60 protein-coding genes and 1 pseudogene (2 of these 61 running past the window's edge) are annotated in these 57,671 nt (G+C 40.7%); 16 read left to right on the top strand and 45 right to left on the bottom strand.

Going from position 1 to position 57,671, the window contains the following annotated elements; translation table 11 throughout:
- The 3 genes in view from dnaQ to LU293_RS09715 are tightly spaced (at most 9 nt apart) and all read left to right on the top strand, a layout consistent with a single transcriptional unit that may run on beyond the window.
- Positions 1–1,148 carry the 3' portion of a DNA polymerase III subunit epsilon gene (gene dnaQ, locus LU293_RS09725; protein ID WP_242747699.1) on the top strand. Its footprint begins 169 nt before the window's first position, so only the last 1,148 of its 1,317 coding nucleotides appear in the window; the start codon falls outside the window, past its left edge; the stop codon is at positions 1,146–1,148.
- An 8-nt stretch (positions 1,149–1,156) separates the two neighbouring features.
- Positions 1,157–2,017: an NAD(+) diphosphatase gene (nudC, locus tag LU293_RS09720; protein WP_242747697.1), complete on the top strand. Its 861-nt coding sequence runs from the start codon at positions 1,157–1,159 to the stop codon at positions 2,015–2,017.
- Positions 2,018–2,026: 9 nt separating this feature from the next.
- Positions 2,027–2,878 (top strand): RnfABCDGE type electron transport complex subunit B, encoded by an 852-nt coding sequence (locus tag LU293_RS09715; RefSeq protein ID WP_242747695.1) that lies wholly within the window; start codon positions 2,027–2,029, stop codon positions 2,876–2,878.
- Between the two features lie 66 nt (positions 2,879–2,944).
- Here LU293_RS09715 and LU293_RS09710 read toward each other — a convergent pair whose 3' ends face one another.
- The 12 genes from LU293_RS09710 to leuC form a co-directional block, all read right to left on the bottom strand.
- Positions 2,945–3,346 (bottom strand): ExbD/TolR family protein, encoded by a 402-nt coding sequence (locus tag LU293_RS09710; RefSeq protein WP_242747693.1) that lies wholly within the window; start codon positions 3,344–3,346, stop codon positions 2,945–2,947.
- A gap of 9 nt (positions 3,347–3,355) precedes the next feature.
- Entirely contained in the window at positions 3,356–3,910 is a 555-nt protein-coding gene (locus LU293_RS09705; RefSeq protein WP_242747691.1) for a MotA/TolQ/ExbB proton channel family protein, read from the bottom strand.
- A 61-nt stretch (positions 3,911–3,971) separates the two neighbouring features.
- Positions 3,972–4,859, bottom strand: a complete 888-nt coding sequence (locus tag LU293_RS09700; protein WP_242747689.1) for a hypothetical protein — start codon at positions 4,857–4,859, stop codon at positions 3,972–3,974.
- Between the two features lie 129 nt (positions 4,860–4,988).
- On the bottom strand, positions 4,989–5,897 hold the full coding sequence (locus tag LU293_RS09695) for an RsiV family protein (RefSeq protein WP_242747687.1): 909 nt from the start codon (positions 5,895–5,897) through the stop codon (positions 4,989–4,991).
- Between the two features lie 148 nt (positions 5,898–6,045).
- Positions 6,046–7,116 carry a 3-isopropylmalate dehydrogenase gene (leuB, locus tag LU293_RS09690; RefSeq protein ID WP_242747685.1) on the bottom strand — a complete coding sequence of 357 codons (1,071 nt, stop codon included), beginning with the start codon at positions 7,114–7,116 and terminating at the stop codon, positions 6,046–6,048.
- A 20-nt stretch (positions 7,117–7,136) separates the two neighbouring features.
- The gene (locus tag LU293_RS09875) at positions 7,137–7,439 is read right to left on the bottom strand and encodes a Type 1 glutamine amidotransferase-like domain-containing protein (RefSeq protein WP_256462111.1); all 303 of its coding nucleotides are present in this window, start codon (positions 7,437–7,439) and stop codon (positions 7,137–7,139) included.
- A complete protein-coding gene (locus LU293_RS09870) occupies positions 7,423–7,779 on the bottom strand; it encodes a Type 1 glutamine amidotransferase-like domain-containing protein (protein WP_256462110.1) in 357 nt (118 codons plus the stop codon). The genes LU293_RS09875 and LU293_RS09870 overlap by 17 nt, the downstream gene beginning before the upstream one ends.
- Entirely contained in the window at positions 7,780–8,427 is a 648-nt protein-coding gene (gene leuD / locus LU293_RS09680; RefSeq protein WP_242747683.1) for a 3-isopropylmalate dehydratase small subunit, read from the bottom strand.
- Between the two features lie 63 nt (positions 8,428–8,490).
- The gene (locus tag LU293_RS09675; RefSeq protein WP_242747682.1) at positions 8,491–8,868 is read right to left on the bottom strand and encodes an Imm41 family immunity protein; all 378 of its coding nucleotides are present in this window, start codon (positions 8,866–8,868) and stop codon (positions 8,491–8,493) included.
- A gap of 10 nt (positions 8,869–8,878) precedes the next feature.
- Positions 8,879–9,409 (bottom strand): YbhB/YbcL family Raf kinase inhibitor-like protein, encoded by a 531-nt coding sequence (locus LU293_RS09670; protein WP_242747680.1) that lies wholly within the window; start codon positions 9,407–9,409, stop codon positions 8,879–8,881.
- A gap of 470 nt (positions 9,410–9,879) precedes the next feature.
- Positions 9,880–10,050 carry a hypothetical protein gene (locus LU293_RS09665; RefSeq protein WP_242747677.1) on the bottom strand — a complete coding sequence of 57 codons (171 nt, stop codon included), beginning with the start codon at positions 10,048–10,050 and terminating at the stop codon, positions 9,880–9,882.
- A 70-nt stretch (positions 10,051–10,120) separates the two neighbouring features.
- Positions 10,121–11,539, bottom strand: coding sequence for a 3-isopropylmalate dehydratase large subunit (gene leuC, locus LU293_RS09660; protein ID WP_242747676.1), 1,419 nt, complete (start codon positions 11,537–11,539; stop codon positions 10,121–10,123).
- Between the two features lie 290 nt (positions 11,540–11,829).
- Here leuC and LU293_RS09655 point away from each other — a divergent pair, with 290 nt between their 5' ends.
- Entirely contained in the window at positions 11,830–12,732 is a 903-nt protein-coding gene (locus tag LU293_RS09655; protein ID WP_242747674.1) for a LysR family transcriptional regulator, read from the top strand.
- On the opposite strand, the gene ruvA is transcribed toward LU293_RS09655, so the two are convergent.
- The 4 genes from ruvA to LU293_RS09635 all read right to left on the bottom strand — a co-directional run bounded on the left by ruvA (position 12,709) and on the right by LU293_RS09635 (position 16,201).
- Positions 12,709–13,332, bottom strand: coding sequence for a Holliday junction branch migration protein RuvA (gene ruvA / locus LU293_RS09650; protein WP_242747672.1), 624 nt, complete (start codon positions 13,330–13,332; stop codon positions 12,709–12,711). The two genes, LU293_RS09655 and ruvA, sit on opposite strands and share 24 nt — an antisense overlap.
- 66 nt (positions 13,333–13,398) lie before the next feature.
- Positions 13,399–14,436 carry a class II fructose-bisphosphate aldolase gene (gene fba / locus LU293_RS09645; RefSeq protein WP_242747670.1) on the bottom strand — a complete coding sequence of 346 codons (1,038 nt, stop codon included), beginning with the start codon at positions 14,434–14,436 and terminating at the stop codon, positions 13,399–13,401.
- 139 nt (positions 14,437–14,575) lie between these two features.
- The gene (locus LU293_RS09640; protein ID WP_242747669.1) at positions 14,576–14,830 is read right to left on the bottom strand and encodes an entericidin; all 255 of its coding nucleotides are present in this window, start codon (positions 14,828–14,830) and stop codon (positions 14,576–14,578) included.
- 162 nt (positions 14,831–14,992) lie between these two features.
- The gene (locus tag LU293_RS09635; protein WP_242747667.1) at positions 14,993–16,201 is read right to left on the bottom strand and encodes a phosphoglycerate kinase; all 1,209 of its coding nucleotides are present in this window, start codon (positions 16,199–16,201) and stop codon (positions 14,993–14,995) included.
- Between the two features lie 359 nt (positions 16,202–16,560).
- Between LU293_RS09635 and LU293_RS09630 the strand changes: the two genes are divergently transcribed.
- From LU293_RS09630 to LU293_RS09620, 3 genes are all read left to right on the top strand, one after another.
- Positions 16,561–16,950: a septal ring lytic transglycosylase RlpA family protein gene (locus LU293_RS09630; protein WP_242747665.1), complete on the top strand. Its 390-nt coding sequence runs from the start codon at positions 16,561–16,563 to the stop codon at positions 16,948–16,950.
- Positions 16,951–17,113: 163 nt separating this feature from the next.
- Positions 17,114–17,899, top strand: a complete 786-nt coding sequence (locus LU293_RS09625) for a tyrosine-type recombinase/integrase (RefSeq protein WP_242747663.1) — start codon at positions 17,114–17,116, stop codon at positions 17,897–17,899.
- A 28-nt stretch (positions 17,900–17,927) separates the two neighbouring features.
- Positions 17,928–18,263 (top strand): hypothetical protein, encoded by a 336-nt coding sequence (locus LU293_RS09620; protein WP_242747661.1) that lies wholly within the window; start codon positions 17,928–17,930, stop codon positions 18,261–18,263.
- Positions 18,264–18,342: 79 nt separating this feature from the next.
- Here LU293_RS09620 and LU293_RS09615 read toward each other — a convergent pair whose 3' ends face one another.
- The gene (locus LU293_RS09615; protein WP_242747659.1) at positions 18,343–25,848 is read right to left on the bottom strand and encodes an LPD3 domain-containing protein; all 7,506 of its coding nucleotides are present in this window, start codon (positions 25,846–25,848) and stop codon (positions 18,343–18,345) included.
- A 539-nt stretch (positions 25,849–26,387) separates the two neighbouring features.
- Here LU293_RS09615 and LU293_RS09610 point away from each other — a divergent pair.
- Positions 26,388–26,618 (top strand): hypothetical protein, encoded by a 231-nt coding sequence (locus LU293_RS09610; protein WP_242747657.1) that lies wholly within the window; start codon positions 26,388–26,390, stop codon positions 26,616–26,618.
- On the top strand, positions 26,615–26,977 hold the full coding sequence (locus tag LU293_RS09605; protein ID WP_242747655.1) for a hypothetical protein: 363 nt from the start codon (positions 26,615–26,617) through the stop codon (positions 26,975–26,977). Before LU293_RS09610 ends, LU293_RS09605 begins: the two co-directional genes overlap by 4 nt.
- A 28-nt stretch (positions 26,978–27,005) precedes the next feature.
- Here the strand turns inward: LU293_RS09605 and LU293_RS09600 are convergent, their stop codons facing one another.
- Positions 27,006–27,320 carry a DarT1-associated NADAR antitoxin family protein gene (locus LU293_RS09600; RefSeq protein ID WP_242747653.1) on the bottom strand — a complete coding sequence of 105 codons (315 nt, stop codon included), beginning with the start codon at positions 27,318–27,320 and terminating at the stop codon, positions 27,006–27,008.
- Between the two features lie 3 nt (positions 27,321–27,323).
- On the opposite strand from LU293_RS09600, the pseudogene LU293_RS09595 reads away from it, so the two are divergent.
- Positions 27,324–27,473, top strand: a pseudogene (locus tag LU293_RS09595) (class Ia ribonucleoside-diphosphate reductase subunit beta); the annotation flags it as partial.
- 14 nt (positions 27,474–27,487) lie between these two features.
- Here LU293_RS09595 and LU293_RS09590 read toward each other — a convergent pair.
- The 5 genes from LU293_RS09590 to LU293_RS09570 all read right to left on the bottom strand — a co-directional run bounded on the left by LU293_RS09590 (position 27,488) and on the right by LU293_RS09570 (position 34,382).
- Positions 27,488–27,925, bottom strand: a complete 438-nt coding sequence (locus tag LU293_RS09590; protein ID WP_242747651.1) for an HIT domain-containing protein — start codon at positions 27,923–27,925, stop codon at positions 27,488–27,490.
- Positions 27,926–28,036: 111 nt separating this feature from the next.
- The gene (locus LU293_RS09585; protein WP_242749783.1) at positions 28,037–28,729 is read right to left on the bottom strand and encodes an epoxyqueuosine reductase QueH; all 693 of its coding nucleotides are present in this window, start codon (positions 28,727–28,729) and stop codon (positions 28,037–28,039) included.
- A 202-nt stretch (positions 28,730–28,931) separates the two neighbouring features.
- A complete protein-coding gene (mfd, locus tag LU293_RS09580; RefSeq protein ID WP_242747649.1) occupies positions 28,932–32,504 on the bottom strand; it encodes a transcription-repair coupling factor in 3,573 nt (1,190 codons plus the stop codon).
- Positions 32,505–32,513: 9 nt separating this feature from the next.
- Complete coding sequence (locus LU293_RS09575) at positions 32,514–33,167, bottom strand: thiamine phosphate synthase (RefSeq protein ID WP_242747646.1); 654 nt, start codon at positions 33,165–33,167, stop codon at positions 32,514–32,516.
- Positions 33,168–33,257: 90 nt separating this feature from the next.
- Positions 33,258–34,382, bottom strand: a complete 1,125-nt coding sequence (locus LU293_RS09570; protein ID WP_375540340.1) for a D-alanyl-D-alanine carboxypeptidase family protein — start codon at positions 34,380–34,382, stop codon at positions 33,258–33,260.
- Positions 34,383–34,590: 208 nt separating this feature from the next.
- On the opposite strand from LU293_RS09570, the gene LU293_RS09565 reads away from it, so the two are divergent.
- A complete protein-coding gene (locus tag LU293_RS09565) occupies positions 34,591–35,229 on the top strand; it encodes a response regulator (RefSeq protein WP_242747644.1) in 639 nt (212 codons plus the stop codon).
- A gap of 16 nt (positions 35,230–35,245) precedes the next feature.
- Here the strand turns inward: LU293_RS09565 and dusB are convergent, their stop codons facing one another.
- From dusB to LU293_RS09545, 4 genes are read right to left on the bottom strand one after another with little or no spacing between them, the layout of a single operon-like run.
- A complete protein-coding gene (gene dusB / locus LU293_RS09560; RefSeq protein WP_242747642.1) occupies positions 35,246–36,253 on the bottom strand; it encodes a tRNA dihydrouridine synthase DusB in 1,008 nt (335 codons plus the stop codon).
- The gene (locus LU293_RS09555) at positions 36,159–36,695 is read right to left on the bottom strand and encodes a hypothetical protein (RefSeq protein ID WP_242747640.1); all 537 of its coding nucleotides are present in this window, start codon (positions 36,693–36,695) and stop codon (positions 36,159–36,161) included. The genes dusB and LU293_RS09555 overlap by 95 nt, the downstream gene beginning before the upstream one ends.
- Complete coding sequence (locus LU293_RS09550) at positions 36,695–37,015, bottom strand: phage holin family protein (RefSeq protein ID WP_242747638.1); 321 nt, start codon at positions 37,013–37,015, stop codon at positions 36,695–36,697. Before LU293_RS09550 ends, LU293_RS09555 begins: the two co-directional genes overlap by 1 nt.
- A gap of 25 nt (positions 37,016–37,040) precedes the next feature.
- Complete coding sequence (locus LU293_RS09545; RefSeq protein ID WP_242747636.1) at positions 37,041–37,217, bottom strand: hypothetical protein; 177 nt, start codon at positions 37,215–37,217, stop codon at positions 37,041–37,043.
- A gap of 315 nt (positions 37,218–37,532) precedes the next feature.
- Here LU293_RS09545 and LU293_RS09540 point away from each other — a divergent pair, with 315 nt between their 5' ends.
- A complete protein-coding gene (locus LU293_RS09540; protein ID WP_242747634.1) occupies positions 37,533–37,733 on the top strand; it encodes a hypothetical protein in 201 nt (66 codons plus the stop codon).
- Here LU293_RS09540 and LU293_RS09535 read toward each other — a convergent pair.
- Together LU293_RS09535 and LU293_RS09530 are read right to left on the bottom strand one after the other, a co-directional pair.
- The gene (locus LU293_RS09535; protein ID WP_242747632.1) at positions 37,707–42,359 is read right to left on the bottom strand and encodes a TipJ family phage tail tip protein; all 4,653 of its coding nucleotides are present in this window, start codon (positions 42,357–42,359) and stop codon (positions 37,707–37,709) included. The two genes, LU293_RS09540 and LU293_RS09535, sit on opposite strands and share 27 nt — an antisense overlap.
- 4 nt (positions 42,360–42,363) lie before the next feature.
- Entirely contained in the window at positions 42,364–43,020 is a 657-nt protein-coding gene (locus tag LU293_RS09530; RefSeq protein ID WP_242747630.1) for a tail assembly protein, read from the bottom strand.
- Between the two features lie 57 nt (positions 43,021–43,077).
- On the opposite strand from LU293_RS09530, the gene LU293_RS09525 reads away from it, so the two are divergent.
- Both LU293_RS09525 and LU293_RS09520 read left to right on the top strand, forming a co-directional pair.
- A complete protein-coding gene (locus LU293_RS09525; protein WP_242747628.1) occupies positions 43,078–43,359 on the top strand; it encodes a type II toxin-antitoxin system RelE/ParE family toxin in 282 nt (93 codons plus the stop codon).
- Between the two features lie 10 nt (positions 43,360–43,369).
- Positions 43,370–43,669, top strand: coding sequence for a HigA family addiction module antitoxin (locus tag LU293_RS09520; RefSeq protein WP_242747626.1), 300 nt, complete (start codon positions 43,370–43,372; stop codon positions 43,667–43,669).
- Here LU293_RS09520 and LU293_RS09515 read toward each other — a convergent pair.
- The 15 genes from LU293_RS09515 to LU293_RS09445 form a co-directional block, all read right to left on the bottom strand.
- On the bottom strand, positions 43,632–44,414 hold the full coding sequence (locus LU293_RS09515; protein WP_242747624.1) for a C40 family peptidase: 783 nt from the start codon (positions 44,412–44,414) through the stop codon (positions 43,632–43,634). The two genes, LU293_RS09520 and LU293_RS09515, sit on opposite strands and share 38 nt — an antisense overlap.
- A 66-nt stretch (positions 44,415–44,480) precedes the next feature.
- Positions 44,481–44,867, bottom strand: a complete 387-nt coding sequence (locus tag LU293_RS09510) for a HEPN domain-containing protein (protein ID WP_242747622.1) — start codon at positions 44,865–44,867, stop codon at positions 44,481–44,483.
- A complete protein-coding gene (locus LU293_RS09505; protein WP_242747620.1) occupies positions 44,864–45,646 on the bottom strand; it encodes a tetratricopeptide repeat protein in 783 nt (260 codons plus the stop codon). Before LU293_RS09505 ends, LU293_RS09510 begins: the two co-directional genes overlap by 4 nt.
- 54 nt (positions 45,647–45,700) lie before the next feature.
- Entirely contained in the window at positions 45,701–46,372 is a 672-nt protein-coding gene (locus tag LU293_RS09500; protein WP_242747618.1) for a phage minor tail protein L, read from the bottom strand.
- 93 nt (positions 46,373–46,465) lie between these two features.
- Complete coding sequence (locus tag LU293_RS09495) at positions 46,466–46,876, bottom strand: hypothetical protein (protein ID WP_242747615.1); 411 nt, start codon at positions 46,874–46,876, stop codon at positions 46,466–46,468.
- Positions 46,877–46,948: 72 nt separating this feature from the next.
- Positions 46,949–47,290, bottom strand: coding sequence for a phage tail protein (locus LU293_RS09490; RefSeq protein ID WP_242747613.1), 342 nt, complete (start codon positions 47,288–47,290; stop codon positions 46,949–46,951).
- Entirely contained in the window at positions 47,280–50,588 is a 3,309-nt protein-coding gene (locus LU293_RS09485; RefSeq protein ID WP_242747611.1) for a tape measure protein, read from the bottom strand. Before LU293_RS09485 ends, LU293_RS09490 begins: the two co-directional genes overlap by 11 nt.
- A gap of 1 nt (position 50,589) precedes the next feature.
- The gene (locus tag LU293_RS09480) at positions 50,590–50,799 is read right to left on the bottom strand and encodes a hypothetical protein (RefSeq protein WP_242747610.1); all 210 of its coding nucleotides are present in this window, start codon (positions 50,797–50,799) and stop codon (positions 50,590–50,592) included.
- Positions 50,800–50,840: 41 nt separating this feature from the next.
- Positions 50,841–51,308, bottom strand: a complete 468-nt coding sequence (locus LU293_RS09475) for a hypothetical protein (RefSeq protein WP_242747608.1) — start codon at positions 51,306–51,308, stop codon at positions 50,841–50,843.
- Between the two features lie 11 nt (positions 51,309–51,319).
- A complete protein-coding gene (locus LU293_RS09470) occupies positions 51,320–52,240 on the bottom strand; it encodes a phage tail tube protein (protein WP_242747606.1) in 921 nt (306 codons plus the stop codon).
- Between the two features lie 200 nt (positions 52,241–52,440).
- A complete protein-coding gene (locus LU293_RS09465) occupies positions 52,441–52,824 on the bottom strand; it encodes a phage tail terminator-like protein (protein ID WP_242747604.1) in 384 nt (127 codons plus the stop codon).
- A 190-nt stretch (positions 52,825–53,014) separates the two neighbouring features.
- Complete coding sequence (locus tag LU293_RS09460; RefSeq protein WP_242747602.1) at positions 53,015–53,560, bottom strand: hypothetical protein; 546 nt, start codon at positions 53,558–53,560, stop codon at positions 53,015–53,017.
- A gap of 104 nt (positions 53,561–53,664) precedes the next feature.
- Entirely contained in the window at positions 53,665–54,699 is a 1,035-nt protein-coding gene (locus LU293_RS09455; protein WP_242747600.1) for a phosphoribosyltransferase, read from the bottom strand.
- Between the two features lie 293 nt (positions 54,700–54,992).
- Positions 54,993–56,177: a terminase large subunit domain-containing protein gene (locus LU293_RS09450; protein WP_242747598.1), complete on the bottom strand. Its 1,185-nt coding sequence runs from the start codon at positions 56,175–56,177 to the stop codon at positions 54,993–54,995.
- Positions 56,174–56,638 carry a terminase small subunit gene (locus LU293_RS09445; RefSeq protein ID WP_242747596.1) on the bottom strand — a complete coding sequence of 155 codons (465 nt, stop codon included), beginning with the start codon at positions 56,636–56,638 and terminating at the stop codon, positions 56,174–56,176. The genes LU293_RS09450 and LU293_RS09445 overlap by 4 nt, the downstream gene beginning before the upstream one ends.
- A 133-nt stretch (positions 56,639–56,771) precedes the next feature.
- On the opposite strand from LU293_RS09445, the gene LU293_RS09440 reads away from it, so the two are divergent.
- Both LU293_RS09440 and LU293_RS09435 read left to right on the top strand, forming a co-directional pair.
- Complete coding sequence (locus LU293_RS09440; protein WP_375540370.1) at positions 56,772–56,930, top strand: type II toxin-antitoxin system HicA family toxin; 159 nt, start codon at positions 56,772–56,774, stop codon at positions 56,928–56,930.
- 32 nt (positions 56,931–56,962) lie between these two features.
- A complete protein-coding gene (locus LU293_RS09435; protein ID WP_242747592.1) occupies positions 56,963–57,373 on the top strand; it encodes a type II toxin-antitoxin system HicB family antitoxin in 411 nt (136 codons plus the stop codon).
- Between the two features lie 227 nt (positions 57,374–57,600).
- Here LU293_RS09435 and LU293_RS09430 read toward each other — a convergent pair whose 3' ends face one another.
- Positions 57,601–57,671: the final stretch of an antiterminator Q family protein gene (locus LU293_RS09430; protein WP_242747590.1), read on the bottom strand. The gene runs 280 nt beyond the window's last position; 71 of the gene's 351 nt are visible here — the last part of the coding sequence; its start codon lies beyond the right edge, outside the window; the stop codon is at positions 57,601–57,603.

Below are 57,671 nucleotides of genomic sequence, written 5' to 3'. Positions count from 1 at the left end.
CAATCGTTGCCTTACAGAACACGCCAAGTGATGTGCCGTTACAACTTTGGACGGACTCAAATTACGTTAAGCAAGGCATGAGTGAATGGCTTGACGGTTGGAAACAAAAAAACTGGCAAAAGGCAGATGGCAAATCTGTCATCAACCTTGACTTGTGGCAAAAGCTTGATGAGCTTCGCCAAAACCGTACCATTGAGTGGTGCTGGGTCAAGGGTCATGCAGGTCATGCAGGTAACACCAAGGCAGATCACTTGGCAAATCTAGGGGTGACAAGCTCTGGGCGTAAGCTTATCAAAGCCAATGAAACAACTGATGGCAAACCTGACGACGCTCCACCACAAGAGCATGCGATAGATGTGTACCAACAAGGTTTTGCTGTTAGCCCAAATGACGCCCAAAATCCTGCCTATGATGGCAAAACCAGCCAAGCCAATGCCGACTTTTGGGCGATTTTGCCTAAGCCTAGCAACCAAAATAGCTCAAACAGACAGCTGATTATGGATACAGAGACCACAGGCTTTGAGGATCAAAACGGTGATCGCATTGTCGAGGTGGGGATTATTGAGATGGTTGGGCGTAAGTTTACAGGCAATCAGCTACACGTCTATATCAATCCTGATAAACAAATGGACGAAGAAGTCATTCGCATTCACGGTATTTCTAACGAGTTTTTAGAAGATAAACCAAAGTTTAAAGACGTCGCCCAAGCAATCTATGATTTTATGGTCGGCAGTGAAGTTATCGCCCATAACGCACCGTTTGATATGCGATTTTTGAAAATGGAATTTGACAAGGTTGGATTGACTGACTTTAGTGAGCGGGTGAAGGTTACCGATTCCTTAGACATCGCCAAACAGCTGTATCCAGGTCAAAAAAACTCCCTTGACGCCCTAAGACGCAGGCTAAACGTCGGCACTCAAGATCGTACATTCCACGGGGCTTTGCTTGACTCAGAGATTCTAGCAGAAGTCTATTTGGCGATGACAGGTGGTCAAATGGCGATTAATATGGACGATTATGACGCTGAGAATCAGACTAACACAGGCTTAGCCAGCTTTCGCCGTCTAAATGATTTTGCTGATGGTTTACGTGTTTCTGCAAGCGACATAGACGGTGATGCAGCTTGGCGTGCCGCTATACTAAAATAAGAGCAAATATGACCCATCAAGCAGCTTTAATCATAAAAAATGACAGCGTATTATGCCATAATGGCGTACCTGTCTTATTTAACATATCCACAAATCAACTTGCTGATTTAGGTGCAATAAGCCTTGCTTTTGGTGAAATTTTGCCAAAGACCGCTTCTTATGGCGTTATCAGCCATGTTATTGATCTAGATCGTGCATTAGCCTGTGGCTTAGTGGGAGCTTTTGGGAGTGGCTACACCACGACCACACATCCATGTTTGGAGCTGATATCATTTCGTCAGTTGGCATATCACTGTGATTCACAGACTGCCGAACAGCTAAGCCGAGCCATTCAGTTAGTCCTTTGGCAAAACGATCATCGCTTTTGTTCACGATGTGGCACACCAACTAAAATGCACCACAGCGAAAATGCCATGATTTGCCCTGCTTGCCGACATCATGCCTATCCTAGGGTTCAGCCTTGCATCATTGTCGCCATCATAAGAAATCACCCTACCAATCACAAGCCGCAAATCTTACTTGCCAAGCACCATCGCCATGCCGATAAAGGAGTTTATGGGCTGATTGCAGGCTTTGTAGAAGCGGGCGAATCCTTAGAATCTGCTTTATGCCGTGAAACACTAGAAGAAGTAAACGTAACGATTCGTGAACCACGCTATATCAGCAGTCAGCCGTGGCCTTATCCGACTAATCTTATGCTTGGGTTTATTGCTCACTATGATGGTGGCGTGATCACCCCGCAGACAGATGAGATAAGCCATGCTCAGTTTTTTGATTTTCATGATTTGCCAGCCATTCCTGAAGTTGGCACTATTGCCCGTGCTTTAATTTGCCAAGCCGCCAAAGAGTGTGGCATTGCCCTAACTTAGCCTATTGTCATGACCTTAACCATACACATTGAAAATACTGATTTGACAGCACGTTTGGACGATTTGCCAGTACTTTTTAAGTCCTTACAGTTAGATACACTGACAGCTCAAGACCGCCAAAAAGTCGCCCAAATTGACGCCACACTACCCCAAACGCAGTGCGGCCTATGCGGTCATCATGATGGGTGCTTACCCTATGCTTGTGGCATTATCATGCATAATGAGCCAACCAATCTGTGCATACCGGGTGGTCAAGTAGTCGCCGACCAAATCGCTGCCATTATAGGGAAGCAGTCACTTGCCGCCACCCCGAGTAAGTGGCAGACCCATGAGCAGACAGGTCGCCCAATCGAAGTGCGTGCGGTGATTGATGAGCCAAACTGCATTGGTTGCACCAAGTGTATTCCTGCCTGCCCTGTCGATGCCATCATCGGAACAGCTAAGCACATGCACAGTATTATTAAAGAGCTATGTACAGGCTGTGAACTGTGCCTTACTCCTTGTCCTGTGGACTGCATTGATCTGGTAGAATTTCCAAGGGTACTAAGTGATGATGAACGCCAAAATGAACAAGAACACCTAAGACGACGCTATCATCAGCATCTCAATCGAGTTGCTAAGACGATCACCGAAGGGGCAAAGCCTGTCGTTAGTGCTGTTGAAAGTGCAATGGCAAACGCTCTTATGCCTACTATCACACCAGATGCTCCAAGTGAAAATCTTGCCAAAAATACCGTTGAGCTGGCAAAAATCCGCACCCAAATCAAAAAACTAACCAAGCAGTTATCTGTACGCTATACTGATGATGCGAATGCCAAGCTATTACAATTGCAAGATAGGCTTAAACAGCTGTCTTCTTAGTGAACCCTAATCCACCCATTAAAAACCGCCCCTTATATGGAGCGGCTTTGGTCATTTTATGAAAATTTAGTCATTCACAAAAGCAATCTTTGATAGTCCTGCTGTGCTGGCACTTGCCAAAACTTGAGCAACCGTATCATATTTGCCATTTTTGTCTGCTCTTAGCTGCACTTGTGGATCTTCATCGCCACTAGCTGCTTTGGCAAATCGAGCTTGTAACTCGTCAATGCTGATTTTTTGATCATCCCAAAAAATAGTCTCATTGGCATCGATACTCACTTGGATAACCTTTGGTGGCAGCTGATTGATTTGAGCTGTCGTTTTTGGCAAATCAAGTGGAACGCTTGGATTTAGCACCGTTGCCGTTACCAAAAAGATAATCATCAAAACTAGCATAATATCAATGAGTGGAATAAGATTAATCTCGCTCATACCTTGGTCTTGGCTATCGCCTAATTCAAAAGCCATAATGTTCTCCTAGCTTGCGGTTTTAGCAAGAATTAGATGAGCAGTATCGGTGGCGACATGCATGGCTCGCTTATTAAGACGGGTAGCGATATTAAAAAAGACCACAGCAGGAATAGCCACTGCCAACCCCAATGCTGTCATGATGAGAGCTTCACCCACAGGTCCTGCCACTTGAGCTAAGCCTGCCTGACCGCTTTCAGCAATGCTATGTAAAGCGTGAAAAATCCCCCACACTGTACCAAATAACCCAATAAACGGCGCGATTGCAGCCGTCGTACCAAGCACAGGCAACCCTTTTTCAGATTCAAAACGGTACTGAGCGATTTTTTGGAGTAGGGTTTGTTCTGCTACCATTTTACGCTGACTAAATTCTAGCTTGGATAAGTCGTTTTGCTTAGAAGTGATGGTTGATTGTAAATCGCTTGCGATGTCATTTGCAAGTTTACGAGATTTTAATATGCGTAAAATACCCACAACCCACGACAAGACCGAAAGAGCGAACAAAATAAAAAATAGTGTCTTGCTTACAGCATCAGTGTACTGCCAATAATGTGCAAAATTCATAAAAATTCCTTAAAAATTAAATTGTTAAATGATGATATAAACTAAACTAATCAGGGATAGCCTAATCAGGGATAGTAATGTTGATGGTCCAACTAGCATGCCCTGACATCGGTTGCCCATTAGCATTTTTAAAGGGGTGGAATCGCCCTGCTAGAATCAGATGCTCCACTTTTTTATTTAGACGTGCGTCACCAAGATCAATTCCAGATACCGAAGTAATTTTGCCATCTTTATCGATGGAAAGTTTAATATTCGTGCTGACTGTCGTACCAAGCAAGCTTCTTTTGCCAACATCATCTATATCGATCGTCTCTAATCTTGGCTTTCTTTTCCAGCTGGCATTAATCTGATTTGTCAAATCTTGATTGGTCAGCTCTGTCGTAGTATTTTTCTCAGCAGCTGGAGCAGGCTTACTTGGCTGACTAGATTTAGGAGCTGGTTCATTTGGCGGCTTAGAGCTGACTGGTGCTTGTTCGGGCTGTGGTGGTGCAGAGATAGGCTCTACTTTTTCAGTCTTTGGTGTTGCTGTTTTTACAGGCTCGGCTACTTCAGGCTTGGGTTGTGGTTTTTCTACCGCATGAGGGGTTGGTGCTGGTTTTTCCGTTGCGATGACAGGCCTGGGCGTTTCCACTTTTGGTGTCGGCACAGGCTTCACCACAGGTTTAGGTTCTACCACAGGCTTAGGCTCAACTACAGGCTTGGGTTCTACAACGGGCTTGGGCGTCACCTTAGGCTCTACCACAGGCTTTGGCATCTGTTTTGTCGGCTCTTCTGATTGCTCGTTATTAATCGAGATCATTTGAATTTCAAGCGGTTTAGTTGGCTCAATGGGTTTGATGGTCATTGTTGGCATAAACGACAGCCCCAGCCCTACTAAACCGTGTATTGCCACCGCTATGCCAATTGCTAAGTTTCGTTGTCCAGAAGATTTACTCAATAGATCACTCATGAATACCGCTCACGCCATTAAATTTTAACACATTATAACCTAATAAATAACCATTATCAAATGATATTGTGTATTATTTGTTAAATTATCGCATAATTTAATGCGTATAACAGTACTCAGGTGTTTTTATTATTTCATGGCAGGCAAATATTCATCACGAATCACGCCTTTTAAGCTGCGATAAGGGATGATTAACTCAATTGGGCCCATAGCATAAGGGCCAAGACGATAAGGATTATAATGCAGTATCAGGCCTTGTTCATCAAAATAAAAATCTTCGGTAAGCTCAAGTGGATAATCACTTTTGTGCTGTTCGATGCTTTGGCTATCTTCTAATTGCTGCTTTAAATAGTCGTCATAAGCATCGGTTGCCAGCGTATAAAGCGATAATTCACTATCGATCAAATCATCTTTTTCAATATCGTACAACTGGATTCTACTGCCCAAATCCAAATCATAAACTAAATATGTCTCTGACTGCATGCCATGAGCACCACCAAGATACATGTCTTCAGTTACAGCAAATTGTGCTAAATTATTATGCATGCCTAAGTAGGTGGGCTTAAGTTCCCAAAGGTATGGCGTTGAGTAGCCATCACTGACTTGACTTACGGCAAACTTGTCCAAAGCACGGCGAAATTTGAGTAATTTTGGATTATCATCATTTGTAATGGCAAGATTAACCGACCGCTCAATCCATTTAGGTTCAACGTCGGCTACTGAGATATTGATATTTGGGCAGGCGATTTCTTGTTTTTCCCAATCTGGTTCAGCTTTACACACCGATGAGACTGATTTTGGAAGGGTGTATTCTACCGGCACTTCCTTAAAAGTTACTTTTTTAATGCCTTTGGCGACATTGGCAAGATTCTCATCAACCGCCTTTAGCGTATCAGAAATGCTTTTTTGCTCATCAATTTTTGGCGTGGTGGCGTTTTGCTCTTGATTAACCACAGGTCTTTGAAAAGTGTTGGCATCTTGACACCCTGCCAAACCAAGCACCACTAAAATTACGCCTGTTAATACTTTTAATCTCATCTTATCCCCCTTAAAAATGACTTATCAACCATTTTACAATAAAAAACCACCACCCGACAATGTGAAAATAAAATATCTGCCTATAAAATAATAAAATCGGAACTGATACCCAATCCCGATTTATTCTCATGTTCGATCAATCAAAAAATTACAGGCAATTAGCTACCAAATCCCCCATTTGTTCACAGCCAACAAGCGTACAACCATCTTCAAAAATATCCGCTGTACGATAGCCTTGTTTTAGCACGTTTTGTACCGCTGTCTCAATTTGTACAGCACGGCTTTCATCACCCAAACTATACCGCACAAGCATGGCGAGTGACAAAATCGTGGCAAGTGGATTGGCTTTATCAAGACCTGCAATATCAGGGGCTGAGCCATGGCTTGGCTCATACAGCCCTTTGCCAGTCTCATTTAGGCTGGCTGATGGGAGCATACCGATGGAGCCTGTGAGCATACTTGCCAAATCTGACAAAATATCACCAAAAATATTACCTGTGGCAATCACATCAAACTGTTTGGGGTTTTTGACAAGTTGCATTGCCGCATTGTCCACATACATATGACTAAGCTCAACATCTGGATACTCTTTGGCAACGTCATTAAAAATCTGTCTCCAAAGCTCGGTGGTTTCTAACACATTGGCTTTGTCTACGCTACACAGTTTTTTGTGTCGTTTTTGAGCCGACCTAAACGACACATGGGCGATACGATAAATCTCGCTCTCTGAATATTTCATCGTATTAAAGCCTTCACGCTCGCCGTTTTCAAGCACACGAATACCCCGTGGCTCGCCAAAATAAATGTCGCCTGTCAGCTCTCTGACTATCAAAATATCAAGCCCTGCCACCACATCAGGCTTTAAAGTAGAAGCGTTCGCCAGCTCCTTATATAAAATCGCAGGACGCAGATTGGCAAATAAATTTAAATCACGGCGAATGGCAAGTAGTCCACGTTCAGGGCGGACATCTCGTGGCAAGCTGTCATACTGTGGCGACCCCACCGCCCCAAGCAGTACGGCATCCGCCTTTTGGCAAAGCGTGCGGGTCTCATCTGGGTAAGGCTTGCCGTACTTGTCATATGCCGACCCGCCCAAAAGTCCGTATTCATAGGACACGTCAAGCCCTTGCGATTTTAATTTATCCAAGACTTTGACCGCCTGCTGGATAATTTCAGGTCCAATACCATCTCCTTCTAAGATGGCGATGTGTTTGGTCATAGGATTACCTTTTGATTTAATTAAGATGGAATTAACATTTTATTGTCATAGATTATCAATGCTTGCCGATTGTTTAATGCTATCATTTTATCTTTTGATGAATAATTATCAAAAATCGTTTTGGTAGCTTCATCAAATGGTTTATCACCAAAATGCACCAAAGGATAAAAATCTATCACACCCAATCCAACAAAATCATCAAATCGCTCTACTTCATTTTCTAGTGGTAAAATATATTTAATATCCTGAGCCAAAATGGCACTGCCTGCACTCTCACCGATATAGGGTTTGCCTTGTCCAATCCATTCAATTAAAAAAAACATCAATCTTTTTGGCTTTTAATTGCTCTAATAAATTTTTGGCTTTTAATTTCTCTAATAAATAAGGCGTATTACCACCAGCAACATAAACCATATCGCAATAAACAATGGATTTTTTGATGTCATCAGATGATTGGTTAAAGTCAATCATTTCAATCAAAAAACCAAGCTCATCAAAAGCACATTTGGCACGGTCAATATTGGCTTTATACTCTTCTATTTGACTGGCAACATCAATAAAAGCCACGCTTTTAAATTGCTTATTTTTGTCAATACCACTTAAAAAACTCGGCAAAAATTTTGCAACATCAAACAAAGAAGATGATAAAAATAAGTTTTTCATTCATCTTAACTCTCTAAACACCCAAGGTCTATCCGCTCTCGCCTTTTCTTCAAAGGCACGAATTTCATCGCTATTTTGCAACGTCAAACCAATATCATCTAAGCCATTAAGCAAGCAATGCTTACGAAATTCATCAACTTCAAAATGGTATTCTTTACCACTTGGGCTAATCACTTTTTGATTTGCCAAATCCACCGTTAATTGGTAGCCGATATTATCAAAACATTCTTTGAATAATTCATCAATTTCACTTTCTTTTAAAATAACAGGGAGCATTCCGTTTTTAAAACAGTTATTATAAAAAATATCAGCAAAACTTGGGGCGATCACCGTGCGAAACCCAAATTCATTCAACGCCCACGGTGCGTGTTCACGGCTAGACCCACAGCCAAAATTAGCACGAGCAAGCAAGATGGTGGCGTTGGCATAGCGGTCTTGATTTAAGATAAAATCAGGATTTTTGGGGCGTTTATTGATGTCTTGCCCCAAGTAGCCTTCGTCCAAATAACGCAGTTCATCAAATAAATTATCACCAAACCCTGTGCGTTTGATGGATTTTAAAAACTGCTTGGGGATAATTAAATCGGTATCTACATTGGCACGGTCTAATGGGGCAACAATGCCGATTTCGGTTAGGTATTTTTTCATTTTACACCTTAATTTCAAAAAAATAAGATAATCCAAATAGATTGCCTTAATTTTAACAAATAATTATGGATTATAACCAAATCCTATTTCTTGAATATCATTGCCAGACAAAACATAAGAAATGACCAATTTTAATCTCTCAAATCTATCAAAGATATCACTCTCATCATTCAGATTGGATTTTTCAACATCAAAATCTAACCAATTTGGTATCATCATCAACTCAATAATTCTATAAAGTGATATGATAATTTCTCTTGGAATATCGGTTGGATAGGGATATGCTTTTTGAATAGTCAATAGCGATTTTTCTAATTTGATATACTCTTCATCCGACCAAATCGCATCATCAATCCATTTACCAATAAATGAATTAACATCATAGTTATCAGAAAATGTGATATTTCTATAAAAGTCTAAAAAATCGCTATTTTCTTTCATTGTTCAATAATTACCAATGATAATAAGCCGTCAATTTAGCTGTCGCCAAAACTTTACCATTTAAATTAAATCCCAATACCGCAGGGCTAATGCTATTGTTTAAATCCAGTTTTTCATTTAGGGCGTATAGCGTAAAAATATAGCGGTGTGGTTTATCGCCTTTGGGTGGAAATGCCCCAATAAAGCCAGTTAGTCCTGCGTCATTTTTAAGCTCAATAATACCATCACCAAAATCATTGGATTTATTTTTGGGTAATGCCGTCCAATCAGCAGGAATATTAAACACATTCCAATGCCAAAAGCCAGAGCCTGTGGGTGCGTCAGGGTCAAATAGCGTGATGACAAAACTTTTGGTGTCTTTGGGGGCATTTTGCCACATCAATTCTGGGCTGATATTACCCCCTGTATAGCCCCAAATATTGGCGACATAGTCATTAGATAATGTGCTTTCATTGGCAATATCGGCACAGGTCAATATCATCTCGCCTGTGGGCTGGGTGGGATTACGGACATCTAGGTAGGTGTTGGCAGTTAGATTCATGGGATTTTCCTTGTGATTGTTTTACAAAATTTAATTGCTGAAATTTTACCAAACATAATTGGTATAATGCTTAGTTAATTTTTTTCATCTGTACTGATTAGCATGCTATTATCTATCATGGCATGTGTGATAATCAAGCGTCAAATGCGTCTTTAGTAAAATTGCAATGCAAGGCGATATTAACAGCATCAAACCAAGATTTTTATCAAACCAAGATTTTTATCAAACCAAGATTTTTATCAAACCAAGATTTTTATCAAACCAAGATTTTTATCAAACCAAGATTTTTGGTAAATATTAAAATTTGCTTTATTAGCAATATTTTAAATAACTGTATCAGCAAACGACAATTTGCCAAATAATCTAGCGACCGTTTACCAAATCTATATATTTCGCCATTTTCAAGCCAAACAACCGCATGAGTATCAAGACATACACTATTGGGGAAATTCAAGACTTAACTCCTTTTCCTAACTGATATTTCCCAAATCATCAAAGTTACCCACAACCAAATCATTTCTTGGGGTGAATTTTGATAAATCATCAGGTGGTTTATTGGCAATATCTTTTTGTAACTGCTCAATCAATTGTATTTTGACGGCATTATCCAAATGCTGAACCATTTGATTAATGTTGCTCAAAAATTGATAACAGCATAATTTTCTCCAAAATGAACGCACTAGTTTATCTTAGCGCGTTCATTGGTCAAAATCAAAACGTCCGCACGTCCACAAAATGCCCTGCTATCGCTGCCGCTGCCGCCATTTCTGGACTGACAAGGTGCGTGCGTCCACCATTGCCTTGACGACCTTCAAAATTACGGTTACTGGTACTGGCACAATGCTCACCTGCTTTAAGTTTATCAGCATTCATCGCAAGGCACATAGAACACCCCGGCTGCCGCCATTCAAACCCTGCCTCTTTAAAGATTTTGTCCAAACCTTCTTGTTCGGCTTGGGCTTTAACCAATCCAGAGCCTGCCACCACCAACGCTTCTTTGATAGTATCCGCTACTTTGCGACCTTTTATCACGCTTGCCGCCGCTCGCAAATCTTCAATGCGTGAATTGGTACACGACCCAATAAATACACGGTCAAGCTTGATGTCGCTTAATGACTGACCTGCTGTCAGCCCCATATAAGCATAGGCACGTTGCCAATCTGCCTTTTGCGTCTCATCTTTTGCCATCTGCAAAGTCGGAACAGATTGGGTGATGTCCACCACCATTTCAGGCGATGTCCCCCACGATACCTGCGGTGCAATTTGACTGCCATCAAGCCAAATCTCTTTATCAAAGACAGCCCCTTCGTCAGAATGCAACGACCGCCAATAAGTAGCCGCACACTCCCAATCCTCGCCTGTGGGTGCATAAGGACGACCTTTGACATAGTCAATGGTTTTATCGTCCACCGCCACAAGTCCCACCCTTGCCCCAGCTTCAATCGCCATATTACAAACAGTCATACGCCCTTCAATAGACATATCATTGAATACTTCGCCTGCAAATTCAATGGCATAGCCTGTACCACCAGCCGTACCAATGTTACCGATAATCGCCAGCACCACGTCTTTTGGCGTTACGCCTTTGGCAAGTCTGCCATCAACCACGATACGCATATTTTTCATTTTTTTGGCAATCAAGCACCCTGTTGCCAAGACGTGTTCCACTTCACTTGTGCCAATACCATGTGCCAAACAGCCCAAAGCCCCATGCGTGGCAGTATGACTATCACCGCACACCACCGTCATACCCGGTAAAACAAGCCCTTGCTCAGGCCCGACCACATGCACAATGCCTTGGCGTTCGTCATTAATACCAAACTGCATGACATTAAAATTTTTGCAGTTGTCATCAAGCGTTTTGACTTGAATGCGTGAGATGTCATCGCTAATGCCGCTAATGCCTTGTGTACGCTCAAAAGTGGAAGTGGGGACGTTATGGTCAGGCGTTGCGATATTAGCAGACAATCGCCAAGGTGTCCGCCCTGCCAAAGATAAGCCTTCAAAAGCTTGGGGGCTAGTTACTTCATGCAATAAATGGCGGTCAATATAGATGAGTGCCGAGCCATCATCACGCTGTTTGACCAAATGGTCTTGCCATAATTTATCGTATAGGGTTTTGCCTACCATGAGTTGCTCCGTTATGTCTATATCTTAGCAAGCGTAAGTTGGGGTGTGTTTAAAGCTAGGCTATAGTTTGTTTAAAAGCAGTATAGCATAGCTTTATAATAATAATTATTTATTATTTTTTATTTTTTTAATTCCTTATTTTTATAAATATAAAGTCGAATATAAAATATAAAGTTTAGCTAATTATAAGAAAATGATTAATTTTAACTAAAATTTCTAGAAATTGGTTTATCTATAACAAAAAATTTATTATAATACTGCTTTCTATTATGAAAATAAGGACTATCTTCATGAATACTACAAATCTAACTACTTTTATTACCGTGATGAAAACGGGCAGTATCTCTGGTGCAGCCGAGAACTTATTCATCACCCAGCCTGCTGTCAGTAAACGCATCAAAAACCTAGAAGAAGAATTTGGCGTAACACTCTTTGATACAGTCGGTCGAGGCATTATTCCAACAGCGACCGCACATGAATTATTACCCCATGCCAAAAAATGGCTTGAAGACTATGAGTTATGCCGCATTCATTTACAAAAATCTAAGGAAATCGCTGCAGGGAAGCTTGTTATCGGCACAAGCCACCATATCGGATTGCACCATCTTTCTTCTGTGCTTAAGCAATTTATCCAAACCCACCCTGCTGTACAGCTTGAAGTGCGATTTATGGATAGTGAAGAGGCACATAAAGCCGTACTCGATGGTGATGTTGCTTTAGCATTCTTAACCCTACCGCCTACCTATGATCGCAGATTGCAGTACCATACACTATGGTCAGATCCGCTGTATTTTGTAACAGGGACGCTCAGCACACTTGCCCAAAAAAGCGACGTCAGCCTTTTACAGCTTGCCCATCACCCTGCCATATTGCCTGCGGCAAATACCTTTACCAGTCAAATCACTTTGGCAGAATTTGGTAAGCACAATTTACGTCCTTATGCCACAATGAGTACCAATCCACTTGAATCCATACGTATGCTTGTCTCAATAGGCTTAGGCTGGTCGGTATTGCCAGAGACTTTAATCAATCAAGATTTGGTCAAGATTGACATGGCAGACGATATTGAATTACAGCGTCACTTAGGCGTGGTGACCAACCCAAATCTAACTCGTTCTGGCAGCACCCAAGCACTTATAGACCTGCTGCAAGTGCAATACCCCTATGAATCAGAATCCAGACAGAGCCTTTAAAGCGGCTTTTAGTAGGGTTTGGGTATTTATATCGTCCAAATCCTGCTGGGCGTTTTTAATCGCTTTTTGAGCTTCTTTTTCTTTATAGCCTAAGCTAACCAAAGCACTCTCCACTTCAGCAATCACTCTCATGGTGGTATCGCCTATCACGCCAACATCAAAAAATTCACCTTGACCATCAAGTATCCCACCGCCAAACTGCGTAAGTTTGCCTTTTAAGTCTATCACTAGACGCTGAGCGGTTTTTTTGCCAATGCCGGGGACACGAACCAAAGCTGCATCATTATTACATTCGACTGCTTGGCGAAGTTCATCAACCGATAGCGTGGATAAGATTGCCACCGCCATTTTTGCCCCCACACCTGTAATCTTAATAAGCTTTCGAAATGTATCTCGTTCGGTCTGACTTATGAACCCAAAAAGCAGCTGCGCATCTTCACGCACGTGTAAATGCGTAAAAAGTGACGCTTGAGCACCCACCGCTAATGTACAAAATGCAGGGATGGGCAACTCAATCTCATAGCCAACGCCGTGCGTTGTCATAATACAAGCAAATGGTGCATTTAGGTATTGCACTTGCCCTGTAATCATTGCAATCATAAAAATCCTTTGTCTTAAAACTATAAAACCCAACAAAAAAAGCTGGGTTTTATAAAAAGCAATAGCTTAATTATAATAATCTACCATTTTTTCAAGCGAGATGGGGCGAATCTTACTGGCATTGCCTGCCGAACCAAAGGCTTCATAACGTGCCACACAGATGTCTTTCATGGCATTGATAGATGCAGTTAGATATTTGCGTGGGTCAAATTCAGCAGGGTGTTCATTTAAAAATTGACGAATAGCCCCAGTGCTTGCCAAACGCAAATCGGTATCAATGTTAATCTTACGCACGCCATGTTTGATGGCATCAACCAACTGCTCAACAGGCACGCCATAAGTCTCACCGATATTACCACCATTTTCATTGATGATTTGTAGCCATTCTTGTGGCACGCTAGATGAGCCGTGCATGACCAAATGCGTATTTGGTAGGGCTTCGTGAATCTCTTTAATGCGGTCTATTGCCAAAATATCGCCTGTTGGTGGTCGTGTGAATTTATAAGCACCGTGCGATGTCCCCACAGCAATCGCCAAAGCGTCAACGTTCGTGTCTGATACAAATTGACGAGCTTCTTCTACTGAGGTCAATAATTGGCTATGATCTAACACCCCTTCTGCACCCACGCCGTCTTCTTCGCCTGCCATGCCAGTTTCTAAGCTACCCAAACAGCCAATTTCGCCTTCAACCGACACACCACACGCATGAGCCATCTTGACCACTTCACGAGTAACGGCGACGTTATATTCATAATCAGCAGGAGTTTTGCCGTCTTCACGTAGTGAGCCGTCCATCATCACCGAACTAAATCCAAGCTGAATAGAACGCTGACAGACAGCTGGGCTTGTGCCGTGGTCTTGGTGCATGACCACAGGAATGTGTGGCCACTCTTCAATGGCAGATAAAATCAAATGACGCAAAAAAGGTGCGCCTGCATATTTTCTGGCACCTGCCGATGCTTGGACAATGACTGGTGAGTCGGTCTCATCAGCCGCCATCATAATGGCACGCATTTGCTCTAAGTTATTGACATTAAAGGCGGGTAAGCCATAAGCGTGTTCGCCTGCATGATCAAGTAATTGGCGTAGTGATACGAGTGCCATGAAATTCTCCTTAAGATAGTGATAAATTTACCTGGTATTATACCAAATAATAAGCTGTCTTGCATGACTAATCAACAAAAAAGCCCGACGATAAGTCGAGCTTAGTACGCTGTTAGCTTAACATACCAAGTAGCCAAGCTTAGTATTTTTGATCTTCTGGCACTTGGCTTTCTGCGGTATTCTCTGCTGCTGCAACTTCGCTGCTAACATCTTGAGCGACAGCGACAGCTTCATCTGCAACACCTTGAGCTGCGGCTTCTGCTTGCTTAGCAACTTCAGCAGTATCTGTTTTCGCTGAATCTACAGCTTCAGCAGCTTTATCTTGTGTCTCTTGACTGCACGCTGTCAAAGCCACAAGTGCCACCATCGCTCCAAATATAGCTAATTTTTTCATGATAAACCTACCTAGTTAAACGTGTAATCTATATCAAACAATATGCTATCATAGGTAAATTTGCAATGATTTGCAATAGATTTTACCGTCTAAATACAAAACATTACAATAATTTAACCTATTAATGATTTTTAGCTTAATATAAAATAAAATTATTTCAATTTATTTGGCAACAAACTCTTCTAATGCTGCAATGGCAGGCAAAGTCTTACCTTCAACAAACTCTAAAAACGCCCCACCGCCTGTGGATAGATAACTGACATCATCTGCTACGCCATATTTATCAATTGCTGCCAATGTATCACCACCACCTGCAATACTAAAAGCATCACTGTCTTTTACTGCCAAAGACAAAATCTGTGTACCTATACCAAATTTATCCACTTCAAAGACGCCCACAGGTCCATTCCAAAGTATGGTTTTGGCATTTTTAATCGCATCGCCAATTTTTTCAGCACTTTGTTTGGCAATGTCTAAAATCATATCATTTTCGCCTATTTCAGTAACAGACTTAACGACTGCATCTGCCTTAGAAAGTGAACCTAAAAAGTCATCAAAATCAATCTGGGCTTTATCAGCGACAACGACATAATCTGGTAATAAAATGTTTGTCTGCGTCATGATAGCCTTAGCAGTGTCAATCAAGTCAGGCTCATATAGTGATGCACCGACATTCACCCCTTGGGCTGCCAAAAACGTATTGGCAATACCACCGCCCACAACAATACTATCGCATATCTTAGCTAGGCTTAATAACACATCAAGCTTGGTAGATACTTTTGAGCCACCAACAATGGCAAGCACAGGTGGCTTTGGCTGATTTAGTGCGGTAGCCAGTGCTGATAGTTCCGTTGATAAAAGATTACCAGCACACACAGGCTTACCGTCACGAGCAGCTGCACGAATAACCCCTTCGGTTGATGCTTGGGCTCTGTGTGCCGTGCCAAATGCGTCCATCACGAAAACGTCACACAAATCGGCATATTGTTTAGATAGTGTTTCGCTGTTTTTCTTTTCGCCTTGGTTAAAACGTACGTTTTCTAGTACTATCAGCTCGCCTGCCTTAGCGTCTACGCCATGCTCTAGGTAGTCATTTGAAAAAGACACAGGGTAATCTAAGTTTTTTGCCAAATAATCTGCCACAGGCTTAAGCGAGTATTTTTGCTCCTTTTCCCCTTCAGTTGGACGACCTAAATGCGATGCCACAATAACTGCTGCTCCTTTTTTCAAGGCTTCTTCAACGGTAGGAATAGCAGCTTTAAGACGTATATCACTTGTAATTACGCCGTCTTTAATCGGCACATTCAAATCTTCACGAATCAGCACACGCTTGCCTAATAAATCCAAATCCTGCATAGATAAAATTGCCACAGCCTAACACCCTTTGTTAATGATAATAAAAAATAATGATAAAAGATATCCAAATATTATAAACAATTCATCATACCACTGCAACATCACCACACATAGTTATTCTCAACCTACCAATTCATCTTTGCAATTTGAGTGCTTTTAAGTAGTGCTTTTTGCATTAGGTAGGGTAGATTTGATTTAAGGTAGGTTATGATTTAAGATGGCTTATTTTTAAATAGTGGTTTTTGAATCATCGTTTTTAACAATATTTCCCAAACCTTATCTTTTTGTGATGACAAAGTAAAGCTATGGCATATTATTTGCAAATACAATTTATCATCTAGTATAATGACCATTCATTGTAACCAACAAATATTATGAATCATTCTTTAAAAAGTTATTTTGCTGCTTTTTTGGCAATTGCACTGACCACGCTCTCCATTCACGCTCAAGCAGCAACCGCCTCTTATTATGCCGATAAATTCAATGGACGCAAAACCGCCAATGGCGAGCGATTTAGCAATCAAGGCATGACTTGTGCGTCCAACCAGTTCAAACTTGGCAGTTATGTTAAAGTCATCAACGCAAAAAATGGCAAATCCATCATCTGCAAAGTCAATGACCGTATCGGTAAATCAGGTCGTATTGATTTGACCAAAAAAGCGTTCTCACATCTTGCACCGTTATCACAAGGCATCGTTAAGGTACATATCAAGCCTACCCACAAAAAACCACGCCAAACAACACACAAACATCAGCCAAGATAAAACCATCAGCTTAACCCATCATGAACAATAATCGATCATCACGATGCCCATCAAACCACTTCACCTACCGCCTCCATGCCATATTTTTATCCAACATCAACCCCCCTCAAAAAAATATGGTGATATACCTGTAGATAAGCTTAGCACGAGTTTTTGGGTCAGTTTGATTGATGAAGTTAAACAAAAATCCCCTAGCATAGCCAACAGAATTTTAATCTATGCTCGTATGGTAATGAAATGGTGCGTAACTCACGGCTATATCACTACTAATCCCTTAAAAGAATTAACCGCTTATGCTGATTTTGGGATTGTAAAACCACAAAAGTCAAGAGTACTGAATGATGAAGAATTGATATGGTTATTTAAAGCACTACAAGATGGTGCTTTATTTAAACGTAACTGTCTAGCCATTCAGTTTCTTTTGTTGTACGGTTGTCGTAATGGAGAGTTAAGATTAGCTCGTAAGGCTGATTTTGATTTTATCCAGATGGTTTGGACTGTACCACAGTCTAACCATAAGATGGGGTATCGTACCCACACGCCTATCTTTCGTCCCATACTGGACGAATCTTTGGCAGTTATTGATGAGTTAATTGCTTTAAGTGGTAATGAATTACTGCTTTGCAATCGTCAAATTAAGAAAATATCTGCTAATGAGCCTATAGCCCGCACTTGGGCTAATTTAATACCCCTACGTATCAGACAACACCTAAATCAGCAGTATCACTATGTGATGAAGCCTTGGTGTATTCACGACCTAAGACGCACAGCAAGAACTAGATTTAGTAGTTTTACGTCACTTACAGTTGCTGAGATGATGCTAGGGCATCAAGTCACAGGTATTCGTAGTGTTTACGACCATTACCATTACTTACCTGAACAAACCAATGCTTATCGCTTGTGGTTTAATTATTTGAATAGTCTAAAACAACAAGCAACTAAACTTTAATTTTAATCAACAAAACTAAGGAGTTATTATGTCAATGACCACGCTAAACCACATTTATTCAAAAGATGAAGTACGAAATGCGATTCAAATTATGATAGATTATCTAACTAACGAAGTACTAGCTGATGAATCAGATAAACCAGCTGAACCCCTTAAGTTTAAAGTACCTTCTGCATCTACTTCTGAAGTTAGTAATATTACAGGACAATCTTACTCATGGCATAGTTTACGTCACTACTGTTTAGAAAATGAGCTGGAATTCCACCAAGTAGAAGTAGGACGTTTAACAGTCAATAGCTACCCTGCTCAAGCATGGTTAGTAGTTCATGGGGTAAACTTAGATAAAGTTTTTAGTGCTAACTAACCCATAATTTGTAAACCATATAATAAATAAACCCACCAATTAAGTGGGTTTATTTAATTTATTTTATTATGGTTTTTCCCTAATCAACGATATGGTCTATCACAGGCGTATGTAAATAGGCATCTAATAAACCAAATGCACCATCTTCTAAACCAGTATTCCCAGAGATAATATCAAATCCTACCCAAGGATTAGCAATACCTGCTTCATCAGTAAACTTCTCTATTAACAGGTGTTGCATTATGACAGATGCTGGTGTTTTCTTAAATTGCTTTTCAAGCACTCGTTGAAAGCGTATTGCCCACTTAGTAAACATAAATAAACCAATACGATTTGCATAATCCATATACTTACTGGTAGGCACATCAAAAGCAATAAAGGCATCTTGAGCTTCACTATAAGCATAATTAAAACTATGTCCTTCTTTCATTAATTGCTCCATTAATAACACTTTAGCAGCAAAGTCACTAAATTGCGTTGCATCATAAAGAGCTTTATACAACTTAGAATCTTCAGTAATAAACACAAAATCTAACGTAGCTTTTAAAGGCTTAGGTAAATTATTATAAAATTTATCTAACTTACGCGTTAAAGCTGACGTGTATTGACCTTTATCATCTGAAATGTCTTCTACAATCGTACTCATCAAACCAGCTTGCATAAACTTATGTAAATAATGTGAATTAATGCTTGCTGTTAGGTTTGTTAGCTGTCTTAGTAGATGGTCTTGATTAGCTGTACCTGCTTCTAGTTGTACCTTAATACGAGCTACCTTAGTGACAAGGTCACGATACTCTTTACCATGTTTCCATACTCGTACATGACCTGTTATCACTTCTTTTGGATTTACACCTTTTAAGCTTAACAGTAGTGCATTAGAAATCACATTACCTTTTAATGTAGATGGATTACGTACTACCCAAGATTTTTGTACTTGTTTAACTAAAGCACCCCAATGTTTACCTGTCCATAACACTCTACCACGTGCTTTATCACCCCATTTAGATGTAACCAGATTTTTAAATCGTTTTTCAAACTCATTAAGCTCGTTTTCTGGTTTATCCCACACATTAGCTAAACTTACTCGTCTATAGCCTAGTACCATATTATAAATATCTTTACGAATATAAATAGGACGGTTATATCCAAATAACTTATTGGCTTCATCTTTAAAACTATAAGGTAGTAATCTGTAATGCTCTGCAATTTGTGGGTCAGAAGAATCAGGTGTTAATACCAAAAAATCCAACATATTAGCATCTGGTGATTTCATTGCATCTGTATAGTCTTTATGTAATGCACGCACAATATCTCTTTGATGTTCTCTCATTGGTTGTTTGGCTTGTGTGTTACCTACCATAGAACCCATAATGTCACTAAAATTTAAATTACGGTTTAGCAGTCTATCTCTTGTTTTAGATTCCATCTCATAATGTAGATTTGCAACTGAACCATCTGGATTATAAGATGCAATAAATCTACCCTTTGGATTTGTATCTTCATCAAAAGGACTAAAAGATTGCCAGCTTACTTCTTTATTATGTAAAGCTCGCTCTTTGATTTGTTTTTTAACTATCTGAGCAACTTGTATAGAATCTTCATAAACCACCGTACCTTTAGCATGGGTATCAGATAACTCTAACACACCTGATTGATAATGGGGTTTACCAGCATCTGCTGTTGTTACCAAATAGCGTGTATGTGTATCATCAAAGTCATCTTGTTTTATCCCATCAGGTGTTTCTAACGCCCATCCTTTATTTAAGTATTCTTGAAGCTCTTCACCTGTTACAGCTTTTACCGCTCTTAGCTCATCATATAGCTCAGGTGTATAGCCTTTGGTAAAACTAAAAGGATTTGATGCAAATTCTTGTGTTTTAAATGCAGTCATATGCGTATGATGGTGCTTTAAAACTTGACGAATGGCATCTTCATCATTTTGGATTAATGCGATAAGCTCACTCATATCTGCTTTTTTATATACACCATCGTGTGAATAACGTAACGCAGTAAGCGTGGTTAGCTCATCAATTAAACCAATTAATTCTTTATTATTTGGTTTATTATAAGTAAAGGCAATTAACTCAGGATTTGAGAAATAATCTGCTAAAGTTGCCCCATCATACATTTTACGAGCAGCGACCATTGTTGCTTTAATAATCCCATTTATCTCATCTAAGTTTAGCTGAAAGTTATGTGTAATCTGATTACGTATCGCTGTGATACGCCCATCTCGTAAGCTATGATTTACGATTAACCCAAGCGTGGTATCCATATCATGATAATTAAGTAAGCTACTTGCGTCTGTCTCATATAGCCCCTTAGTTATTGCTTGTGCTTGGTTTGCTGTAGGCTTATCCTTAAAAAATGCCAGTAACTGACTCTTGGTAGAAGCTCGTGTTAACTCTCGTTCTTGTCCTATGCTTTGAGTTGTTGCTAGCATACGAGTCATAAGCTTTTGCATGATGGTTGTTGTACCATATTCATTCATCAGCTCTCTTAGTGTGCCTAGTGGTTTATCAGACGAATCTGACGCATTGATGGCATTTGATATGTCTCGTGCAATCTGTGATGGTGTTTTTACCACAGCATCAAAATAAGTCTGTGTTTTAGGAAATACAGCCACAGTAACTGATTTACCCACATCAAGTGCCCCTTTCACCGCTTTATTAGCAGGTACAGTAATAAACTTTCTGTACTCCCATAGCTTATCAGAGCGTCTTAGACTTTGTAATCTATAATGCTCATCTAATTTTGTTAGTTTATTTACCAAAAAATCAATCTGTGCATTAATAGGCTTAGACTTATCCCCTTTCACTTTTTGTAGTAGCACATCTAATAGTGTTTTAAATAACCCCATAGCTTTATCAAACCAGCTTTGATTATCAGACTTATTTTTTAATATTTGACGTTTTTGGTTTAACAGATTGTACATCTGCTCACTGGTTAAACTAAGTGCAACCAATCTATGTGCTGGTGTATGGTCAGTTTCTTTTTTAGGAAATAAAAAATCATACTGTTTTTTAGCCAGCTCAATATCATCTTTGGTTGGGTTATCAGAGTTTATAAATTGCTGATACCCTGCCTTGTTATCTAGCATTTCTTCATAGATATGCCGTAGCTCTTGATAGGCTTCATGACGCTGTGCATTCCCAAAGCTATCTAACACAGCTTTTACTGCTTGATAACTTGCCAGTTCTTTTGCACTTAAGTTAAAGCCATGACTAAGCACTTGGTTATCATCACTTATTATCGCTTTATCTAGTTTATCTTGGTTAGCCAATAAGGCACTAGCATTGTGGTGTTTATTATAAAAGCTGGAAAGTAGTGTATCTATTAAACCATCTAGCTTAGCGTTATGCGTCTCACTAATGTTACCTTTAGGAAGTTGTTTAAGCACTTCAATCGTGGATTTATGAGCCACATCTTGATAGTGAGCGTAAACTTCATCTGCTTCATTAAAATAAGCATGAGCAGCTAGTTTATGGTTAGCAATCACTTGGGTTGTGACATCTTGAGTTGTTAACTCATCTAATAAATCTAAACCATTTGGTGTAAGGTCTGTGTTATCTGATATGTCATCTAGTGGTTGGGTAAGCTCTATTAATGCACCCATAAAGTCTGAATACTGAGCTTCAAACTGCTTTTTACCTTGAGCTTTTTTATTATCCAAGTTTGGTGTAAATAAGTTTTTAACTGCATTTATAAAGGCTTTAATCCCTTTGGTATTTTTGGATAAGTCTGTCTTATTACCCCCATACTCAGTTAATAAACGTAAAGCTTCTACATCGTTACCTAAGACATGACTGATAAGCTCTTCTATCCCATACTGATTTTCATCGCTATACTTCCCTGCTTCTAGGATATAAGCTTGTTTATCACTTAAAGCTACACCTGCTTTATTTAGTTCAGTTAAGATGGTGTTTCGTTTATTGATAAGATGGTTTAAAGCTTGTAGTACTTTAGGTGAAGTCACTTTACCTGCACGAATATCTCTTAAGCGTTGCATGGTTGTGGCGTGTCCTAACTCATGAGTTAACACACCCACTAAGTTTTTATAGCTTGCTGTATTTGCGTACGTTTCACTAATCGTAATGGTATTATCTGATATATCATACACACCTTGATAATCCCCATCTGCTGTTACTTTAATTTCAACCGTAGGGTTGATTGGTTGAACTAGAGCAAGTACGTTTCGTAAATGCTGACGAGCATACAGATGTGTGGTATCTTCTTTATCAAATTTAGATATTAACAGACGCTTTAGCACTTGTGTGTTATTTACTCTAATGTCTGTGTCAGATGCTATTACATTCTGTGCTTGTAATTTGTCTGTTTCTAAATCTTTAAAACCAAGACGTCTTGTAGGTGCTGTATCAAAAAACACCCCATCATCTCCATCGTGCTTGACTCCTTTTAAAAGATTAACTATACTTAGTTTATGCCCTGTGGTTGGTTGAGCTACCCCTTGAATTACCCCATTGGTAGCATCGGGTGGCAGAGTTCCCAGCAGGGCATTTTCAATCTCTATCGCTTCAATAGCATGGAGATTTTTTCTTTTTGTACCATCATTTAAGCTGTAATCTTTAATAGTCAATTTAACACGGTGTAATTGCCCATTGATGTCTGCAGGAACATACATTCTATGTATTGCCGTAACTCTTTCATTACCATGCTTAACGTCTTGGTGAGTTTCAGCAACAACAGCATTTCTTACAAGCTCTTTTATACCTTGTACCGCTTGGCTAGTAGCGTGGGATAGATTATTATTATCTCCCATCTTTTTACGGTCTTTTTTACCTACCTGTAAATTCCAGCCAGTATCATGGTTGTATATTGCGTCTGTTTGTTGTAGCTGTCTTAAAATTTCATCAGCTAATTGTTTAGTTTGCTTAAAGCCAAGCTCTTTAGCGTTTATCTCAACGACATCAATATCAGCTACATCTTTTAAGTTTGGTCTTTCACCAAAGCTATTAGCTTGGTATTTCACGTCTTTAGATTCATTAGATGCCCTACCCCAAATACCATCTGAAGTTTCTACATACCCTTTTTGATTTAAGTACTCAGCTACTTCCCTTTCCCCTACATTAAAGGGTCTATTTCTATCATACGCTTTATCAGTAATGAGTACAGCACCTGCTTGAATGGCTAAATCCAGTTCTGCTTTATATGCTTCTACACCTATCCTGTTAGGGCGTTTACCATTTATAGATACAAATACCTTATCTGTACTTGTATAGCTCCCTGTATTGGCTTTATTGCCCCAATCTTGTCTATATACATCAGTAGAACTACCTTTTGCCCCAAAACCAATAAACTTATTAGCTATGTCAGATTTAGCTTGGTCTTTAGCCAAGTAAGGAGATTTACCTGTTAGGGTTGGTTTGACATCTTCATCTTGGTTTGCTACACTATCTTCGAACTCCGATACGGCTCTGGCTAAGTCTCCAGAATCACCAATATCGGAGTTCTCTTTTTTAGGGTAAATACTATAAGCTACAAATTTATACTCATTATTTGCCCTTTCACCTACCAATAATCTTGCGAATACTTTTTCGTCATCGATGTCTAACTCTTTTGTAAAAGAGTGGAAAGCAACGTAAGTATCATTTCTTATTTTCCCCAAATCCTGCTTACCTTCATAAACACCTTTAGTAAGAATATCAGGGATAAACGGAATTGCCTTAGCTCTTAGGTGGTCTGTTTTTATTCCATGCTTCAACTTCTTCTGCCAGCTACTTCCCAATACATGAACTTTACCAATCACGGTATCGAACGATTTACCTTTTAAGTATTTATCAAAATATGCTTTAGTCTCTTTAACTAGGTTATCAGTACTTTCTTGTTGCTCTACTTGTCCTAACTCATCTCTAACTTCCATTAAAAGTTTAGGGAACATCTCTCTCCACATACCTGTTTCTTGGGTATGCGTTAAGGTAGCATTACCTGTTGCTAATAGTTCTCGTAATGCTCTTGGGTTTTGCTCAAATGACATTTTAATACCTGCTTTCATTAGCTTAATATTAAAGTCATTTTCTGTCTTTGCTGTCCCTTTTTTTATCTTAGTTCCTGCTTTAAACCAACCCACATTTCCATAGATGGTTTCATCAAATTTACCTGTTTTATGGCTTTGGTAGAAGTGTTCTACAGATTGGTATTTTCTACCATTCTTAGCAGTAAATGGTCTTAAAGCCAAGTTAGATAAATTAGCGTTCTCATTAGAGCCGTGCCAGATGTTGATAACACTACCATTTCTCTCACTAAGAGTTAAGCTTTCTTTTAAGTTAGGTTTAGTCACAGCTTTATTTGTTTGTTCACCATTATTTTGCTTTTTAGCTAGTGCCTTATAAGCTGTGTGAATCTGCTTGGCTTGTTTTTCGTAGTCTTCAAACCGTTCTTCTAAAGCTTCAATCTGCTTTATCACAAAGGTTCTATCTTCACCTGCAACAAGGTACTCACCCCCTTCTGTAGCGTATTGCTGAATTTTTTGTAAAGCTAGTAAGCCTTTTAGTTTAGCTAGCTCTTGTTGTTTGGTAGTTTTCACAAGATTAAGTAAGGAATCTATATTTCCTGTAGAAGAACCAACTAATGCTATAGGTGGTTTCTTACCTTGATAAGTGTTTAATGCACCTAATATAGTTCGCAAAAAGGCATCTAAGGTAGCTTCATTAGCATGATAAGTAGCTAAACCATAAAAGAATGCTTTATTTTGGGCTTTAGCCATATCTGTAACAAAATGAATACCACCGCTGTTACTATCGTGGTTATTCATAGATATGTGGTTATTAGGGTGTCCACCACCAGAGCTTGTGATTGCTGTGACATAAGCATCTACGCTTTGGGTTTGGAATGACGTTGTTGCTAAACCCTTAAACACCATCTTACGCATACTTGCTGATAGCTGATGATAATTTATATTGCCATTGCTATCTCTAGTTAGTGGCTCACTGCTTAGGTCTTCTTGTAAGGTTTCTACACTCTTAACAGGGTGATACCCATTATCTGTCCAATCTAAAGCATTTTCACCAATAAACGGGGTTTTAATGCTTGGGAATATCGCTTTAAGCTCTTCTTGGATTTGTTGGTATTGCTCTATGCTTAAGTTTATAGCATCAGCTTGCTGTGGTGTGTTGGCTTGTTGTTTATTTTGCTCAATTACTTGTTTTACTTTTTCATCAAAGACACGTATATAGATATTAGTAGCTCTTTCTGCTAATGCTGTATTATCGTGTTGAGTCTGTATCATCTCACCCATATAAGACATACGTGCTGTATCAAAAATTTCTTTTAACACCCATGACGTATTAGCTCTAAGCTGTTGCTCTAGGTTAAATACTCTATATTTATTTTTAGGGTTAGCATACCAGCCTGTAGAAGGTTGTGCATCAAGCCACGTTTGTTTTGATAGTAGCTGGTCAGCATTAGGTAGATTAAAATTAGGGTCTGCTAATAGTACTCTTAACTGCTCTTGTAGCTTTAAGGCTCTTTCAGTTGCTTGTGTGTAGTCATTCTTACGAACAAGCTTACTGATGTTTTCATACTCTGTTCTAATAGCATCAACCAAGCCATCTTGTACTGTATTCACCGTATTTGCAATACCTGCTCCGTACACCCTAAGGGTTACAGCATATTTTGTTTAGACAATAAAAAAGACATGATTACAGCAATCATGTCTTTGTTACAATAGCATAATAACATTAATACAAAAATAGCATTGACAAATGTATTTTAAGTAATCTATACTACGAGCTGTTTTTTCACACCCTACTACCCATCTAGATGACCTAATCTATCAAATACCCCCTGTATTATCATATATTATATAAATTTACTATATCATCATCACACAACTTACACCACCTTACATTCCGTTAGCTTGCGTCAAACCAGCCATGAGCGATAGCGAATGAGTGAAGTGTTATTATGGTTTATGTGTTACGGTTAAATATTAAATAATATAATAAGTGTTTATTTTTAATATCTTTTATTCTTTTATCTCATGTGGTTTTTATAACCTTATACTATTGGTTTTATATTTAATATAATAATTAGTTATTATTACTTGGTTTTGATTTGGGTTATACTAAATTTGGGTTATACTAAGATAATAATTAAGGAGCTGATATGTTACAGTTTATGGTAAGTATCCCTGATGAATTACAAGGTGCTTTTGAACATCAAGCCAAAGCACATGACCTAAGCATACAAGAATATGCAGAGTATGTGTTGTTGCGTGATATGGAAGATTTCCCTTTTAATAAAGAACGTATTCTTGCTTCTATCAACAGTGGTATTGTAGAAGCACCAAAGTTTAATTCTAATACAGAATTTGTTGCTTGGGTACGTTCACGATGAAAGTAAGCTATACCAATCACTTTTTAAATATCTTAGATAAGTTAAGTGATGATGACCTAACCAAGATTGCTACTTTTGTTAAGCATATTGAAGCGTATGGATTGGTAGGTTTGATAGGACGAAATAAGTCATCAGACAATGTACCTAGACATAAATATACTTGGCTTGATGATGTCAGATTTGCACAACAACATCATCTATGGCATTACCACATCGGCATACCTGAGTATGTAGGTGAGTATGGTGATTGTACCAGTAAATATGTGTTACATTACCAACGCTATGATGATTATATCGTCCTTGTAGATTTAGATTATCACCCACCGTTTAGACTACCTACCCTTAATACATTAAAATAAACCAAGTGATATGCTTGGTTTATTTGGTTTATAGTAGGCTTGTCTGTTTTAATTCTTTATGGTATTTGGTTGTGTTATCTATCTTGTATTTTTGATACAAACCTAAAAATGCTTCTTTATCTTTTAATACACCGAGCATATCATTCTTTGCTAAGGCAACAAACATCGCCACAGAATAGGCTTGGCAGTTAATGGATTTTTCAGGGTTGAATTCAATGTCAGTAAATGCTTGGTAGCTTAACAGCTCATGATGGTACTGTTTGTTTTGGTTTAGTGCATTGATATACAGCCAATCATAAAAAGCAGTTGTGGGATTTAGTTCCCACTTACTACCATAGAACATCCTACTAAATCTAACCCAATACCATGGATTAACACTTGGCTATCATCGGATAATGTGCAAGTTGCCCCACAAGAAACAGAAATTACCACCTATTTAGTAGGGCAGATTGACGCAAATCTTGATGATATAAATCTCAACAGCTTCCAACTATAATCCTGCCTTAATCTCTAAACACTCATCTTCCAATCAAAAGGCATTTCGTGGTGACCACGTAAGGTTATCATCAGTGTCTGTTGCATATGCTGTAATACTTCTGCGGTATAGGGAATAGCAGGCGAGCCCCATACAGGATTTGGCCATTTAGCGTCGTTTTGATAGCGGACGATGTGATGAAAATGCAGCTGAGACACTTGATTGCCAAGTGCAGCAACATTCATCTTATCTGCACCAAAAATCTTCGCCATCTGACTAGATACCCAGCTTGATTCACGCAAAAACTGCACTTGATCAACGTGCGACAGCTCATAAATTTCTTTAACGCCTGATACACGTGGCACCAAAATTAGCCAAGGAAACTGGCAGTCGTTCATCAAACGCACAGTAGATAACGGAAAATCACCTACCAAAAACGTATCTTTAGCAAGTGTTGGATGTAATTGAAACATGATTTATTTTCTCTTATTTTTATTTAAAATTCATTAAATTATAGCATAAATTGTGGACTTATCATGGCAATGCACAAATCAATTTTACCCATAAGGTTATGATAATCGGTGTTATTCTTCATCACCATAATATTTGACGCCAATTTTAATCGGCTCACGCCCCACACTTCGGCGGTAGTTATTGCTATCACGCATAGAGTAAGCACAGCCACAGTATTCTTGCTGATAAAAATGCTCACGCTTACTAATTTCAATCATGCGAGAACTCCCACCGCCTTTACGCCAGTTATACTCCCAGTACACCACATCATCATAAGGACTGGCAGCACGCACCCCGCAATCATTAATCTGTGCCATGTTTTTCCAACGAGAAATCCCCAACGAGCTGGTAATCACAGGAAATCCATGCTCATGGGCATATAACGCTGTCCGCTCAAACCGCATATCAAAACACATGGTGCAGCGTCTGCCACGCTCAGGGTCATTTTCCATGCCTTTTGCACGCTCAAACCAGTTATCCATATCATAATCAGCGTCCACAAAAGGAATACCGTGTTTTTTGGCAAAAGCAATATTTTCGTTTTTGCGAATTTCGTACTCTTTTTTAGGGTGAATGTTGGGATTATAAAAATAAATGGTAAAATCCACGCCGCTTGCTAGCATAGCTTCCATAACTTCTCCTGAACAAGGAGCACAGCAAGAATGCAGTAACACTTTATTTTGACCATTTGGCGGGATAAGTTTTTCCCGCAAAATATCACTGACGACAATATCAGCATCATCAGGCTTGTCAAACACTGTCATCACATCTTTGGCGATGTCATCTAAGGTGATGGTTTTAATGGCTTTATTGGGATAATCTCGGTCAAAGACCTGCTTTGCTTTTACTTTTGTCATAATCTTCATATATGATAAATTTAAATTAACTGTTAATTATAGCATAGACCATTTTATCTGCCTACTTAAAATCCACTCAAGCATAGGCTTGCCAGCCGTGTCATTATCATCACACCGACTGCCTTTTGTCATCATGGATGCTTTGATAAAAATAATGCAGCATCTCGCCAACTTTCGCCATTCTTTGCTCTAAGCTCATCTCAACTTTTGTACTAAATCTCACTCCCATCGCTCCATTCATGCGGTAACTACCATCTTTATCAACGGACTGGATAAGCTTAACGATTGCCAGACCATCAACGGGTGTATCTTGATTAAACTCAAGGGTAATCGCTTTTGCATTTGCGTCAATCTTACCGATACCTAAGGCATGAGCCTTAATTCGTAGGGCGTGGACAGCAAATAGTGTCTTTGTTGGGATAGGCAATGCACCAAATCGATCAATCATCTCAGTTTTGATGTCATTAAGCTCATCAATTTCATCAAGATTGCTAATACGCTTATAAAATAGTAGCCGCTCTGACACATCGCCTAAATAATCGTCAGGGATTAAGGCAGATGCATGCACATTGATATCACTGACTAACTCAAGCGGTGTTGCAAGGTTAGGCGTTTTGCCTTGCTTGATTGCTTTAGTGGCACGCTCAAGCATATCCATATATAGCCCAAAGCCAATGGTCTGCATATTACCTGATTGCTCCTTACCCAAAATCTCGCCTGCCCCACGAATTTCTAAGTCTTCACTGGCAAGCACAAACCCTGCCCCAAGCGTATTAGCACGGCTAATCGCTTCCAAGCGTTTCTTAGCATCTGCTGTCAAGCCCTTTAATGAAGGCACAAGCAAATAACAATACGCCTGATGGTGTGAGCGTCCCACTCGCCCACGGAGCTGATGCAGCTGAGCTAGACCAAATTTATCGGCACGGTTGATGATGATGGTATTGGCATTTGGCACATCAATACCTGTCTCAATAATCGTGCTGGCAATCAGTACATTAAATCTCTTATGATAAAAATCACTCATCACCGCTGATAATTCTCGTTCTGGCATTTGCCCATGTGCCACGCCGACACGTGCTTGTGGAACGAGTTCTTTTAGCGTTTCTGCCATTGTTTCAATGCTTGCCACATCATTGTGCAAAAAATACACCTGACCGCCACGCAATATTTCACGCAGCATTGCCTCTTTGATGGCGATGTCTGACTTTGGGGTAACAAATGTCTTAATCGCAAGCCGTCTGGCAGGCGGTGTGGCGATAATAGAGATATCTTGCATGCCTGATAATGCCATGTTTAGCGTGCGTGGAATGGGCGTTGCCGTCATAGATAGGCTATCTACATCTGATTGCATTGCCTTAATCTTATCTTTATGACGCACGCCAAAACGGTGCTCTTCATCAATAATCATCAAGCCTAGATTTTTAAACTTAACATCATCTTGTAATAGCTTATGTGTGCCGATAACAATATCCACCTTACCTGCTGCCAGATCAGCAAGCACTGCGTCTTGGGATTTTTTACTGACGAATCGAGACAAGCTTTCAATACGCACCGCCCAATCGGCAAATCTGGTCTTAAAGCTATCCTCGTGCTGCCCGGCTAGTAGCGTGGTTGGCACAAGCACCGCTACTTGATAGCCTGCTTGCACTGCGACAAATGCCGCTCGCATTGCAACCTCGGTCTTACCAAAGCCAACATCGCCACAAATCAGCCTATCCATCGGCTTATTTTGCTTCATGTCATGCAAGATATTATCAATAGCGACCATCTGATCGATCGTTTCTTCATACTCAAAACTGCTGGCAAACAGCTCATAGCTTTGCATATCTATATCAAAACTGATACCGCTTTTGGCGTTACGGCGTGCTTGCACATTTAAAAGCTCGGCTGCCACATCATAAATCTGCTCAAGCGTTTTTTGCTTAGCTTTATCCCATTTACCACTGCCAATCTTAGATAATTGTACCGCCTCACTGTCAGTTCCGCTGTATCGCCCTATCAAGGCAAGCTGAGTGATTGGCACATAAATGCTGGCATCATCGGCATATTTTAGGTGGATAAACTCTTGTTCACCATCGCCTAAGTCAAGCATGGTAAGCCCCTGATAGCGACCTATGCCATGCTCGATATGCACCACCAAACTACCCTTACTCATCTCGCTAACTGACTTAACAATTAATGCTTGCGACATGGTGCGAGTTCGTCTTTGGGTTGTGGTAATCTGTCTACCAAAAATTTGGGCTTCACTAAGCACACAGATTGTCGTTGCATTATTATGCAGCATTAAGCCTTGCTCGATAGGAGCAACTGTCAAGGCGATATGATTTTCATTAAAGTTAGACAAATCGCCCAAAAACTCATTAAAATCTGCCACAACCGTTACACGAACTTTATCCTTTAAAAGCTCCAATAAAATTTCTCGCCGCCCCGCACTTTCAGCAACGATCAAGGTTTTTTGGTTGGCATGTTGGAGGAACTGCAAAAGATCTGCTAATGGCTCGCTTTGTTTATGGTTAATGCTCACACTTGGCACAAGAGAATTCTGCCAACCTATAAAAGCATCGTTAGCACAGGCTTTTTTGTCAAACTGCACCTTGGCAAAAGGCTTTAGCCGTGCAAAAAACTCATTAAATGGCAAAAATAGCCATTTTGGTGCTAAGATTGGTGTTTGCTTATCATGTCCATAATTATGGTAGCGTGCTTGTAGCTGATCCCACACTTGGGTGTGATGATGCGCCACATCACCCATCATAATCATCGACGTATTTTTTGGTAAATAATCAAACAGCGTCCCACTTGCTTGCCATTCATCTAAGTCAAAAAACAGCGGTGCATAATATTCAATACCAGCAGGAGCAATACCTGCCAAAACATCTATGTATAGCTCCACTTTACGAGCAGACACATCGCCAAAAATCTTAGCAAAATTTTGGCGAAAATTCTCACGCCCATCTACTAAAGCAAACTCACGAGCAGGCAGTACCATAAACTCATCAGTCTTTGGCTTATCAGGCAGACGGCTGTACTCAAAATCATTATTATGAGCTAAGCTGTCTTTTTTTAATTTATCTAAAGCCTCATCAGATAACGTTCTTTGATTTTGGGGGTCAAAAAACTTAATGTACTCAATCTCATCGTCAAATAAATCTAAGCGAAATGGCAATGCCTGACCCATCGCAAAAATATCCACGACACTACCACGAATAGCAAACTCACCCGCCTCAAACACATTATCTACATGACGATAGCCTGCCTTAATCAAGCGTTCTCGCTCGCTGTCAATATCAAAGCTATCCCCTACACGTAAATCAAAATGATGACCTAGTAGAAATTGGGGCGGGCAGATTCTTTGCATTAATGTCTGAACACTCACCAAAAGCACGCCGCTTTTTGGCATATTGGTTAGCAAATGAATGCGTTCTGAGATAATATCTTGGTGTACAGCCAGCTGATCATAAACAAGCGTTTCATAATCGGCAAAACTATGAGCAACAACCCCAAAAAATCGCAATTCATGCTCAAGCTGATACAGTCTTTCTTGGGTATCTGCGATAACAACATGTAAGGTGTCTGCCTGCACTTTTATAAAGCCAGATAGCCAAAACGCAAATGCTAATCCTTCTAGATTCTGAACATGGGCGGTATGGGCGTCTTTTAGGGTTGGAATATTAATCTGTGGCATATGCATATCTTAGTACCATTGATTTAGTTTAATTTGCCATGCTCTGCATTTTTTGGCGATGGTGTCATGACTATGCCCCATGATATCAGCAGTAACAGCAATATAAGACAGTGGTAAATCACCCATCTGATTTCTAAGATAATCAACATTATCTAGTGTAATGCCACCAATGGCACAAAGTGCAAAGTCTGTTTGGGCTGCTTTTTGTAGTATCTCAATAGGCACAAGAGACGCTCTAGGCTTGGTTAAGGAAGTAAAAACCGTACCCATCGCTCCATAGCTGGCACCTTGCTTTTTTGCTTCTTTAAATAATGCCATATCAGAATGACAGGTGCGTCCGATAATCACATCATTCCCCAAAAGTTCACGAGCTACACGCACACTGCCATCACGTTGCCCTAGATGTAACCCTGTACAAAAATGCGATGCCAGTTGTAAATCATCATTAATAATCACATCAATATCATAGTCATAAGCAAGGCTAATTAACAGCTCAGCCTCTCGATATACAGTCGCCAAATCATACTGCTGTAACGTTTTTTTGCGGCGAATCTGCAAAACAGATATCGCCCCTGTATCAAAGGCACGCTCAAGCTTATCCATCAATGTCGTAATTTCATCGTCATTGGTTAATAAGTATAGTTTTGGTGGTGTGTTTTTCATGATTAGCTCCATATTTACTGCATTATAACCAAATTATCACCAAAACAAAACCGCCCAACGGATTTAGGCGGCTTACAAGATAATGCTCTATCAATTACGATAGGCAAGCTCAGTTAAAATGTTCTCGGCATCATTCCAGCGACTGTTAGAAGCTTTTGCCCCAAGCAGTACAACAATGGCAGGACGGTTATTAACGTGCGTTTCCATGACGACGCAATAGCCCGCCTCACGAATGTAACCTGTCTTTGACACGCCGATAGGATAAGCACCTGCACGCACAAGGCGACTTGTGTTATTTGACTTAAGAACACGATCGCCTAAGATGTCATTTGCAATATAAAAATCATAGCTTGGTGCAGTTGAGAAGTTGCGAATTGTCTGATAACGCGGCTGACTGCTTACTGCTGTCATCATCTTCACCAAGTCGCTGGCAGATGACTTATTATTCGGATTTAACCCAGATGAGTCAGCAAAGCTTGTTTGATACATACCTAGACTGTATGCTTTTTGATTCATAGCCCTAATAAAGGCATCATAACCGCCTGTGTAGGTGCGTGCTAAAGCCTTGGCAGCAGGATTTTCAGATTTCATAAGCATTAATAATGTCAGCTCAGAACGACTCATTCTATCGCCTGCTTTTAGTTTGGTACTTGCTTTTTTTGCCCCAACTAAGTCTGACGCAATCAAAGTAATCTCTTCACGCATATCAAGACCAGAATCTAAAATCACCATAGCCGTCATTACTTTAGACACCGAAGCGATTGAACGCTGATGATCGATGTTTTTACCGTATATCAGCTTGCCAGTTTGTAGGTCAACGACTGCCACAGAAGATGATTCTGTTGTTATAGGAAAGTTCTCAAAGCTATCATTTTGGGCATAGCTACTGCTAAACTGAGAGCTTGCTTGTGCAGTGACAGGGGTTGTAGTTACAGGTGTATAGGTGGGCTTTGTTATCGTCTGAACTACTTTAGGGGCGTGCCTTGTAATCGTTTGAGTTGGTTCAGCTTTAATGACTTGATTAATTTCAGTAATAGGAGTAGCTGTCACAGCATAGGTAGAGCTAGACTGAGATGGGCTAAATTGAGATCGTGATAAAGTTACTGTCTTTTGGTGGCTATTATCCACAATGAAAGCTTGAGCATTCTGATAAGCTGCACCCACTGTCATTAGCATGGTTAATTGTATCGTATATTTTTTTAGATTCGATCTCATGCGTCACCCTTATTAGTTAGATTAATTTATTAAGTTTAACATAAATCACCAACAAGCACCAAATCCTAATACAAAAAATCACAAAAAGATGCCAAGTGTAGTGCGGTTGTGACCCCAATCTTGCCACTGTATTACTTTTTGCTAAATTTATTTGCAAAATCACCCAGTAGCATATAAAATCAAATGCAATTAAGACAAAAGGAATGGTATGACGATTAAAGTTTTGGTGGCAGATGATCATGATTTGGTGCGTATGGGTATTGTCCGAATGCTAGATGATGACCATGATATCGAAGTGGTCGCTCAAGCAAATGATGGCGATGTAGCAGTCAGTAAGGTGCGTACACACCGCCCTGACGTGGTTTTATTAGATGTCAATATGCCAAGCATGAACGGCGTAGATGCTACTAAAAAAATCAAACAAATAGATGACAGCATTAAAATTCTTGCGGTATCAAGCCTATCTGCCCAACCCTACCCCTCTATGCTACTAAAGGCAGGCGTGAACGGCTATATCACAAAAGGAACGCCACTTGATGAGATGGTTTTGGCGATTAAAAAACTCCACTCAGGGAATCGCTACTTTAGCCATGACGTCGCCTCTGAGCTTGCAGCAGCGGTGCTTGGTGAGACAAATCAATCCCCTTTTGATGCTCTATCACAAAGAGAACGTCAAGTGGCAATGATGGTGGTAAACTGCCAAAGTGCCCAACAAATCGCTGATAAACTGTTCGTTAGTGTCAAAACAGTCAATACATACCGTTATCGTATTTTTGAGAAATTAGGCGTAGATAGCGATGTTAAGCTTACGCATTTGGCGATGAGATATGGTCTAATTGGTGGGTAATTTTGGCGTATAATCGTCAATTATCTTGCTCAAAATACGCCTCTTTTAAGAATGCTTCTACCACCTTAAATTGCCCTGCTGTGCTTTCTTTGGCATACATCGCCTGACGAAAGGCATTTGAGTTAGCTATACCTGACGTATACCAAGCGATATGTTTGCGAGCAATACGACAGCCAGAATATTCCCCATAAAATCGGTACAGCTCTTCTAAATGAGTTAGTACAATAGCACGAAGCTCATTGATATCAGGGTCTGGCAATAAATCGCCTGTATTTAAATAATGGGCGATATTACGAAAAATCCACGGCTTACCCTGTGCTGAGCGACCAATCATCACCGCATCCACCCCTGTGGCGTCAAAGACAGCCTTTGCTTTTTGTGGGCTGTCAATATCGCCGTTAGCGATGATTGGGATTGTGGCATTTTGCTTAACTTGAGCAATAAGATCATAACGAGCCTCCCCTAAATACTTATCTTCTCTGGTACGCCCATGAATTGTGAGTGCCTTAACACCGATATTTTCGGCAATCTTTGCGACAGTTAAAATATTTTCTTTACCATTTTCAAAGCCAAGCCGAGTCTTTAGCGTAACTGGCACATCCACCGCACCGACCACCGCCTCTAGCAGCCGCTTAACCAAATCCACATCCTGCAATAATGCCGAGCCTGCAAGCTTGCGACATACTTTTTTAGCAGGGCAGCCCATATTAATATCGATAATCTTAGCACCATTGGCGACTTGATAACGAGCAGATTCTGCTAATTTATCTGGCTCTGAGCCGACAATTTGAGCTGAAATTGGAGCAATTTCTCCCTCAAAATTGGCACGATAAAGCGTCTTATGATTAGCAAATAATGTCGCATCTGAGGTCATCATCTCACTCACAGCATGCCCTGCCCCAAAAGACTTGCAAAGACGTCGAAAAGGATTATCCGTAACTCCAGCCATAGGTGCCAGCCAGATTCTGTTGTTTATAATCTCGTCGCCTATTTGTAAAGTAGTAAGTAAAGTGTGTGGTTGCATCTTTGGTATGTTTATTGTTAAGCTTGGCAGATTGTACACAATCAAAGACTCTTAGTAAAGAATCATTCGCTAAGGAATAAATTGAGCGTGTCGAGGCACAGGTCAAACTTGGCTGTGTAAGGCTTATCACCCCCTGCACAAGCGTCTTAATACGCCCATCTTTCATCGTTGCTTGTAAGTCGTATTTTGCCATTGACCATGTGGCGTTATCTGTCATGCCGTGCGAAAAGTTCACGACAATAACGCCAGTATCTACAATAAAAATGCCGTCATCGCTAGACAATGACAGCACTTGTGTACGCTTAGTTTTAGTTTCAGTATATGCTTGTAAATCAAGCCTTGCAATTTGGCTTGTATCGTATGGTGCATCGCCTTGCGTAAATCTAAATCGCTTGGCAGTATCATCACCACGATACAAGCTAAGTTTGATTTTTGGTGGCATTAGCTCCCCTTGTTGATTACGTTGTCATAGATTTTGGTTAACTGATTAATGGCATTACCGCCCAAGTGTCCGCTGATTGCCACAGCCACGGCGGTGATGTTTAAGGATAATTCCCATTCACGGCACAGTAAAAAGGTTGTAAGACCTGCAAAGCCACTTAAAAACAGTTCACCAAATAAGTTTAAAAATATCTTGCCTAATGGCTTAGGCTCGGTTGCTTGATTAAGTCGCATGATAAAGCTTGCCAAGCCACCTAATAGCGATAACACAAGTACATAAGGCAAGGTGACTAAGACTTGAAGCCACTGGTTTTCTGTCATGTTTTCTCCAATAAAAAACCGCCCATTAGGCGGCAATCCACTTATCGTCTATCCAACGCCAAGGCTTGACGTTGTCAGGCGGTGGGGTTAGTGTAAAATCTTTATCATCGGATAAATCACGTATGACACCATTTGGATTGCCCACGTCTTGATAAAGATATTGACCTGTTGTCTTGTCATAAACATAAATTTGAATGAACATGTTACTCCTTAAAAACGAAAAAAAAGCCAAGCAATTTACACGAAAACGTATAATTTACTTGACTTTTATTATAGGTTAATCTATAATAACACCAACTTAGCAAGTGGTGGCACACTTGACTAAGGAAGCCCCAAAAAGGGAACATTAACCAACAGGAGATAACCAATGAGAGTAGTCATTGTGATTATCTTGGTGTTATATAGCCTGCCAGCTTACTAACATCAAGCACCTAAGGGCTTAGCCTAAGGTGGAGTTAGGGGAAACCCTAGCTCATCTCCTTAAATCTTATAATAACACACCACAGGAAAAAGTCAAATGCCAAAATACACCACAAATCCAAAATCACGCAATCAAATCCAATACGACAGCGACGCCAAGCGTGGCATGAAAACCAAGGGCTTTAAGCTACACATAGATGACATCGCCATGATTGAACAGACCGCCAAACGCTTAGGCATTCCCCAAAACGAGCTGATTGTGCGTGCGGTGTTAGCGTTTGACCGCCATGACGGATAGACTACCACGCCTGATTGTTAATTCACCGTTATAGTTTGCAGGTTTGGTGGTTGTGATACTAAGTTTGTAAGCATGGCTTGTTTTTGTTGTATAATCCACCAAACCGCCAAGGATAAAGTTGCCCTTAACGGTAGAATGCGTCCCAATTTGTCTAATTCTAGGTGGTCCACAGACCCTGCGACGGATAGGGCGTCCTCTTTCTCCCCATTCTTCTTCTTCCCAACAGTCGCTGCTTTCTGAAAACAGCGGTGTTGTGGTAACTTCTGCGAACATTTCAGAATATATCACGTGATTATCACGATATAGATTGACCTGTAGCGTTGGCGGTATCGGTATGGCTTGATTTGCGACAAACTCCGCATACAAAAACGCATTGATTAAAATTGGGGTTCCCCCAACAATTCCATCAATGGTTAGTGTAAATAAATCATCAGTACCACCCACCTCAAAAGTTCTTATATTTTGAAAACTTTGAGCCCTTGGCACAATGACCGCTTCCCCTGCAATCTGCAAGGTATCTACTTGGGCTATGCCAATCTTAGCGTTCGTGATAGCCCCATTGTCAATCTTAGCGTTCGTAATCGCTCCATCGGCAATCTTGGCATTATCAATAGACGCATTAGCAATATACGCACTATCAATAAACGTGCCAGCAGGATAGCGTACGCCGTTAATCGTGCGTGGGCTTGTGTTCACAATAAACGGCTTTTTACCATCATTAGGATTTCCCAGATAAAACTGGTCAGCGTTAATCCCAAATCGGCTAGTAACACGCCCATTTTTAAGCTCGCTGATAAGCCCATAGCCACTGATGACACCGTTATTATCCACCGTAACCGCTTTGATGGCAGACACGCCATCAATAGACTGCTCTACGTTACGGATTTTGGTGCTATAGCCGTTTACGCTTGTTTCAAGCTGTGTTACTTTCTGGCTGGTTGCTCTAATATCACGCCCATGCTGTGTAACCGTGCTTGTCAAGCTGTTTAAGGCTGAACTGTCTGCCTTACCATTTAATCTTGAATTAAACTGCCGAATTTGCCCACTCACCACGTTATCGGTTTGGGCTTTGGTGTAGTAGTTATTTAAAGCACTAGCATTAGCCTTAGACCCCAAATCTGCCCTTAATTGCTCGGTTTTTTCGCTTAACGCTTGTGTAGCCGTTGTCTGTGTCTGCTTAAACTCGGTTAAGTCAGCACTCACATCATCTATCGCCCCATCTATCACCTTTAAGCTTGCATTTGATACAGATATACGGCTTGTGTCACGGATATTGGTGCGATAAAAATGCAGTGCGTTATTACCGCTTATCCCAGCGTTCCACGTCAGCTGTTGGGGTGTGCCGTTGGCTGTGATACGCCCAATGCTATTTGCCCCTGCTGCACTTGAGTTATAAACAAGTAGCTCACTTTGGGGGTCGGTGGTGATACTAACTAGCACCTTTTGCCCTGTAGCTATGTTTTTTACGATGGGATAACTTGCCACCAAAAACTGGTCCGTTGTACTATTTGTGGTATTTTGTAATAAGTTTTTAGAATTAAGCACCCCATCAAAGCGTGATTGCAAGCCATCAAGCCGTGATGATGCCGCCTGTGTGTTATCACTAATGGCGTTTACCTGCTGTACTACCCCTGCTACAGCCCTATCATTAGCCGTCTTGTAGCCATTTAGCTCTGATAAGGTTTGGCGGTTGGCGTCGCTGACATCATCAATACGCTGGGTTAAGCCTGTTTGCAGTCCGTTTAACAGCCCACGCACTTCGCCTGTTTTGGCATTGATGGCTTGCGTGCGGTTTTGGATTTCTTGATTGATGGCTGCCGTGCGGTTTTGGATTTCTGTCGCAAGATTCGTCTCATTTTGTCCGCTCTTATCATAGGCGGTGTTAATCTTACCACGCAACGCATTATCTAGCATATCGCCTGTGATGTCATCAGATAATAGCGATAAAATCTGGCTGGTATCAGCAGACGTGGTAATCGTTTGCCACTCGCTCCAAGTACTCACATTGCCCAGCTTATCCACCGACCTTGCACGGTAATGGCGTGTCAGATTGCCTTGTAAGCCTGTAATATTAGCCGTGTTGGTCGGATAGGCATATTGCCCAAGAATGCTAGTTGTTTGCTTATCATCACTCACCTCAATCTCGGCAAAGGCAATGTCTGTATCATCAGAATATTGCCATGATAAATCTATGCCAAATAATATGCCTTTACCGCTAAAGCTTGATAATGGCTTAGGCGGTGCGGTTTTATCGGTGATGGTGGTCTGATGGCTTAGCGTATAGCGACTGCTGTTGCCAAAGCCGTCCACCGCTTTTACTCGTGCCAGATATTCACCTGCTACTGCGTTATCAATATCAATACTAGTAGCGGTCGTTTCACCTAATAGCTTCCAGCCTGTGCCGTCTTTATTGTATTCTACGACATAGTAATCTGCTGCTAAGACTTGTGAATAATCAATGGTGATTTTGATTTGATTTAAGCCTTGGTGCGTGTAGTTAAACTGGCTGATATTGACAGATGACGGTGCGGTAAGTACCTGCTCATGCACTTTAACAGGCTTAGGCGGTATGGTGTAGCCGTGTTCTGCTACGCTAAATTTAGCGATTTCATACTGCAACGCGGTGATGCTAAAGGTGTGGTCATCGTTATGCGTCATGTGCAAAATGCGGTAATTATCTGCCCCACCCATGCTCCACACATCGCCAATATTCACTTTATCGCTAAGCAGTAGCTCATTGCCGTTTATGCTTTCAACGCTTAATGTGCGACCGCCTACGATGATGCTATCTTGGTCTTTGGGGGTGCGGTCTAGTACGACATGGCGTGTCTTGGTGGCGGTTAGGGTAACTTGATTGATGGTGCGTTCTTGGCGTGTGCTTGTGCGATAAATATACAAATGACTGTTGCCACTTTTCCCCACGTTCCACGTCATCACAGCACGAGCTGTGCCATCTACCACGTTTATGCGACCAATCTCGTTTGCCGCCGCTGACTCTGAATTATAAATCAGATATTCACCATCGGTGGCACTAAGGCTGATGGTAACTTTATCGCCATCATTAAAAGCTTGCTTTAATGCCAAGCCCACAATCAGATGATTAGATGTGGTGGTAGGGGTCATGCTTTCAACCAAATTAGCCGACCCCACAATCCGCCCACTAAGACCAGCGCGGCGGTTATCGGTAATACTAATCACATCGCCCACTTTTGGGATAAAGCCGTCAAGCCCTACGCTAAAGCTTACCGTTTGTGTTTGCATCTGCTCGGATAATAACGCCCAGCGTCCTGCTCTGATGGCTTGGGTGCGACTGGTACAGCCAAAGGCGTTAATCTTAACGATACGTATGCCGTATTTGGCTATCGCTTGTTCATCTTTAACGTGAACATAATCGGTCTTAAAGTCATTGTCAGGGTCATCATAAGCAATTTGGGCGATGGTGTGGCGGTCTCTTGCTCGTGTGCCTGTATAAACAAACTCGCCATTGACCACGTTTGCCGTATTAAAATGATAACTCGGCTCTTTTGGCGTGTCAGCGTCAAAGACGATTTTTTCGCCGTCCCAAAAGCTCATCGCACGAAAGATAGATGATAGGTTTTGTAAAACGCTAAACGCATTTTGGGCTTGCTGAATATACACATTGACACGAAAACGTGGTTCACGTCCGCCACGCCCATCGTCCACCAGCTCATCGCAGTACTGGGCTAATTGGTACAAGCTCCATTTATCTACTTTGCCATCTAGCCGATTGCCCAGCCCATATCGTGTATGCGTGCAGATGTCGTATAGCACCCATGCAGGGTTATCAGAATACGCCATCTTAAATCTGCCGTCCCAAAGCCCTGTATAAATGCGTGTTACAGGGTCATAATTGGTAGGTACTTGGATAATCATGCCACGCATACGCACCGATAATTTGGCAATATTACCAAAGGTATTTGCGTCATATTTTAGGGCAAGTAGGGCGGTGCAAGGATAGCGTAATTTTGCGTCCACAACTTCGGTCAAAGCGATAATGCGCATTTTATCGCCGATAAGCTCGCTGTTTTGGTTGGGCGTTTTTCTACGAACTCGGATTGTCCAATGGTTTTTAGCTTTTGGCAGGTTGATTCTATGGCTTTTTTGATAGCCTTGCGACGCTTTTTCGTCAATAAAGGTATCTAATACGGTCAAATACGCCCCGTTATCAGTTTGTAAATCAATGGCATAATCAATGCGATAAGCCCCCACATCGCCGTTATCATGCGTTTTGTATAAACCATTAAAGCCAATGCGAACCACCACAGCAGACAGCTGGGTATTGGTAATCTCTTTGACAAAATCACGTGAACTATTTAGCTCAACGCCCACGCCAATCTCGTTTTCAACCGCATTAAAGCCGTCAATGTGTGTTTGGTCCAATGTACCAGCACGATACGACCATTCCACGCCATCAAAGTTAGGCTCGCCATTGTCATTGATGATAGGCGTGCCATCTAATTTAATAGATTTACCGCCGTCCACCAGCCCTGCCACTTCACCTTCTGATAGCCCATACATCGCTTGTAATACGGTGGTAGATTGGGCGGTGTCTTTGGCGATGTTTGGCTTGGCGTCTTTTTTTTTCTTAGCACCTTGAATTTGCATGATTTTACCCTTTACCTTTAAATGCTTTTTTAATAAGGTCAGTAGCTGCATTGTGTAACGTTGTCATAACGACCCCTTGTATCATCTTATCTTGGGCATATACCGAAGCTGATATTACAAATCCACCAATCTCACGCTCGCCATAAAGGATGGGTACAGGGTTGCCTTGTGCTACTGTGGTAACCGCTGCCCCAAAGCCGTTATTGGCTTTATTACCGTCAGGGTCATCAGGTTCATGCTTTGGCGTGGGCATAAGTAGGCTTGAGACACCGCCCATCAAAAGACCTGCACCAACACCGATTAAGGCAGATGACGCCCCTGCCGTAATAGTCGTAGAAAATACGCCAACACCAATCATCGCAATCCCTGCCACCGTTTGTAAAATACCGCCAACCTTACCGCCAGCCCCTTCAATTTGTGGCACGATATGAATGTCAGATTTGGCGGTTTGGTTGTTGATTTCATTTTCATTGATGTTGTTTTTTAACACCTTATCGCCTAAAAATACGGCTAAATTTACGCCACTTTGTTCCATGAATGCTTTAAAGGCAGGTATTTGACACGCTAGGGCGTGGGTTGCCTCAAACGCGGTCTTAACATCTAGCTCAAAGGTTTTACCGAATTTTTTGGCTAAAATGCCGTAAAAGTGGATGGTTTTCATTTGACAGTACCTAAAATTTATTGTATAGTGTATCTATACGCTATATGGATAATGTTTATGATTGTGTCGTTTGCTCACAAAGGCTTAGAAAACTTTTTTACCACAGGTAGTACCAAAGGCATTCAAGCCAAGCATAAAACCAAACTTGCCATACAACTTAGTACGCTTAACCGAGCCAAAAGCCCTAACGATATGGACGCTCCCAGTTGGCGATTGCACCCTTTAAAAGGCAATTTGGCAGGTCATTGGTCGGTAATGGTCAATGGCAACTGGCGTTTAACTTTTCGCTTTAATGACGATGGTAATGCCGAAATTGTAGATTACCAAGATTATCACTAAGGAGACTTTTATGAGAATGCACAACCCCCCACACGCAGGGCTTGTTTTGCGTGAATATATAGACGGTTATAGCGTAACCGAAGTTGCCGAACGTCTTGGCGTTACTCGTGTCAATTTAAGCCGTATTTTAAATGGCAAGCAAGGCATCACCGCCGAGATGAGCGTTCGCCTAAGCCATCTTTTGGGAACAAATCCAAGTCTATTTTTGGATTTACAAAAAGATTATGACCTATGGCAAGCCGAGCATAATCCTAAAATAGATTATTCACTCATCAAGCCTTTTGTGCATTCATCAGTTGCTTATGTCTAATCACGAGTGCCGTCCGCTTACGCCATGTCTCGCCATACAGCTCACGCACCGACAGCGTGCCGTAGGGGTGATGTAGTACTAAGCCCGTCATGGGCGTAGGCGGTGTTTTTTCGCTCATAAGCTTGCCATCATCAAGATAGATTAAAGCGTGGTTAATGTGGTGCGTACGTCCGACATAGCAAAGTATCACGTCATGCTTTTGTAGCTCGTCTATCTCAATTTGTACAAAACCTGCTTTTTTAAAGTTATCTTGATAAAGCGGTTTATGGTCTTGATTTTCCCACCATGCGTCTGTGCGGTCAAAGTCTGGTAGCTCTATACCTAATTCACGCTCATAATAATCACGCACAAGGCTATAGCAATCTTGCACGCCGTGATGATACTCACGCCCTAATAAGGGGGCGGTGTAGGCTTTTGGTTTATGGCTTTTGATATGAAACTGGTTGTCAGAACTAATCGCACAAATTAGCCAGTCGGTGTCATGTACTGCCATCTGCACACGGTCAAGCTCGCTAGGCAGTACATCGCCATCAGGGTGGCTGTGGACGATGGCTTGAAAATCGTCCGCCAAAGCTAATAGATTGATAAAAGTTTCGCTGTCAATCTCAAAGCTATCGTGTGGATTTGTTGCCACGTTGTCGCACGGATAATAATGTCCATCAATAATCAGCCCACAACATTCTTTTGGGTATTCATCTTTGGCGTGGGCGATGATGGCGTGTTTTAGGGGTTTGGTGAGTTTCATGGTTATCACTTTTTGGGTAATAAAAAACCGCTCTATTTGTAACAGAGCGGTTTTTGAATTTTTGGATTATTTAATATGTTCTTTAATCAATGAAGGTAAATTCTGTTTATATTGCATGATGACTTTTACATGATGCCAAGTTATATTTTTATCCAAATCATAATCTGCATTGTGGCGTTGGGTTAAAAAATCTCTAAACTGCAAAGCGAGTTTTTGTATGGATTTATTTTGATTTTTCATATCATCAAGTATCAAGCATAGATTATTATGAGTGCCTGTTTTGTATTGATTAATATCAATCCCTACACTTTCCATAGCCATTTTTAACTCATGAAAAACAGCATAATAACTACGGTTGATATACGCCCTCATCTGACTTTCTGATGATTGTTCATTAATATTAATAAACATCTCATCAATACATTTATGTAAATCATTAATATTCACCGTCATTGCATACACTCCAAATCGTCATATTTGGCAGGAATGAAATGCACGATGATATTTTTATAATCATCAAAATTAAGCTGACTATCATCAATCAATACATCTAAGAATTTATCATCTAAGTCTAAACAATCATCAGTTCCCACATTATTTAAATAAATATCTATATTAAGTATATTACCAATTTCTGTTTGGCTAACATCCACATCAACATAATAGTCACCAATATAGTGCTTTGATAAAAATCTATTAAGTAAACTATAAATATATACAAAATTATCTTGTGTAATATTTGTTATTTTAAGTTTTGATATTGTATTTTTAATGAAATCAATAGCCTTAATTTTTTGATTGTCAATATATAAATTTCCACCTTGAAATAATTCAAATGCTTCATTAAGTATATTTAAATCTAAACTTCTGCTTGCATTACTAAGGACAACTTCAATAATATTGCTATCATAAGGGTCTTTATTGAGTACATTTAAGCACATTTGATGGCTTTGACTAAATTCGCCAGATTTATACAATAGTGTTGCATAATTATAAGTAGCAACTATATTATTTAATAAATATGCCTTTTTCATGCTTTGAACTGCTGATTGTATATCGCCCAAAGCCATATGTGCAAAACCTTGTAAAACATATCCATCTACTGGGTCTGTTTTAATTAACTTTTCAGCACTATTTAGCCATGACAAATATTTAAAACTATTAGGATTGGTTAATCCGTGATAATTTTTTAGATACTCATAGGCTTCATGTGTTTTGGTTTTGGGTATCATAACAAGCTCCTGTTAAGGCAATTCATTTTATCACAACTAAAATCACTTGACAAATCAAACAAGTGAACTTGCTGGAAATCCCCCAAACGGCAAGGGGCTATCTCTCCCAAATCTAAGCATACAATCCGACAGTCTGCCACCGCATTTATCAAGTTCTGGGTCATCGGTCGGCTTGCCATCAATGGTAAAGCGTGCCGTGCCTGTATATCCGCATTCTTCATGACGATACCGCCCACGCACCGCACAATCGCAATAGTTTGTGATTTGGCGGACGGGTATGCGTAAGCCTTCAACATCAATGGGGTTGGCAAGCTCAAATGTCGTGGTGGCGTTCGTCTCGGCGGTCTTTTGTTCGATGTACCAATGTTGTACTTTGTAGTTTTGTTCGTCAGTGCTGTCTAGATATTTGGCAAGGGTGTGAATAACTTTTAACTTCGCCCCTGCAAAATCGCCAAACTGCAAGCATAACGCACGCAAAGCCTGTGGCACACCTGCAATATCGTTACCAAGGGTTAAACTTGGTATGGAAGCCTTACCGTCTGACCGCATTTCAAGCCCAACAGCAGAGATGGCGATAGGTGTGTAAGTGTTGCCCTGCCAAATAATTTCGCCGTCATTGTGTCCATGAAAGCGGTAAATGTCCGCCCCTAGATGGCGGGCATCCAATTCATACAAAATAATCAAGCCCTGCACGCTTGGCTGTTCTATTTGTACATTAAAACTCATGTATCCCCCTAGCATAAATCCAACCATAAAAACCCTTATAGGGATTACCAAAATCCTTATAAGGGTCATTTATTTTGTGATTTACTTATTTATTTAATTTTCGCTTGCCGTCTCATCGGTTTCGCCATCACGGTCGGTTTGGGGTGGCTCGGCTGATTTATCCGCCACGTCCACCAATACCCCATATTCGCCATTTTTAAAACTTAACGTAAAGGCGGTTACGGTTTTATCATTATTCCAGCCTTGTAGGTTTTTAAGCTGATTACTTGCCCAAGCTAGAATATCAGCACGAAATACGGTGGTGCGGTTACGTTTTAAAAGCTCATTGTTTTCTTCGCCATTAAAAACATCAAAGCCTTCATCATCAGGGTAGTAGATAATCTCTACCGTGTCAGCTTTTTCGCCATGTTGCATTTGCCAGTAGTCCACTTGGCTGATAAAACCTTGCAACACTTGGGCTTCGGTGCGGTTTAGGGTGGTTGGGGTTTGAGTTGTTTCAGTCATGGTTATCTCCATTAAAAAGCCCCCTATTTTTTTAGATAGTGGGGCGGTGTAGGGGCGTATGATTACGCCCATTCAAAAGGTCTGTTCAAATTTAAGGCTAATCTGCCAAAAGTTGCCTTTTCGCTGGGAAACTTCATAATCTTGGCAAACGTATTTAGCCGTCTCACCGTGGGGATTTGTCCACAAAAACGCCTTGACACCGCCATGCTCATCAAGAAAATCCATGATGGGCTTGATGACAGTTTGCCAGTCGCCTGTCTTAGCACCGCTCCAATCGGTGCGTTTGTTGTTAATGCCATGGCTGACACGCTGGGCATAGCCATCACCAAACTGTATTTTGGTAACCGCTTGGCGAACACTTGCTGCTGCCCCCATGTTCATATGCCAGCCAAAGGTTTTTAAATTATCTGTCATAGAGTAATCCCCCTTGACGTCGTGCTTGAATAAAACGCTGATTAACCTTTGTTTCAACCTTGCTGTCAATCATCTTGCCAATTTGCACCATGATATCCCCATTAGGCTGTTGTTCCACGCTTGCCTTTTCGCTCGTGTAGTTGTTGATGATGATTTTGGTTTCACCACGCCCATTGCCAAGACGGTTTAGCTTGTCATCTAGATTTTGGGCGGTGTGCTTAGGCAGTACTCGCTCGCCTTTTTCTAGATTCCACGTACCAGACTTAGGCACAGACATAATGCCATCATGGGCTTGACCTACTGGGGCTGATATGGCATTTAGTGCCGCAACCAACGCTCCGCTTTTAGCCGCTGCGACCGCGACCGCCCCTAAGTTAGCAGGAAATGGGGCAGACGCCCACGCTTGTGCTAATGTGGTTTGGTTTGCCACCAAAATACGCTTTAACGCCATCGCTTTTTCAAAAGCAAATAACGCTTTATAAGCACGAGACCCTTCGCCAAACATCGCCTTAGCAGCACCTGTTATCGTGCCTAATAGTGATTGTTCGCTACGTTCTTTGATTTGTTGTCGCGCCATTTCGTATTGCTGCATTTGTTCTAGGCGTGCTTGTTGTGCTTCGTATTCTGTGATGGTTTTAGCGTCCTCTTGTGCTTTGATTTTGTCAAGCTCAGCTTGGTGCTTTTCATCAAGCTGTTTTGATACGCTATAATTATCAAAGACGCTTGTAGCAATGTTAGCAATACCGCCTATTGTGCTATTTGGTGCACCTAACGCCCCTTTAAGCTTATCAATCGTACCTTGATAAACGTTGGTGTTATTAGCTAATGCATCTTGAATGGCTTGTTGTGATTGTACAAAATCAGCAAAGGCGTCCGCTTGCTTAGTTGCCATAACAATGCTATCTACTTGTGCATCAGTATAGCCTTTAAGCTTACTATCCCATTTTAAGCTTGCATACTTATCTGTGATATTCGCTAAGATATATTGGTTTTTGCTAAGCTCGCTATTGATTTTGGCAACTTCTTGGCTAACCGTATCATTAAGCTTATGCTCATCTAGTGCTTTTGATGTGTTGATGATGTTTTGCTTAATCTCATCTGATACGTCTTTGTATTCTTCTAGGGTATCTAATTCAAATTGCAACAGTTGCCATTTGTCCATGCCAACTTTTTTGATGGCATTTTCAAGCTCAATAACACGATTTAAGGCGTTTTGGCGTCTTTCATCAGCTTTGGCATTTTTTTGTATCTGCTCGTATTCTTGAGTAAGTTTACTAAGCTTAGTTGTATCAGCATTGCCGTATTTACCTGCTTTGATGTCGTATTGTAGGGCGTCAACACGGCTATCATTGCCAAATAAGGTTATCTCACGCTGTATGCTAGCCACCGCGTCAGCCACCGCTTTTTTGGCGTCTTCTGCCATTTTTTGGGCGGCTTTAGTAGCTTTACTTGCATTATTACGAATGCCTAAGGCAAAACCATCAGCGGTATGCTTGCCTAGTTCTTTCATCACACGAGACGGTGAACGAATATTAAGTGTAGATTTTACGCTGGTAACGACAGAATCTGCTAAGTTTTTAGCCGTGCTTATTGCTGTATTAAACTTTTCTTTTATGCCGTTAATAAAGCCTTGGATAGCGTCACGCCCAGCTTGTAGTAGCTTACTACCTAGCCCCAAAAACGCTGCTGCAATGCTACCTAGCATGGTTTGGATGATGGCATAGGCGTTTTTTAAGCCATCAAAGATTGCTTTTTTTACACCGTCCATATCACCTTTGACTAAGGCTTTGATGACATTAAAGGCGGTGGTGAAGGCGTTATTGATAAGCTTAAACGTACCTTTAACTATCTCAAGTACCACGTTAAACTGTGTGCTAAATACTTGCCCTATCACGCCCAAAGCAGTTTGCACAGGCTTAGGCAAAGCATTAAACGTATCGCTAAAATACGTTTTGATACGGGTTAGCTTGTCATTGATGGCGGTTTTGGCTTTATCAAACGCTTGCTCAATACTTGCCCAAATCTCTTTTGCTTTAGCGTCAACAGTGTCCCAATTTTTATACAGTGCCACACCTGCTGCCACCAATGCACCGATAGCAAGCACCGCTATCCCAATGGGGCTTGTGATAAATGCTAATGCCCCTGCAAAGGCGGTGGTAACAGACGCTGATAAAGCCACGATACCGTTATAAATACCAAGTGCGAAATTCCACGCCTTAAAAGCAGCTGCTGCACTTGCCACCCCTGCTGCAATGGGCGTTAAATACGGCTCTAATTCAATGATTTTAGCGACGACATCACCGATAATAGGCATGATGACATCAAAAGCTTGCTTTAATAAATCCCATGCGTTGCTAAGTAGCTGTGTACCTGTTTGTACGGCTGTTAGCACCGATGGCATAGCCAAAAACTCTTTGACTGTTTCGGTAATTTTAGGGATTAATTGTGCAATTGATATAACGATTTTAGCTAAAGTATCTGTAATGCCTGTTTGATTGACAAAAGTTTCAACCATTACCCCCCATTCATTTTCAACCACTTGCCTTGCTTGGGCGATGGTCATAGGCATTTTAGCTGCCTTTTCGCTTAGGTTGTCTGTTGCCCCTGCCATAGCGTTATAAAGCACATCAGCGGTAATTTTACCTTTTTTTGCCAAATCCTTTAGCTCGCCTGTGGTAACTTTTAAATGCTTGGCTAAAATGTTCATAATCTCAGGTGCTTGTTCAGCTACCGAGTTAAATTCATCACCACGCAATGTCCCACTTGCTAAGGCTTGCCCTAGCTGGCGTATTGCTGCCGCTTGCCCTTCTGCCGAACCGCCCCCTACTCTCATAGCAAGCGTTAAGTTTTTGGTAAAATGTATCACTTCATCTTGGCTTTTACCAAGCTGGCTTAACGCCCTTGTGTTTGCTGTGTATAGCTCGCCCACCGCTTGCATTGATGTGCCGTTAGCGTTAGCAATTTCACGCACCGATTGAAAAGCTTTGTTATATTCATCTGTGCTATTTGTGGCAATACGGATTTGACTGGTTAATGTAGTCATCGCGTCAGCTGTATTTGTAATGTTACTTGCCACACCGATTGATAAATAGCCAACCACCGCTGTTTTTAACAATCCATAGGCTTTTGATAAGCCACCTGCTTGCTTACTTGCCTCTTTTGAGTGTTTGGCAACGTCATCAATGCCTTTGCCTGCTTGATGCGTCGTTTTATCAACGTCTTTTAATGCTTGTTGCAGTTTTGTTAATTGGTCTGCATTTTTCACATCAATGGTGATGCTCATGCGTGTATCTGACATTTTATCCCCTTACAATCTCATCTAATGCAAAAACAATATCATCAATCAGCCATCTTGCCATATTCACATGATACACCGCGAGTACATGGCTAACATCGCTAACCGATAGCGGTAAGGGCGTACCTTCTGCATAACGTCTTTCACGGCAAGCCATCACAAATACATGGATAATATCATCAAGTAAAGCACTACCCAAAACCTCATTAGGCAAGGGTAGGTTTAACCTTTGATAAATCTCAATCCGCTTTGGGCTTAATTCTGACTTTGTTTTTTGCCATTTGTAGTACTCGATGGCTTTTTTTTCACAGCTTGCACCTGTTCACTATATTCATGCCCCATCTCGGTAAAGGTGTCAAATAGCGTGTTTAAAAGCTCAGGCAAGCCATCACTGATATTTGCTAAGACAATAAGCAGGTTATCACCGCTAGGCTCTAAAGGCTCACCGTTTACATCTACATTCCATGATTTAATGTTGTATTCACCGATAACCATTAGTAAAGCTTCATTAGTTGTAATATCGGTTTGGTTAGCACGCTTTAAATCATCTTTTTTAATCTTGGTGTCATTCAATAAGGTTTGTACTTTAGATAAAGCCCTTTCAAAGGCGGTGTCTTGTTTGACAACAAGCTCAAGCTGTAAACCGCTTTTGTGCTTAATCGTGCGTACTACTTCGCCAACAACTTGATTTGGTTTTTTTAAGTCTTTTAAACTAAATGCCATGTGTGTTCTCCTTATGCTTGGTGTTTTTCAATAATTGGGCTTTCTTCAACGACGGTATAGCTAACATCAATGGTGACAAGGTCAGTGCCTGATGGGCTTGGAATTTCCCCTGATACTTGCATTTTTGGTATTTTGATAATGTATTTATCTGTTTCATTAAATGAAATGGGGATTTCTAGCGATACGGTTGCCCCTGTTAATTGATTGACGATTAAATCATGCGATTTTACGCCATAGGCAAGCGTTAAACTGCCTGAAATATTAGCAAGCATAGCGACGATATTACCGCCATAGATATTATCGCCTAAGCACTTTTGTACTTCTGCCCCATTGTCAATCTCAAAACTAAAGCTTTCAACACAAATACCAATATCAGCACCATCTTTTTTAATCGTTCCGATGGATAAACCGCTTGCAGGTTTGCCTACAGTAGCAGTAGCAGGGGTTTTAGCAAATGATGTCTCTTTGCTATGCTGATAGCCTTGCCCCATCACCCCAAAATTAGCTTTGATAAGATTATCAGTCGTAATGTCAATTTTTAGGCTATTGATAACACAGCCTGTAAAGACGTGGTTTACGTTAATATCGCTAAAGTCTTTTGATATGGCAAACATCTTTTTAGTATCACCAATGCTAAGCTTTTTTAACTTAGTATTTCTTGCGTCTGCTTGCCATTCATTAAAAAATGCCGCTTCTAATAGCTCATCATAGACGCCATATTGTAATTCGGTTTCTATCTCGCCTGCTACTTCACCGCCTGTTACCATGCCTGCCGATTTAATCCGTGAACCTGATAACATTTCGCTATCAGTTAGTGTGTTATTAACCGATAAGCCGTTTTTGATATTTGGCAAGATTTTCCAGCCTGTAGTTGGCACGGTTTTTGTGGTCTGCTTGGCATACGCTGTTACTACTTTTGCACCGCTTGACATAAATTTACTCCAAAAAAAAAGCCCTAATGGGCGATTGCTAAGGGCTTAACCAAAATGCACTAATGCAATGTTGGTAATTACCCATACTACTTTTAAAAACGCTATCATTAGCACAATGTGCCAAAAGAATTTAATAAAATTGTCAGGCTTTAAATTGATAGATTGCATACTAAACCCTAGAATTTTAATCAAAAATTTGCTTACTTATACCGATAAGGCACTCTCACATTAACTTGCCACCAGTCGTTATCACTACCGACTATAACCACCGATGGCGTTAATAATTCTAAGTTTTCATCAGTATAATACGCCAAATGATTAGCGATGGTGTCTGCTTGTTCTACTGCTCTTTTTTCGCCAATATTTTGCCTTGTAAATACTTGCACCACCACCGCCCCTATCTCACGGCTCATAGGCTTATCTGCCATACCGCTCATGATAGCCCCTGCACTTTGTAGGCTTACTCTATGCCATATATCGGTAGGTACATAGTTATGATTGCCTGTAACCCATGCCTTAGGATTATAATTTGGCATAGTGGCGATATGCTTGGCGATTAGTTTTTGTATGGTTGTGGTGTTCATAGGTTATCCAATAAAAAAAACACCGCCAAAAGACGGTGTTATATTCTTATAGCCATTTGATAAATTAAGTAAATAGCTGTATAATAACAATATAGCTACTGCGACACGGTGAATTCTACCTGCCGTAACCACAGCACGCTAGCGTGTGGGGTAAGAGGGAGGGTGTGGGGAGTGGTAGTCCCACCAGTAGCTATTTTATTATCTTATTTGCCTTTCTTTTCTTAGTCTTCTCAAATTCTTTCTCACTCATCTTAAAAACCGTCAACAAATAAATCTCTTGTCTGTCTTGCGTGGCTTTTAGGGTTGCTTGATAAATACCATCGCCACGTTTAAAAAAACTTGCTCTATAATCATCTTCTTGAATAACTGTAATCGCATTATCTAAAATATCCTGCACCGATAAAAATAGTGGTAAATCCGCCTGTTCTGGGTGATGGATAATCATTTTGATTAAGGTATCATCAGATAGCCAAACGTCTTTTGTTTTTGCACCTAACTGTTTTTGTGCTTTCTCACTGATGGTTGCTACTGTCCATTTTTGCCCTATGGCGTGTTGTTTTCTAAACGCCATTGAACTATTTCTATCTAGGTTCTTCACCTTTGGTAATAGACGTTCAATATTTTGTTTTAAGCTACCATCATCAATCGGTAAGGGATTTTTAAACGCCCTTTCAAACCCCTTAGGCTCTATTGCCTTAATCTCATCAAGTGTTCTAGGTTTAAAGTTTTTATCCAATAAAAAACACCGCTCATTTAGAACGGTGTTTGATTATCATTTTTGATCCATTTTCATTATCTGATGATAGGCATCTTTAAGGTCTTGACGCAAGGATTTTGTCTCTAATAGTGAGAGGTCTGCAATCGCCTAGCCTTGAAAAAACCCTTGCCTTGTTCATAAGCCTCTTTTAAGTCTTGACGTAAAGAGCGTATCTCGGACGCTGTCAATGCCGTACCTGTGGATTTGTTTGGCAAGGTATCTTGCTTCAGATTCTGTGAATTTTGAGAAGTCATAACCAAATTGCTCCTGCCACCAGTGTTCAAGTTCTTTGCCAGCTTGTTTGCGAATTGCCCAAGCGTAGCTTTTGTTATGGGTAGTTTAGCAGAATTTGGCTTACCATTCAAGGTACTTGCCAAAATCACACTGCCGCCTTTATTTTCAATAAAACTGTGTAAATCTGCCAAAGTACCGCCTTGTGTGATGACATCATCAACAATCACATAATGGCGACCTGCCACCACATCACCGTCAAAATTCACACGCTTTAGTAGCCGTCCAACCCCATCAGATGACGTACGATACGCCCTGTCTGCTTGTACAATCCCCAAGTCCATCTTAACACCTAGTATTTCTGACAACGCCAATGCGTACGCCATAGGGATCTTATTACGCCCTTGTTGTTCTTCGGCATGAACTGGCACAATATGCACATCCTTATAATGACGTATGGATTGACCCATTTCCTTGACAAAGTCATCACTCAAAAACTCATCAACCAATAAAAACGCACTTTGTGCATCACCCGCCTTGGCTTTTTGGTAGTATTTATGCGTGGTGATGGTATCTTTGGTGTGAGCAATTAACGCATTAGGAAAATCACCCCAATCAGTTCGCATTATGGCACTCTCATCTATTTTTGATGATTGTAACACATCACCAAACACCCCTTCAAACCCCTTAGGCTCTATTGCCCTAATCTCATCAAGCGTTCTAGGCTTAAAGTTTTTATCCAGCTGTAAATCGCTAAATTCTGTGGGTGATAAACCGCCATCACGAAATAACTTAGCACGCTCTTTACCTAATACAAAATCTTGAAACTTATCATCTTGCGTGGCAAGCCATTCATAATAGGTTTGGTTTTTAACTACTCCGTTCATACTTGCACGAGTTTTTACATCTTTGCCATGCCATAAAATGTAGCTTGTACGGCAATTAACATGATAAGGCGGTTTTTGTGATAAAGGTAAGATTTGCCCATCAAGGCTACGGCAAATGCTACTTGTGCGACCATCTAAGGTTGCTACTACTTTAATCTCATCAATGCCTAGCTGTTTGGCAAGTTCTCCCCTAGCTTGTGACGCTTCATGTTGTACAATAGTTCTTACAATGGCATTAGCATGGCGTTTGGTTACGTTGGTAATACCATCTTGATAACGGCGTGCTTTTGTACCTAATATGATTTGGCGTATTTGGCTGTTGGTTTTACCTTGATGACGGGCATACCGTTTTTATCATACACCTGCTGTTCTAGTGCGTCTGTAAGCTCGGTGCATTGCTTGGTGTTTACCTTAAATGTTCGCTTACCTTGCCCATCTAAGATTAAGCGATTAACCGCATTTAAGCGGTCTTTAATGCTTGGATTGGTGCTGTTTACATAGACCTTTAAGCCATATTGTCTTAAAATATCATGGTCTGAAAGACTTGCGTTTTTAGAACTTGTATTATGTCCGCTTGCGTCAGGGTAAATACAAATTTCATGACCGCTATAGCGTTCTTTTAGTATCTGTGCCATCGTTGGCGTATCTCTAACGCCTGTTATCTCATCTACCGCCAAAGGCATACCATCACGCACGACAAACACCACGCACGCCATTTTAAGCACGTTAAAGTCCATACCTATGTGCAAGGTCTCGCCTGCCTGAATAACAGCGTCTGTGTGATTTAAAACACGGTCAAAGTCAGGATAAACCGCACCGCTTGTTAAGTTGACAAATTGACCGTTTAGATAAGCATCTAATAACTTTTGTGGATAACTTGCCTTTAAGCTGTCTATATAGCTTGGCGGTAAATAAGGATTTGACGCGGTTGGTGCTTGATACAGCTGATAGTGCGTACCGCTATTTTTTACCCAACGCTCATAACAAAAACGAAAGCCCTCTGGCGTTGTGCCAACTGCTGCCGTGTTTGGCTTGCCATCAGGCTTTTTTTGACGGCACCGCGCGATGATTTTATTCCACGCATTTTTAGCGTGTTCAGTCTTTAAGGTATCTAGCTCATCAATAACAGCGTCAGCAATTTCAAAACCAACAATGCTATCAGGATTATCCATGCTACGGCAAATAATCTCACCAAAACCTGCGATATAAAATATCTTTTCAGATTTATTAAGCTTAAACGACAAACCGCAATCTGTCAGCAGTTGGCTAATGCGTGGAAAAGCAATAAGCCGTATCAAATCATGCGTTGGAGCAAAATACCCTTGGCTTAACTGTCTGTATTTTAGCTTTTGGATAATTAAGCGTTTAAATAACGCTTCTGATTTACCGCTACCAAAACCACCGACAAATAGCGGATAAATCTCATCACTAAATACAAAGTCGTCTTGTGGAGCGGTCAGTGTTAAATCTAATTTCATTCATTTTTAACCCTTACCACGTTAATTTGAATTTCATTGCCTGTAGTGTCTATCATCTGAGCTTTTAGGCGGTCAATTTCAAGCTGTTTTAATTGGGCTTCTAACTCTTTAATCCTAATCTCTGATTTTGACTGCCTATCCATGCCTAAGACCTTAACTTTGGCATTAATGGCACTAATCATCGCCGTTGGGTTCTCGTTCAGTTTGGCGATTTGATATGCTTCATCATAAGCTGATAACATCTCATCAATCGTCACATCATGGCGGTTGGCGTGGGCTTGGCGAAGTTCGTTTAATCTTGTTGTAATCTTGTTGTTGTCTAATAAGGCTTTTGCGTTGCGGTTAACCGTTTCATCTTTCATATTTTTAGCATTGTAGCTTTGGCGATAGGCTTCAGACGCATTGCCCAGCTCTATGTATTTTTGGCAAAATTGTTCTTGTTTTGGCGTAAGTTTCGCCATAGCTTACGCTCCTTTTTTATCAAATATTTTTAAAAATAACTCTAATAACTCTTGAACTAATTGTCATTTGGGGTTATAATAACTCCATATTTACAACAGGAGTGATTAAGTGCAAAGCCGTGTTATCATCAAAATGCTCATTGATGACGGTTGGTATGAAGTAAACGTAGTTGGTAGCCATCACCAATACAAACACCCCACTAAAAAGGGGAAAGTTACGGTAAAGCACCCTGACAAAGACATACCCATTGGCACCTACAAGAGCATTTTAAAACAAGCTGGGTTAAACTAACCCAGCTGGCACTTAATCCCATAGGAGAACCCATGTATTACCCCATCGCCATTGAAAGCCCTGCCAATGATAATGAATGTTTTGGCGTGATTGTCCCTGACTTACCAGGCTGTTTTAGTGCAGGAAACAGTTTAGATGATGCCATCAAAAGCGTTCATGAAGCCATCAGCCTACACCTTGACGGATTAGCAAAGGACGGTGATGACATTCCACTTGCCAAAAATGTTGCAGACCATGCAAAAAACCCAGACTATCAAGGCATGACATGGGCGGTGGTAGATATTGACCTATCTGCCTATATGGGTAAAAGCGAAAAAATCAACGTAACCTTGCCATCTCGTCTGATTGCACGGATTGATGAAAAAGTATCCGCTCATAAATCGCTATATAAAAGCCGTAGCAACTATTTGGCGCAGCTTGCCAGTCGTGATTTGATGGCGTAAAGCAAAAACTATCTTTTTCTTCTAGAAAGATTGGCAAATAAAAAACCCTTGCTAGCTTGCAAGGGTTTTAAAATCAAATTCTTATAATAACCAAGAAAATTTACACACTTCTTGATTATGGGTAGATTATACCTGCTACTGGCTAGCCAGTCAAGTGTTTTTTATAAAAAAATATCTACCGTAAAATGAGTGCTTGACCACCATAATAATTTAAATCTATTGTTTCTTTAACTCTCTGCTTCAAGCACGCCTGCAATAAACGCACACGCTTTTTCAAGCTCAATTTTGACACGGTTAC

The organism is Moraxella nasovis (assembly GCF_022701215.1).
GTDB classification, from domain to species: domain Bacteria; phylum Pseudomonadota; class Gammaproteobacteria; order Pseudomonadales; family Moraxellaceae; genus Moraxella; species Moraxella nasovis.
The sequence above is the reverse complement of the archived record's forward strand: the minus strand, read 5'-3'. Positions and strand labels throughout refer to the sequence as shown.

Bases quoted from the DNA above. Each gene is read 5' to 3' on its own strand.
- nudC (WP_242747697.1), top strand. From the start codon at position 1,157: ATGACCCATCAAGCAGCTTTAATCATAAAAAATGACAGCGTATTATGC.
- LU293_RS09715 (WP_242747695.1), top strand. From the start codon at position 2,027: ATGACCTTAACCATACACATTGAAAATACTGATTTGACAGCACGTTTG.
- LU293_RS09710 (WP_242747693.1), bottom strand. From the start codon at position 3,346: ATGGCTTTTGAATTAGGCGATAGCCAAGACCAAGGTATGAGCGAGATT.
- LU293_RS09705 (WP_242747691.1), bottom strand. From the start codon at position 3,910: ATGAATTTTGCACATTATTGGCAGTACACTGATGCTGTAAGCAAGACA.
- LU293_RS09700 (WP_242747689.1), bottom strand. From the start codon at position 4,859: ATGAGTGATCTATTGAGTAAATCTTCTGGACAACGAAACTTAGCAATT.
- LU293_RS09695 (WP_242747687.1), bottom strand. From the start codon at position 5,897: ATGAGATTAAAAGTATTAACAGGCGTAATTTTAGTGGTGCTTGGTTTG.
- leuB (WP_242747685.1), bottom strand. From the start codon at position 7,116: ATGACCAAACACATCGCCATCTTAGAAGGAGATGGTATTGGACCTGAA.
- LU293_RS09875 (WP_256462111.1), bottom strand. From the start codon at position 7,439: ATGTTTTTTTTAATTGAATGGATTGGACAAGGCAAACCCTATATCGGT.
- LU293_RS09870 (WP_256462110.1), bottom strand. From the start codon at position 7,779: ATGAAAAACTTATTTTTATCATCTTCTTTGTTTGATGTTGCAAAATTT.
- leuD (WP_242747683.1), bottom strand. From the start codon at position 8,427: ATGAAAAAATACCTAACCGAAATCGGCATTGTTGCCCCATTAGACCGT.
- LU293_RS09675 (WP_242747682.1), bottom strand. From the start codon at position 8,868: ATGAAAGAAAATAGCGATTTTTTAGACTTTTATAGAAATATCACATTT.
- LU293_RS09670 (WP_242747680.1), bottom strand. From the start codon at position 9,409: ATGAATCTAACTGCCAACACCTACCTAGATGTCCGTAATCCCACCCAG.
- leuC (WP_242747676.1), bottom strand. From the start codon at position 11,539: ATGGTAGGCAAAACCCTATACGATAAATTATGGCAAGACCATTTGGTC.
- LU293_RS09655 (WP_242747674.1), top strand. From the start codon at position 11,830: ATGAATACTACAAATCTAACTACTTTTATTACCGTGATGAAAACGGGC.
- ruvA (WP_242747672.1), bottom strand. From the start codon at position 13,332: ATGATTGCAATGATTACAGGGCAAGTGCAATACCTAAATGCACCATTT.
- fba (WP_242747670.1), bottom strand. From the start codon at position 14,436: ATGGCACTCGTATCACTACGCCAATTACTTGATCATGCAGGCGAACAC.
- LU293_RS09640 (WP_242747669.1), bottom strand. From the start codon at position 14,830: ATGAAAAAATTAGCTATATTTGGAGCGATGGTGGCACTTGTGGCTTTG.
- LU293_RS09630 (WP_242747665.1), top strand. From the start codon at position 16,561: ATGAATCATTCTTTAAAAAGTTATTTTGCTGCTTTTTTGGCAATTGCA.
- LU293_RS09620 (WP_242747661.1), top strand. From the start codon at position 17,928: ATGTCAATGACCACGCTAAACCACATTTATTCAAAAGATGAAGTACGA.
- LU293_RS09610 (WP_242747657.1), top strand. From the start codon at position 26,388: ATGTTACAGTTTATGGTAAGTATCCCTGATGAATTACAAGGTGCTTTT.
- LU293_RS09605 (WP_242747655.1), top strand. From the start codon at position 26,615: ATGAAAGTAAGCTATACCAATCACTTTTTAAATATCTTAGATAAGTTA.
- LU293_RS09600 (WP_242747653.1), bottom strand. From the start codon at position 27,320: ATGTTCTATGGTAGTAAGTGGGAACTAAATCCCACAACTGCTTTTTAT.
- LU293_RS09590 (WP_242747651.1), bottom strand. From the start codon at position 27,925: ATGTTTCAATTACATCCAACACTTGCTAAAGATACGTTTTTGGTAGGT.
- LU293_RS09585 (WP_242749783.1), bottom strand. From the start codon at position 28,729: ATGACAGTGTTTGACAAGCCTGATGATGCTGATATTGTCGTCAGTGAT.
- mfd (WP_242747649.1), bottom strand. From the start codon at position 32,504: ATGCCACAGATTAATATTCCAACCCTAAAAGACGCCCATACCGCCCAT.
- LU293_RS09575 (WP_242747646.1), bottom strand. From the start codon at position 33,167: ATGAAAAACACACCACCAAAACTATACTTATTAACCAATGACGATGAA.
- LU293_RS09570 (WP_375540340.1), bottom strand. From the start codon at position 34,382: ATGAGATCGAATCTAAAAAAATATACGATACAATTAACCATGCTAATG.
- LU293_RS09565 (WP_242747644.1), top strand. From the start codon at position 34,591: ATGACGATTAAAGTTTTGGTGGCAGATGATCATGATTTGGTGCGTATG.
- dusB (WP_242747642.1), bottom strand. From the start codon at position 36,253: ATGCAACCACACACTTTACTTACTACTTTACAAATAGGCGACGAGATT.
- LU293_RS09555 (WP_242747640.1), bottom strand. From the start codon at position 36,695: ATGCCACCAAAAATCAAACTTAGCTTGTATCGTGGTGATGATACTGCC.
- LU293_RS09550 (WP_242747638.1), bottom strand. From the start codon at position 37,015: ATGACAGAAAACCAGTGGCTTCAAGTCTTAGTCACCTTGCCTTATGTA.
- LU293_RS09545 (WP_242747636.1), bottom strand. From the start codon at position 37,217: ATGTTCATTCAAATTTATGTTTATGACAAGACAACAGGTCAATATCTT.
- LU293_RS09540 (WP_242747634.1), top strand. From the start codon at position 37,533: ATGCCAAAATACACCACAAATCCAAAATCACGCAATCAAATCCAATAC.
- LU293_RS09535 (WP_242747632.1), bottom strand. From the start codon at position 42,359: ATGCAAATTCAAGGTGCTAAGAAAAAAAAAGACGCCAAGCCAAACATC.
- LU293_RS09530 (WP_242747630.1), bottom strand. From the start codon at position 43,020: ATGAAAACCATCCACTTTTACGGCATTTTAGCCAAAAAATTCGGTAAA.
- LU293_RS09525 (WP_242747628.1), top strand. From the start codon at position 43,078: ATGATTGTGTCGTTTGCTCACAAAGGCTTAGAAAACTTTTTTACCACA.
- LU293_RS09520 (WP_242747626.1), top strand. From the start codon at position 43,370: ATGAGAATGCACAACCCCCCACACGCAGGGCTTGTTTTGCGTGAATAT.
- LU293_RS09515 (WP_242747624.1), bottom strand. From the start codon at position 44,414: ATGAAACTCACCAAACCCCTAAAACACGCCATCATCGCCCACGCCAAA.
- LU293_RS09510 (WP_242747622.1), bottom strand. From the start codon at position 44,867: ATGACGGTGAATATTAATGATTTACATAAATGTATTGATGAGATGTTT.
- LU293_RS09505 (WP_242747620.1), bottom strand. From the start codon at position 45,646: ATGATACCCAAAACCAAAACACATGAAGCCTATGAGTATCTAAAAAAT.
- LU293_RS09500 (WP_242747618.1), bottom strand. From the start codon at position 46,372: ATGAGTTTTAATGTACAAATAGAACAGCCAAGCGTGCAGGGCTTGATT.
- LU293_RS09495 (WP_242747615.1), bottom strand. From the start codon at position 46,876: ATGACTGAAACAACTCAAACCCCAACCACCCTAAACCGCACCGAAGCC.
- LU293_RS09490 (WP_242747613.1), bottom strand. From the start codon at position 47,290: ATGACAGATAATTTAAAAACCTTTGGCTGGCATATGAACATGGGGGCA.
- LU293_RS09485 (WP_242747611.1), bottom strand. From the start codon at position 50,588: ATGTCAGATACACGCATGAGCATCACCATTGATGTGAAAAATGCAGAC.
- LU293_RS09475 (WP_242747608.1), bottom strand. From the start codon at position 51,308: ATGGCATTTAGTTTAAAAGACTTAAAAAAACCAAATCAAGTTGTTGGC.
- LU293_RS09470 (WP_242747606.1), bottom strand. From the start codon at position 52,240: ATGTCAAGCGGTGCAAAAGTAGTAACAGCGTATGCCAAGCAGACCACA.
- LU293_RS09465 (WP_242747604.1), bottom strand. From the start codon at position 52,824: ATGAACACCACAACCATACAAAAACTAATCGCCAAGCATATCGCCACT.
- LU293_RS09455 (WP_242747600.1), bottom strand. From the start codon at position 54,699: ATGAACGGAGTAGTTAAAAACCAAACCTATTATGAATGGCTTGCCACG.
- LU293_RS09450 (WP_242747598.1), bottom strand. From the start codon at position 56,177: ATGAAATTAGATTTAACACTGACCGCTCCACAAGACGACTTTGTATTT.
- LU293_RS09445 (WP_242747596.1), bottom strand. From the start codon at position 56,638: ATGGCGAAACTTACGCCAAAACAAGAACAATTTTGCCAAAAATACATA.
- LU293_RS09440 (WP_375540370.1), top strand. From the start codon at position 56,772: ATGCTCATTGATGACGGTTGGTATGAAGTAAACGTAGTTGGTAGCCAT.
- LU293_RS09435 (WP_242747592.1), top strand. From the start codon at position 56,963: ATGTATTACCCCATCGCCATTGAAAGCCCTGCCAATGATAATGAATGT.